Annotated in this window: 33 protein-coding genes and 2 tRNA genes (1 of these 35 only partly in view); 11 read left to right on the top strand and 24 right to left on the bottom strand. The window is 58.7% G+C overall.

Annotated elements, in window-relative coordinates:
* Positions 1–35: 35 nt before the first annotated feature.
* From FDY93_RS00660 to dnaX, 10 genes are all read right to left on the bottom strand, one after another.
* A complete protein-coding gene (locus FDY93_RS00660; RefSeq protein ID WP_138233808.1) occupies positions 36–1,217 on the bottom strand; it encodes a vWA domain-containing protein in 1,182 nt (393 codons plus the stop codon).
* Between the two features lie 99 nt (positions 1,218–1,316).
* A complete protein-coding gene (locus tag FDY93_RS00655; RefSeq protein WP_138233807.1) occupies positions 1,317–2,162 on the bottom strand; it encodes an AAA family ATPase in 846 nt (281 codons plus the stop codon).
* 200 nt (positions 2,163–2,362) lie between these two features.
* The gene (locus tag FDY93_RS00650; RefSeq protein ID WP_138233806.1) at positions 2,363–3,043 is read right to left on the bottom strand and encodes a YEATS-associated helix-containing protein; all 681 of its coding nucleotides are present in this window, start codon (positions 3,041–3,043) and stop codon (positions 2,363–2,365) included.
* A 289-nt stretch (positions 3,044–3,332) separates the two neighbouring features.
* Positions 3,333–3,698 carry a hypothetical protein gene (locus tag FDY93_RS00645; RefSeq protein ID WP_138233805.1) on the bottom strand — a complete coding sequence of 122 codons (366 nt, stop codon included), beginning with the start codon at positions 3,696–3,698 and terminating at the stop codon, positions 3,333–3,335.
* A gap of 149 nt (positions 3,699–3,847) precedes the next feature.
* Positions 3,848–4,300 carry a YcgN family cysteine cluster protein gene (locus FDY93_RS00640; protein WP_281282501.1) on the bottom strand — a complete coding sequence of 151 codons (453 nt, stop codon included), beginning with the start codon at positions 4,298–4,300 and terminating at the stop codon, positions 3,848–3,850.
* A gap of 16 nt (positions 4,301–4,316) precedes the next feature.
* The gene (locus tag FDY93_RS00635; protein WP_138233803.1) at positions 4,317–4,607 is read right to left on the bottom strand and encodes a YcgL domain-containing protein; all 291 of its coding nucleotides are present in this window, start codon (positions 4,605–4,607) and stop codon (positions 4,317–4,319) included.
* Positions 4,607–5,746, bottom strand: coding sequence for a ribonuclease D (rnd, locus tag FDY93_RS00630; RefSeq protein WP_138233802.1), 1,140 nt, complete (start codon positions 5,744–5,746; stop codon positions 4,607–4,609). The genes FDY93_RS00635 and rnd overlap by 1 nt, the downstream gene beginning before the upstream one ends.
* A 12-nt stretch (positions 5,747–5,758) precedes the next feature.
* Entirely contained in the window at positions 5,759–6,361 is a 603-nt protein-coding gene (recR, locus tag FDY93_RS00625) for a recombination mediator RecR (RefSeq protein ID WP_138233801.1), read from the bottom strand.
* A 96-nt stretch (positions 6,362–6,457) separates the two neighbouring features.
* The gene (locus FDY93_RS00620) at positions 6,458–6,805 is read right to left on the bottom strand and encodes a YbaB/EbfC family nucleoid-associated protein (RefSeq protein WP_138233915.1); all 348 of its coding nucleotides are present in this window, start codon (positions 6,803–6,805) and stop codon (positions 6,458–6,460) included.
* Positions 6,806–6,930: 125 nt separating this feature from the next.
* Positions 6,931–9,012: a DNA polymerase III subunit gamma/tau gene (gene dnaX / locus FDY93_RS00615; protein ID WP_138233800.1), complete on the bottom strand. Its 2,082-nt coding sequence runs from the start codon at positions 9,010–9,012 to the stop codon at positions 6,931–6,933.
* Between the two features lie 312 nt (positions 9,013–9,324).
* On the opposite strand from dnaX, the gene FDY93_RS00610 reads away from it, so the two are divergent.
* From FDY93_RS00610 to FDY93_RS00580, 7 genes are all read left to right on the top strand, one after another.
* Positions 9,325–9,846, top strand: a complete 522-nt coding sequence (locus FDY93_RS00610; protein ID WP_138233799.1) for an RNA polymerase sigma factor — start codon at positions 9,325–9,327, stop codon at positions 9,844–9,846.
* Positions 9,847–10,268: 422 nt separating this feature from the next.
* Positions 10,269–11,339, top strand: coding sequence for a FecR family protein (locus tag FDY93_RS00605; RefSeq protein ID WP_138233798.1), 1,071 nt, complete (start codon positions 10,269–10,271; stop codon positions 11,337–11,339).
* 78 nt (positions 11,340–11,417) lie between these two features.
* Entirely contained in the window at positions 11,418–14,369 is a 2,952-nt protein-coding gene (locus FDY93_RS00600) for a TonB-dependent receptor (RefSeq protein WP_246068401.1), read from the top strand.
* Positions 14,370–14,762: 393 nt separating this feature from the next.
* Positions 14,763–17,546 (top strand): TonB-dependent receptor plug domain-containing protein, encoded by a 2,784-nt coding sequence (locus FDY93_RS00595; protein WP_138233797.1) that lies wholly within the window; start codon positions 14,763–14,765, stop codon positions 17,544–17,546.
* 269 nt (positions 17,547–17,815) lie between these two features.
* Complete coding sequence (locus FDY93_RS00590; RefSeq protein ID WP_138233796.1) at positions 17,816–20,650, top strand: TonB-dependent receptor domain-containing protein; 2,835 nt, start codon at positions 17,816–17,818, stop codon at positions 20,648–20,650.
* 86 nt (positions 20,651–20,736) lie between these two features.
* Positions 20,737–21,321 carry a MarC family protein gene (locus FDY93_RS00585; RefSeq protein ID WP_138233795.1) on the top strand — a complete coding sequence of 195 codons (585 nt, stop codon included), beginning with the start codon at positions 20,737–20,739 and terminating at the stop codon, positions 21,319–21,321.
* A 470-nt stretch (positions 21,322–21,791) separates the two neighbouring features.
* The gene (locus FDY93_RS00580; protein ID WP_138233794.1) at positions 21,792–24,476 is read left to right on the top strand and encodes a TonB-dependent receptor plug domain-containing protein; all 2,685 of its coding nucleotides are present in this window, start codon (positions 21,792–21,794) and stop codon (positions 24,474–24,476) included.
* 52 nt (positions 24,477–24,528) lie between these two features.
* On the opposite strand, the gene FDY93_RS00575 is transcribed toward FDY93_RS00580, so the two are convergent.
* Entirely contained in the window at positions 24,529–25,695 is a 1,167-nt protein-coding gene (locus FDY93_RS00575) for a tetratricopeptide repeat protein (protein WP_246068400.1), read from the bottom strand.
* A 208-nt stretch (positions 25,696–25,903) separates the two neighbouring features.
* On the opposite strand from FDY93_RS00575, the gene FDY93_RS00570 reads away from it, so the two are divergent.
* Positions 25,904–27,688: a peptide MFS transporter gene (locus FDY93_RS00570; RefSeq protein WP_138233792.1), complete on the top strand. Its 1,785-nt coding sequence runs from the start codon at positions 25,904–25,906 to the stop codon at positions 27,686–27,688.
* A gap of 216 nt (positions 27,689–27,904) precedes the next feature.
* Here the strand turns inward: FDY93_RS00570 and FDY93_RS00565 are convergent, their stop codons facing one another.
* The 10 genes from FDY93_RS00565 to FDY93_RS00520 form a co-directional block, all read right to left on the bottom strand.
* Positions 27,905–28,729, bottom strand: coding sequence for a sulfite exporter TauE/SafE family protein (locus FDY93_RS00565; RefSeq protein ID WP_138233791.1), 825 nt, complete (start codon positions 28,727–28,729; stop codon positions 27,905–27,907).
* Between the two features lie 181 nt (positions 28,730–28,910).
* Positions 28,911–31,019 carry a polyribonucleotide nucleotidyltransferase gene (pnp, locus tag FDY93_RS00560; protein ID WP_138233790.1) on the bottom strand — a complete coding sequence of 703 codons (2,109 nt, stop codon included), beginning with the start codon at positions 31,017–31,019 and terminating at the stop codon, positions 28,911–28,913.
* A 245-nt stretch (positions 31,020–31,264) separates the two neighbouring features.
* Complete coding sequence (gene rpsO / locus FDY93_RS00555) at positions 31,265–31,534, bottom strand: 30S ribosomal protein S15 (RefSeq protein WP_105103464.1); 270 nt, start codon at positions 31,532–31,534, stop codon at positions 31,265–31,267.
* A 201-nt stretch (positions 31,535–31,735) separates the two neighbouring features.
* Entirely contained in the window at positions 31,736–32,686 is a 951-nt protein-coding gene (truB, locus tag FDY93_RS00550; RefSeq protein WP_138233789.1) for a tRNA pseudouridine(55) synthase TruB, read from the bottom strand.
* Complete coding sequence (gene rbfA / locus FDY93_RS00545; protein ID WP_138233788.1) at positions 32,686–33,123, bottom strand: 30S ribosome-binding factor RbfA; 438 nt, start codon at positions 33,121–33,123, stop codon at positions 32,686–32,688. Before rbfA ends, truB begins: the two co-directional genes overlap by 1 nt.
* A gap of 117 nt (positions 33,124–33,240) precedes the next feature.
* On the bottom strand, positions 33,241–36,060 hold the full coding sequence (infB, locus tag FDY93_RS00540; RefSeq protein ID WP_138233787.1) for a translation initiation factor IF-2: 2,820 nt from the start codon (positions 36,058–36,060) through the stop codon (positions 33,241–33,243).
* 146 nt (positions 36,061–36,206) lie between these two features.
* Positions 36,207–37,703, bottom strand: a complete 1,497-nt coding sequence (nusA, locus tag FDY93_RS00535; RefSeq protein ID WP_138233786.1) for a transcription termination factor NusA — start codon at positions 37,701–37,703, stop codon at positions 36,207–36,209.
* A 177-nt stretch (positions 37,704–37,880) separates the two neighbouring features.
* On the bottom strand, positions 37,881–38,357 hold the full coding sequence (rimP, locus tag FDY93_RS00530) for a ribosome maturation factor RimP (RefSeq protein WP_138233785.1): 477 nt from the start codon (positions 38,355–38,357) through the stop codon (positions 37,881–37,883).
* A gap of 365 nt (positions 38,358–38,722) precedes the next feature.
* Positions 38,723–38,799: transfer RNA gene (locus tag FDY93_RS00525), tRNA-Met, on the bottom strand.
* Between the two features lie 159 nt (positions 38,800–38,958).
* Positions 38,959–39,035 (bottom strand) — tRNA-Met (locus FDY93_RS00520).
* Positions 39,036–39,380: 345 nt separating this feature from the next.
* On the opposite strand from FDY93_RS00520, the gene FDY93_RS00515 reads away from it, so the two are divergent.
* The 3 genes from FDY93_RS00515 to FDY93_RS00505 all read left to right on the top strand — a co-directional run bounded on the left by FDY93_RS00515 (position 39,381) and on the right by FDY93_RS00505 (position 43,962).
* Positions 39,381–41,495 carry a TonB-dependent receptor gene (locus tag FDY93_RS00515; RefSeq protein ID WP_138233784.1) on the top strand — a complete coding sequence of 705 codons (2,115 nt, stop codon included), beginning with the start codon at positions 39,381–39,383 and terminating at the stop codon, positions 41,493–41,495.
* Positions 41,496–41,599: 104 nt separating this feature from the next.
* A complete protein-coding gene (locus tag FDY93_RS00510) occupies positions 41,600–42,778 on the top strand; it encodes a PepSY-associated TM helix domain-containing protein (RefSeq protein WP_171018844.1) in 1,179 nt (392 codons plus the stop codon).
* 158 nt (positions 42,779–42,936) lie between these two features.
* The gene (locus FDY93_RS00505; RefSeq protein WP_138233782.1) at positions 42,937–43,962 is read left to right on the top strand and encodes a zinc-binding alcohol dehydrogenase family protein; all 1,026 of its coding nucleotides are present in this window, start codon (positions 42,937–42,939) and stop codon (positions 43,960–43,962) included.
* 75 nt (positions 43,963–44,037) lie between these two features.
* Here the strand turns inward: FDY93_RS00505 and FDY93_RS00500 are convergent, their stop codons facing one another.
* The 3 genes from FDY93_RS00500 to FDY93_RS00490 all read right to left on the bottom strand — a co-directional run.
* Entirely contained in the window at positions 44,038–44,484 is a 447-nt protein-coding gene (locus tag FDY93_RS00500; RefSeq protein WP_138233781.1) for an REP-associated tyrosine transposase, read from the bottom strand.
* Positions 44,485–44,575: 91 nt separating this feature from the next.
* On the bottom strand, positions 44,576–49,717 hold the full coding sequence (locus FDY93_RS00495; protein ID WP_138233780.1) for an OmpA family protein: 5,142 nt from the start codon (positions 49,715–49,717) through the stop codon (positions 44,576–44,578).
* A protein-coding gene (locus FDY93_RS00490) for a DUF11 domain-containing protein (RefSeq protein WP_220446064.1) crosses the window boundary here: on the bottom strand, positions 49,717–57,671 show its 3' portion. Its footprint extends 5,701 nt past the window's final position; only the last 7,955 of its 13,656 coding nucleotides appear in the window; its start codon lies beyond the right edge, outside the window — the gene reads right to left on this strand; it ends in the stop codon at positions 49,717–49,719. Before FDY93_RS00490 ends, FDY93_RS00495 begins: the two co-directional genes overlap by 1 nt.

Here is a 57,671-nt window from a genome sequence, read left to right as displayed (position 1 = left end):
TAGTAATTCAAAGGACCCAGAACCTGTCGAAGCACTCAGCGCCCCTTCACCAGATAGGCAATCGCTCGATCCAGTCCCTCAATCGTCATCGGATACATCTGCCCATTAACCAATCGCTGGGTCAGACCGATACTTCCGGTGTACTGCCAGTACTCCTCCGCAGTGGGATTCAGCCACACGAGTTTTTCGTAGGTATTGGTCACCCGCTGCATCCAGGCCGCACCGGGCTCCTCGTTCATGTGCTCGACACTGCCAAAGCGGCTGGTAATTTCGTACGGCGCCATGGAGGCGTCGCCGACGAAGATTACCTTGTAGTCCTTGCCGTAAGTACGCAGCACTTCCACCAGCGGCGTGGATTCACTGTAGCGGCGCGCATTGTCTTTCCACACATGTTCGTAAATAAAATTGTGGAAGTAGAAATATTCCAGATGCTTGAACTCACTACGGCAGGCAGAGAACAACTCTTCGCACTGCTTTACATAGGGGTCCATAGAACCGCCCACGTCAAAAAAGATCAGCACCTTTACCGCGTTGCGCCGCTCGGGCACCATTTTTATATCCAGCAGGCCCGCATTGCGCGCGGTGGAACGGATAGTGTCATTGAGATCCAATTCTTCCGCCGCGCCAGTGCGGGCGAACTTGCGCAGCTTGCGCAGTGCCACCTGGATATTGCGGGTGCCGAGACTGATGCTGTCATCCAGATTGCGGAACTGACGCTTCTCCCACACCTTGGACGCAGACTTGTTGCGGCTCTCGCCGCCAACGCGGATACCGCCGGGGTGATAGCCGCTGTTGCCAAACGGGCTGGTACCACCGGTACCAATCCACTTGTTGCCACCGCTGTGTCGTTTCTTCTGCTCCTCAAGACGCTTCCTGAATTCCTCCAGCATCTTTTCCAGCCCGCCCATGGACTGGATCTTTGCCTTTTCTTCATCGCTCAATTGCTTGAGAAATTCAGACCGCAGCCAGTCCTCCGGAATCATCTGTTCGAGAATATCGTCGAGGGTTTCCAGATCCTTGAAATAGGCGGCGAAGGCACGGTCGAATTTGTCGAAGTGCTTTTCGTCTTTGATCAGGCAGGTACGGGCGAGGAAGTAGAGCTCATCCAGGTTCGCGTAGACAAGACGCTGCTGCAGGGCTTCCAGCAGCGAAAGCAGCTCGGTGATGGATACCGGGAGTTGGTAGCGGCGGAGGTTCAGGAAAAATCCGATGAGCATTGGGTTTCCCCGAGGGTGTTAATGGTACATGTAGGAGTCTGCTTGCAGGCGAACATCCGCGGTGGGGTTCGCCTGCAAGCAGGCTCCTACAAGGAAGAATTAGCGGCCGTCTCTACGCGCCATAAACGCCAGACGCTCCAGCATGTGTACGTCCTGTTCGTTCTTGAGCAACGCACCGTAAAGTGGAGGAATCGCCGATTTGGCATCGCGGTTTTTGAGTACTTCTTCGGGAATATCATCCGCCAGCAATAGTTTGAGCCAGTCGATCAGTTCCGACGTAGAAGGTTTTTTCTTCAGCCCCGGGACCTCGCGGATCTGGAAGAAAATATCCATCGCCTCGGAAACCAGCTGCTGCTTGATGCCCGGGTAGTGCACGTCCACGATCTTCTGCATGGTCGCGCGGTCGGGGAAACTGATGTAATGGAAAAAGCAGCGGCGCAGGAAGGCATCCGGCAACTCTTTTTCATTGTTGGAGGTAATAATCACAACCGGGCGGTGTTTTGCGGTGATGGTCTCTCCGGTTTCGTACACAAAGAACTGCATTCGATCGATTTCCACCAACAGATCGTTGGGGAATTCGATATCCGCCTTGTCGATCTCATCGATCAGCAGCACCACCCGCTCGTCGGCCGCAAAGGCCTCCCACAGCTTGCCCTTTTTGATGTAATTACCGATATCGTGCACACGGTCCACCCCCAGCTGGGAATCCCGCAGACGCGAAACGGCGTCGTACTCGTAGAGCCCCTGCTGGGCCTTGGTGGTGGATTTGACATGCCACTGGATCAGCTTCAGTCCAAGGCTGCGCGCCACCTCCTCTGCCAGCAGGGTTTTGCCTGTGCCCGGCTCGCCCTTGATCAGCAGCGGGCGCTGCAGGGTCACCGCGGCGTCCACCGCCATTTGCAGATCGTCGGTGGCGACATAACTGTCGGTTCCGGTGAATTTCATGGCTGCTCCGAATTCCCGTGGATCGAAAAACACTCATGGTAAAGGAAGCGCGGAAAGGGGCCAAAGGCGGAATCGGTCAGATTGGATGACGACAGCGGCCGCAGCCGGGAAGAACCCGACCAGATAGGGATAGCGAGTCAGATTTTGAATGTTCGCCGCCGCAATGCGGGGCCTGGACTCTGTGTTTCCGGTGATCTTGTTTATGCAACCTGCGCGCGGCGGCGGCGGACTACCTGGCGGCCCTTGTCGGTGATGTACCAGCGGATACCGAGATGACTGTGGATTTTACCCACCATTTCCAGCACCAGCAGACTGTTCAGGGCACGGGCCACAGAGTTCGTTTCCATATTGCCCTCCTGCACCATCCCCGCCAGCGAGCGAAACACGCAGTCGCCGTTGTTCAGCAGGCCGAGCACCTGCAGGGCATTGTCGTCGAGCTTGCGGATCTGGTTGAAATCGAGCGTCGGCCCCTGATCTGGATCGCCCTCTATCTCGTGCTCCAATAACGGCATCATCTCCAACTGCATGGCGCGGATTTCCTGCTCCAGATTTTCCACCCGTGCGCGTGCGATGCTGGCATCTCGCAGCTGACGGCGCGCAGCGTTGAATACGAACATGCGCGAGGCAATGGCGGCAAGCAGACAATATCCTGTGAAAATCAGCAGGCGCGAAGGGTCACCCTGAATTTCGATCAGCAAGTCGCTCTGGGTGAACTTGAGAAAAATCGGCACCATCAATGCGCCGCACAGCCCCATGATCAGGCATCGGGCAAGGCCGGCTGGGTCTTCTTCGGTGAACAGCATCTGATAGTAGTTAACCAGGCCACCGAGAATACCGGAGACCAGCATGACCGCAGTCAGAATTAGCAGGTGGTCGAGCATCCCTGTCCCTTCATTCCATGCACAGAAAACGCCAGTGAAGGCACTTTGTGTTTGTCCATTGTTCTTGCGGGCGGTTAAGTCCGGCTTTTGAATCGTGCCTGCTGGCGCGTCATTGTGCCATTCGGCGCCGCACCGTCAGCGCTCCCTTCAATGGGAGGGGTTGTTGCGGGCTCTATTAGATATAGCAGCAACCGGGGAACTCAGAAGCCGGGGGAAAGGTCTGCGAGAAGGGAATGGCGCCGGATGCCGCAAGAACTGGCCGCCGGCGCGACGGGAAAGATCCAGCAAATCAGTACTGGTCACTTTCTGTCATTGGGCGGTCTTTACGGCGGCGGAGTATCAGTCCGACGATGCCAATAATCAGCATGACCGCAAAGGCTCCACCTGCGGCAAACACCAAGCTGGCGGTCACCTCCGGGGTTGCACCATTTTCCTCGAACACCATCTGATATGCGAAAAGCGGCAGAACCGGTGTCAGCGGTGCGTCGTCCATAGTGCCACGCGCGGGTACCAGTAGTACGGTAGCGGACACCAGCAAAAACAGATTGCGCAGCCAGGACCAGTGCCAGTTGCGCATAAACCACCAGCCCGCCGCCAGCAATACCACCACACCGCCGGCATATATTGCCCAGGCCACCTTGAATTCTTCTGCCATTATCTTTCCGCTTGTCTTTATTAATGGTTCATTTTTCGTTTGGCTATCGGGCGCCGTTAACCATTTAATTCTCGCCACCCCGGGGTTTCCGGGTTCCCGCCCTTGCGGGAATAACGATGTTTAACGGTATCCTTTCGCTAATAAATTTTTCAATCGTCACCGATCCAGACGACGATGTGATCTTCATAATCTTCCACCTGCACTTGCTCCTCACTGATCACCTGATCCCTCACAGAAATACCCGCTTTATGCACGGATTCCGGATCGCCGGAAACCAGCGGGTGCCACTCGGGCAACCGCCCCCCCTGGGCCAGCAAGCGGTAGGCGCAGGTAGCGGGTAACCAGGCAAAGCTGGCGGCGTCTTCCGGGGTCAACTGGATACAGTCTGGCACCTTCTGTTTGCGGTTTGGGTAATCACTGCAGCGGCAGCTGTGGCTGTCCAACAGCTTGCAGGCCACACGGGTGGTGTAGACCTCTCCGGTGTCCTCGTCTTCCAGCCGGTGCAGGCAGCAGCGACCACAACCGTCGCAGAGGGATTCCCACTCGGAAACCGTCATTTCCGCGAGGGTTTTGCGCTGCCAGAATGGCCTTTGGCTTACCACGTCCGCAACTCCGAATTCAGCCGCGGGGCAGTTTGCTGTTCTGCGCGGCAATTGCCCGCATTTCGTCATCCTGCGCCGGCGGCATTTGCAGATAGTAGCCCTGTTCCTGCAGCGCGTGTATGACCTTCTGCGCATCCGCACGCGCCAGTTTGCGCTCGGGGGTGATCAGCATGGTGGTCACATGCACCGGTGCACCAAACAGCTGCTGCAGGCTTTCCGGCACTTTGGACACGCCATCCTGCTTCTGCACATACAGATACATTTCGTCCTTGCGCGGGCTGCGGTAAATATCGCAAAGAAGTTTCATTATGCGTTTCTCAATCGGTTCAGTTCATCCAGCAGTGGCTCACCGACAACAGTTCTGCGCCATCCCAGCAGGCGGCCTTCCAGCTCGGGCTTTTCCGCCTGCACCAGGTTTTCCAGTTCTTTTTTGCGCACCAGGATTTCCGGCGGCAGGCCCGCCGCCTCGGCGAGTTCGGTAACTTTCTGTCGCAGCAGTTTCAGATCCTCGCCCTGCTCGCGATTCAGCGGCATAGGCATACGCGGAGGCAGGTCAGTGCGCTCGCTGGCGGCAGCGATGATCTGCAGCAGGGTCTCACCGTATTTGCGCATCGTCTTGCCCTCAAGCCCGGGCTGGCCCAGGGTAGCGAGATGCTTCGGCATCGACTGGGCGAGGCCGAGACAGACATTTTCTTTTAACAGGTGATTGCGCGGTATATCCCGCTCGCGCGCTTCACGCTCGCGCCACGCGCACAGGTCCTGCAGCACCGCAAGCTGTTTCTGCCGCAGGCGCCACGCCCCCTTCACTTTGAGGTAGTAGAGCTCCGGCACTTCCGTCTGGCGCGCGGCCTGGATAATCGCGTCGCAGTCTTCCCGCAACCAGTCGAGGCGCCCCAGCTCGCGCAGTTTTTTCAGCAGCATGCCGTAAATCAGTGGCAGCCAGGCCACATCGAGGGCCGCATAGTTTTTCTGAGACTCGCTGAGTGGCCGCTGCAGCCAGTCGGAGCGGGTCTCGCTTTTCGGCAGTTCAATCTGCAGCAGCTGCTGCACGGTGGCAGCGTATCCGAGGCCCGCGCCCATACCGGAAATGGCCGCTGCCACCTGAGTATCGAAGATTGGCTCGGGTATGGCGCCGAGCAGGCGATCTAGGGTTTCCAAATCCTCACTGCAGGAATGCATGATTTTGACCACGCGCGTGTCCAGCAGCAGCTCCCTGAGCGGCCCCAAATCGTCGATGGCGAGATTGTCGATCAGATAGCAGTGTTTACCGTCCCCGATCTGCACCAGTGCAGGCAGTGGATAGAAGGTGCGGCTGCGCATGAATTCGGTATCCAGCGCCACCGCGCTCTGGGTGCGCCAGCGGGCACAGAGTTCCGCCAGCTGGGTGCTGCTGTCGATCCAGATGGGCGTGGTGTCGACCAGTTGTTTGTTGATTTGTTCGGGCATCAGAAAACCAGCTTAAAGGGCGGTGCGGCTATTGAATGCGTGCGCCAGGGTACCGCCGTCGATATATTCCAGCTCGCCACCAATGGGGACGCCGTGGGCAATACGGCTCACTTTGACACCTTTGGCGCGGGCACGCTCGGCGATGAACTGGGCGGTGGCTTCGCCTTCCACGGTGGGGTTGGTGGCAATGATCAGCTCGGCAATACGCTCCTCTTCCTGCTCGCCCAGGCGCTCGCCCAGCAGGTCGAGCCCGAGGTCCGCTGGCCCAACGCCGTCAATGGGGGACAGGTGGCCGTGCAATACGAAGTAGAGGCCGTGGTAGTTGCCCGCCTGTTCAATGGCGAGCACATCCGCCGGGGTTTCCACCACACACAGCAGAGAATGATCGCGCCGGGTGTTGTTGCACAAGGCGCACACTGCTTGCTCGGTAAGCGTGCGACAGCGGCTGCAGCGGCCGACTCTTTCCACCGCCTGCTGCAGCGAGTGGGCGAGCAGGCCAGCGGCATCGCGGTCTTTTTCCAGCAGATACATCGCCATGCGCTGCGCGGATTTGGGACCGACACCGGGCAGGCAGCGCAGTGCGCGAATCAGGTCTTCAATCAAGGGACTGAACATTTATCGGGTACGCCGGTTCAATAACAAAAAGGGGTCACTAACAAAAAGGGCCCGATTGGGCCCGGTATGCTCGATGGGCTCTCGACGGTAAGCCCGTCAGCCGAACGGGAACTTGAACCCTTCCGGCAGGTTCATGCCGGCGGCGAGCCCACCCATTTGCTCCTTCTGCACCTTTTGCGCGGCTTCTTCCACCCGGCGCACGGTATCGTTCACCGCTGCGGCCAGCAGGTCTTCGAGCATTTCCTTGTCTTCGCCGAGCAGGCTCTGGTCGATGTTGACGCCTACTACGTCGTGACGACCGTTCATGGTGACCTTCACCATGCCCGCGCCGGATTCACCGGTAACGCGCAGGTCAGCCAGCTCTTGCTGGATTTTCTCCATGCGCTCCTGCATATCGGCCTGCATCTTCTGGGCCTGCTGCATCAAATCGCCCAAACCTTTCATCATGGGAGTCACCCTTCCATTAATTCATTCAACACATGCGGAGAACGCTAAAAATCGTCGCAAGCACGTGGCTGGTAATGACCGCCGGGCGCCACCAGGGCGCACGCAGTAGATTTTTGCTCTGGTCAGCCCAGGTATTCCACGGTTTCCGGAACCAGCTGCGCGCCCAGCTCCGCCTGCAGATCCTGCACCAGCGGGTCCCGGTTGAGGGCGTCGCGGGCGGAGAGTAACTGCGCCTCGCGGGTAGCCGCCACCAGTCGCGCCGGCGTTCCACCGTGGACTTCGCCCACCTGGATATGAACACTTACCGGCTGGCCGAAAAAGTCTCCCAACACATCGGCGAGGCGGCGCTGATGGCCGTCGTCGTAGAGGCTGCTGAAAGACTGGTCCAGGATAAAAGACAGTATATGGTCCTGCCGCCCCTGCAACTCCAGATGCGAGGCAATGGAGTGGAGAATACCGGTCACGCCGATCTGCGGATACATAGCCGGCCAGCTGCCGGGCGACAACGCTTCCAGACGCGCCGGCGGCACAACTGGCGCTGGCTGCGCGGGCACACTGGGAGGAATCGGCGCCCGCGCTGCCGGCGCAGTCTGCGCTTCGGCTACCTGTTGCCGCAAGCGCTCGCGCATGGCGGCGCGGTCATCATCCTCTGCCGGTGCGCCCTCGCTTACCGGTGCGACCGTGTTTTCAGGTATCGCAGACACAACAAATTCTTCTTCCGCTACTGCGGCAAATGCGGACGCGGCGGGCTCCGCCGCTGGAGATAGCGGCTTCTCGTCAGCTGCGGGCTTTTTTTCGCTGTCACTCCGGCTTGCCGTGTAGTTCGGCTCGAGTGGGCGCGACTCCAGCCCGCGGTCCGGACTTTCGCTCACCGGCTCGTCGTCCCACGGCGGTGTGTCGTCCTGTGGCGGCGCAGACTGCGGCTCTGGACGGGTTGGCTCGGCCGGGGGCGGGCTGGAGGACACAGACGCCCCTGCAGGCGCCTGAGCGACAGTCTCATTCACTGTTGGCGCAGGCTGCGGCTCTGCTGCAACCGGTGCCGATACCGGCTGTGGCGCCGGTTTGTGTTCAACGGCCTGGCCGGCACCGGCGAGACGGGCCGTTGGAATGTTGGCAACGCCCTGTGGCTTGAATGCCAGCATCCGCAAAAGCGCCATCTCAAAACCGCCGCGAGGGTCCGGCGCCAGCGGCAGGTCTCGGCGTGCGAGCAGGGCCATCTGGTAGAAAAGTTGCACGTTTTCACTGGCGATGGCGGCCGCGTGTTGTTGCAGCTGTTCCGCATCGCCGAGGGCGTTGTCGATCGCCTCCGGTAGCACCTGAGCAATGGCGATACGGTGGAGAATGGACGCGAGTTCCGCCAGTGCAGCGCTGTAATCCGGTGCGTGCTGCGAGAGATCGTTGACCGCGGCGAACAGCGCCGCCGGGTTCTCATCCGCCAGTGCCTGTACCAGCTTCCACACCAGACTGCTGTCGAGTGTGCCGAGCATGGCCCGCACTTCCGCCTCGCTGATCTTGCCACCGCCAAACGCAATGGCCTGGTCGGTAAGACTCATGGCATCGCGCATGCTGCCGTCGGCAGCGCGCCCGAGCAGCCACAGGGCGGCCTCCTCAAACGGCACCAGCTCTTTTTCCAGTACGAAACGCAGGTGCTCAACCACCCGCTCCGGGCTCATGTTCTTCAGATTGAACTGCAGACAGCGGGATAGCACCGTGACCGGCAGCTTCTGCGGATCGGTGGTGGCCAGCAGGAATTTGACATGGGGCGGAGGCTCTTCCAGCGTTTTCAACAGGGCGTTGAAAGAGCTGTTGGACAGCATGTGCACCTCGTCGATCAGGTACACCTTGTAGCGACCCCTTGTGGGCGCATACTGCACATTTTCCAGCAGCTCGCGGGTATCCTCCACCTTGGTGCGGGAAGCCGCGTCCACCTCGATCAGGTCCACAAAGCGCCCTTCGGCAATCTCGTTACATACCGAGCACTGGCCGCAGGGTTCAGAACTGACACCGGTTTCGCAGTTGAGGCACTTGGCGAGAATCCGCGCAATGGTGGTCTTGCCCACTCCGCGGGTACCGGCAAACAGATAGGCGTGGTGCAGGCGGTTGTTGTCCAGGGCATTGATCAGGGCCTGGAGCACATGCTCCTGGCCCACCATCTCCCGGAACAACCGCGGCCGCCACTTGCGCGCCAGTACTTGATAACTCATTCGCTCTCCGCACCTTGGGGTGCCCTGATTTGGACGGAATATGCCGGCAGCGGCACTTGAGAAGTCGGCCATTATAGCGACATCACCGCCCAGGAGTAGACACCCGCCAGCCGGCGTCGGCGGGGAGCACCGCAAACAACGTTTTCTCGGCTCCGCCTCCCGAAGAGGACGAACTTGAGGACAATTCGGTCAACTTATCGTGTCAAAACGACCACTCGTCGATTGCTATACGCCTGTGTTATAACTTGCCCGGCTCGAGACAAAGCAACCACAACAATCACAACGAGCGCTGTACGGGGATTTCACCAACCAATGAATAAAGCCCGGAAGACACTTCTGGAGAAGCTGTTTGCCGAACACGGCCAGGCACTGGTGCGCTTCGTCACTCGCATTGTGCGCAGCCCTGAAGACGCCGAAGACATTGCCCAGTACGCCTATCTGCGCCTGCAGAACCTTACCGATGAAAAGGATCTGGAGAACCCCCGCGCCTACCTCTTCCAGATTGCCAACAATCTGGCGCTGGATCAGCTGCGCCGGGGGAAGCTGCATATTGATTACGTCAACCAGCACCTGCCCGTCGACAGCACCGGCGAGGATGACCACGCCGACCACCACTCTCCGGAACGGGTTCTCGCTGCCAGGCAACAACTACAGGCCATTCACGAAGCCATGGACAGCCTGCCTCTTAAGTGCCGCCAGGCTTTCCTGTTGCACCGCAACCGAGGCCTCTCCTATAGCGAAATCGCTGAAGATATGAACATATCCGTCAGCAGTGTGGAGAAGTACATTCTGCAGGCGCTGAAGGTCTGCCGGCAGAAAACCGGAAACCTCTAATCCCGCAACCAATCTCAATCCGCCCCTCCGTGGCGTACAGGCTTGCTGTGGCGCTTTACCGACACCGCACTGCCGTGCCCAACAGGATTCGAACCAGTCTGGCGCACACCGGCTGACCAGTGCACCGCGGTGCAGCAAATTAATTCGAATTTGTTTGAGGTAATCCCCCCGCTGCTCGTCTTACCTATGAGCAGCGGCATCTGAACAAGAAAAAACGGATTCCGTGAGAAATTTGTGCTAAATTTTTCGGCGTTTTTTCGCAAAAATTGCACAGAAAGTTTGTAGCAGTTGATTTGAGCGCCTTCCCATAGCACCATATTGGTGCATCCAGGCAGTTAAGGCCTGAGGAAAGGCACTTACCACCCAAATGACAACTCTGACAGGCAGTCCAACAGGTTATCGGAAAACAAGGTATTAGTGCGGTGAACCCTCAGGAAGTACAAGACGTACCAACGGAAGACAGGCTGGACCAGGCGTGTGCCTGGATCGCGCGCCTGCGTTCCGACGCGCTCAGCGATACCGACCGCCGCGCTTTTGCCCAATGGATGGCGGAGTCTCCGGCGAACCACAAAGCCTTTGAGGAAATGTGTGAACTCTGGGGCGACCTGGGTGTACTCTCCCGCCTGCCGCTCGACGAAATCTACCCCGAAAGCGTTCCCGCGTCTCACCACCGCGACACCGCTAATCAAGCAAGCCGCGGGCGCCCAACGCCGGCCGGCGACGAGCCCTCCAGCCGCGGATGGAACCTGCCTCAATGGCTGATGGGCGGCAGTGCCGTTGCAGCCTGCCTTGGCATTGCCCTTTGGATTGGCAACCAGTGGTTGCAACAGACACCAACGCAACAGCAGATGTACACCACGGCTGTCGGCGAAATGCGCACTGTTGATCTCCCCGATGGTTCACGCGTACAGCTGAACACCAACTCGGAGCTAATCGTCAACTTCAGCCGCGAAGAGCGCCGCACACAACTGCTGCGCGGCGAGGCTTACTTCAATGTGGCCCGCCAGACCGCACGCCCCTTCACCGTAAGCGCCGGTAGCGCCAATATCCGCGTGCTGGGCACCCAGTTCAATGTGGAGCGCAACCCCGAGAACACCCGTGTATCCGTCACCGGCGGCACCGTGGCCGTGAGCGAGGCCAGCGCCGCCAGTGGCCTGCGGCCGGAAACCGTCAAGCTGACCCGCAATCAGAAGGTCAGCGTGTCTGGCAGCGGCCTGTCCGAAGTCGGCCGCACCTCCGAGCAGGAGGCACTTGACTGGACTCAGGGTCAGCTGGTCTTTGACGAAACCCCGCTCAACGAGGCATTGGAAGAACTGAACCGCTATCTCAAGGTACCTGCCGCTGCAGCACCTGCAGTGGGTGACAGGACTCTGTCCGGCACCTTCGAGCTGACCGACCCGGAAAACACGCTTTCCGCCATCGCCGCCGCACTGGGATTGAGCCAGGATCACAGCAATCCCAACCTGACTCTCTTGTCCCCCAAGCCTAACTGAGATATAAACCTCGCTTCGGGTGATCGTACTTTTTTTAGCCAAAAGCTTGCGCTCACCTTCACCAGATAATCCATCAGAATGCATGCAGTCGCGGCCGCTGATCGCGCCGACTGCGCGGGTGAGACGAAAGCATTGGACTTCCGGCACTGGGTAACACTGTCTCTGACAGGCCTGCTGGCATTCTCCGGGAGTGCTCTCTCCGCCTGCCCGAAATCCGGCGTCCAGCTTCCTTCCGGCCCTCTTTCCCGCGCACTGATTGCCCTTGGCAAGCAATGCCGGGTGTCGCTGGTGATGCAACCCAACAGTGTGTCCAGCATCCAGGTTAGAGAGCAGCACCTGGAAACCTCCAATGGCAGTATCGCCCCGGCGCTTCATCAGCTCCTGGACAAGACGCCACTGACCTTCATGCACACCGGCACCAATGCGGTGGCGATCATTGCCCGCCCCACAGAATCAGAGAGCGATCATGCGGCAGCGGTGCAAACCCTGCCTGCAGAAGAAGTCACGGTTACCGGGCAGAGTCTTACCGGCAGCCACCTGCGCCACCTGAAGCTCGACAGCTACGCGCCGATCGATGTGCTTGCGCAACCGGAACTGGAAATCACCGGCGCACAAACCGTCGCCGAGCTGCTTAAGTTCCTGCCCGCGGTTTCAGGTAATTCCACCAGCACGTCTGTCACCAACGGCGGCAATGGCACGGCCACCGTCACCCTGCGCGGCCTTCCCGCAAGCAATACCCTGGTGCTGATCAACGGCCGGCGCATCGTCAACAACGGATTCGGTGGAGAAGCGGCGGACCTGAACACCATTCCGCTCTCCGCGGTAGACCGCATCGAAGTACTGAAAGACGGCGCCTCGGCCGTATACGGCTCCGACGCTATTGCCGGGGTGGTGAACATCATCCTGCGGCGGGATTTTGACGGGCTGGATATCAGCAGTTATTACGGCCAGGCGGTGCGCGGCGACCAGCGGACCAATTCATACAGCATTACCTGGGGTGGCGGCAGCGAGACCAGCCACTTGATGTTCAGCCTCGCCCACTACCGCCAGGGCGAAATTCGGAGTCGCGATCGGGATCTGTCCGACTCCGCCGACAACCGCGCCCTCGGCGGTACTGATGTGCGCTCATCCGCTTCCCCGTCGGGATATATTTCGCTCGCCAGCGGCGTCGTCACCAATGACGGAGACGGGTTTACCCCCTGGAGCGAGGACTTCCTGTATAACTTCCGCGAGCACACCTCCGCCCTGGTTCCCTCCGAGCGTCAGTCCCTTTATGTTGCCGCCAGTCACAGCCTGTCTGACACCGTGGACGCCTACGCAGAGTCCATGGTTATTCGTACCCGCTCTGAATTGACAATGGCGCCCACGCCCGTCTTTACCCGCTTCGACAATGGCGATCTCAGCATCGCGCGCGATCAGATCTACAACCCGTTTGGCGAAGAAATCACTGACGTACGGAAGCGTGTACAAGAGCTGGGCCCGCGAATCCAGAATAACGACACCGACACCTGGCGCCTGAACACCGGCATAAAAGGACAAGCCGACGAATGGCGCTGGGAGCTTACCGCTGCGACCCATTACACCCGAGCCAACGAAACCCTCAGCAACCTGATTGACCCGAACCGCCTTTCCCTCGCCCTCAAAGGGCCGGATGTCTGTGCCGAAGAAAACGGCTGCGTAGCGGTCAACCTGCTTGGCGCCCCCGGTAGTATCGACGGCGTACAGCTGGGCTATATCCGCGCAGAGAACCGCGTCGACGGCACCACCCGTATGCATTCGGTTACCTATGTCGCCGATGGCCCATTGGGCGGGAACGCCGCCGGAGAAATACTCGCCGCCGCCGGTATTGAAATCCGCCGCGAGGCCATAGATTTCACCTCTACCGATTCTGCCGGTCTCTCGCTGATTGGTGGCGTAGCCTCGGGTGCGGCGGAGGGGCAACGCCTGATCGGCGAGGCATTTGCCGAAATTTCCCTGCCATTAAAAGCAGACCGCCTGTGGCTCGACGGCGCGCTGCGCTATTCCGAGTACAGCGACTTCGGCAACACCGCCAATCCAAAAATTGCACTGCGCTGGCGCCCGTGGCCGACGCTGCTGGTGCGCGCGAGTTATGCCACCGGATTCAAGGCTCCCACGCTCATCGACATGAACCAGACCGGCCACCAAAGCCAGGAATTCCTGTTCGACCCCTGCACCAATAGCAATGCCGACCAACTGCCCGGCTGCAACGGTCGCGCGGATCAGGACCGCATCCAGTATCTGACGGAATATGGTGGCAACCCGAACCTTCAACCGGAAACTTCAGACAACCGGTCCCTTGGCATCGTATGGACCCCCGGCGACTTCACCGGATTTCATGCCAGCCTTGACCTGTTTGAGATCCGCCAGAACGACGTGATTGATACCAGCCCCCAGTACCTGATCACGAAAAATGCCTATCACGGACTGTTCCGCGATCGCGTGCAACGCGACGGCGAAGGCGACATCACTCGCATCGTCGCTACCCGCCTGAATATCGGCGCCCGTGAAGTGCGCGGCGTCGATGCGTCCATGCGCTACCAGTATCAGTCCAAATCACTCGGACTGATCCGCTGGTCCATGAACAGCAGCCATATGTCGAGCTACCTAAACCAGCTCGCGCCAGGCAGCCCGGTCGAAGATCTCTCCGGCACATTTGCCGATGCCGCCAGCGGCGGCGCTGGCTCACTCCCCGAGTGGAAGGCCAACACCGGTATTTATTGGCAGCGCGGTCGCTGGGAAGGCGGCTACACCATTCACTATGTGAGTGACCTTGAAGAGAGCTTTACGCTCAACGATCAGGCCGTCACTCGCACCATCGACAGCTGGTCCACCCACGATCTGCAACTGGCATACGGCGTACCCAGTGGTTTCCGCTTCGCCATTGGCATCGACAACTTGCTGGACCAGGCACCGCCTTTCGCCGCCTCGGCATTCAACGACAATTTCGACGCTCGCACCTACGACCTGACCGGGCGCTACTGCTACACCACTTTCAGTTTCAGCATGTGATGCAACCGGCGACAACCGGTTTCTCCTTTTTAAAATCCGCACTACGCTGTTGGCAGTAGCGCGATTACCGCGATGAATGGACAAGCGACGAATAAAATCCGGCCGTTGTCCAAGCTATTTGCGATTCGCGAATTTCCCTTTCCTGTCCGCATCAATGTCGCCCCCTCCCCGCTCCTGGCAAAAACTGACGCACATTCCGTTCGCTCATTTCCCCACGGATGACGTCGCAATTGGCACAAACGAACCAAAGGCGCAATTTCATTCACAAAATCTCTTGATGAAAGAAAAATTGTTCTAGGGTTGTTAGCAAGCCTCTATTGATAGAAGTAAGCAGTTGTCAGGGAGAGCAAAGCCAAATTCGGCGAACATTACCGGTATCAGGAGAGGTATACCATGGACAGAACCCGTCTTTCTCGGGCAATCAAGGGCGCGATCGCGGCTGCCGCGGTTTCAACCAGCTTTTCCTCCGTTTCTTTTGCCCAAGATACTCAGGCAGAGGTTGAGGAAATTGTTGTAACCGGTTCTCGAATTCAGCGTGCGACAGATACCAACAGCGCCACCCCCATCAGCGTGTTCGACGCCGCACAACTCGAACAGTCAGGGCAAACCACTCTGGAAGATTTCCTGCAAGATATTCCATCAATGACCGGTGGCCAACTGGGCTCATCGGTAAACAATGGCAGTGCCGGCCTGGCGACAGTATCGCTTCGCGGCCTCGGATCTTCCCGCACACTGATCCTGATGAACGGTCGCCGCCTCAGCTCATCCGGCGGCGCCACCGGTGTGGTCGACCTCAACACCATCCCTACCTCCATCATTGAACGCGTCGAAATACTTCGCGACGGAGCATCCACCATTTACGGTTCTGACGCCATCGCCGGTGTCATCAACATTATCACCAAGAAAGGGTTTGAGGGGGCGGAGCTCACCGCGGATTACGGTTCCTCCACGCACGGTGACGGCGATGAATATCTCGCCGCAGTGACCTTTGGTACAGGGAACGACAAAGGTCATGTGATGCTAAATGCGCAGTACACCAAGCGCGATGATATCTGGCAGGGAGACCGCCGCTTCTCCGAGTGCCCTCTTGGCGAATCTGGTGGCAACGTGCTTTGTATCGGTAGCCCGACAACTATCCCGGCGCGCTTCTCTCCTCTATCGAATAACGACCAATTCATTGTCGACCCGGTTACCGGAGAAGTCGAAGATTTTGACCTGGCTCGGTACGGCTACAATTTCGCGGCAGCTAGCTATCTGGTAACTCCCCAAGAAGTTGCTTCCATTTATGGATATGGCACCTACGAATTATGGGACTGGGAAGACGTTACTACGATACGGGGATTCTCTGAGCTGTCATTTGTTAACCGTCGCTCAGACCAATTGATGGCAGCGGAGGGTACTTTTTGGGCTCCAGAAGTTCCATTGACGAACCCAGGCTTCCCCGCGGGATTCAATGAACCAGTCACCATCGGCCGCCGTCTGGCTGAAACCGGTGGCCGTTCGTTTACCCAAGACCTAAATACCTGGCGCGGCGTCGTCGGCCTGGAAGGTGAGTTCTGCAATGAGTGGACCTGGGACCTTTCTTACAACTATTCCCGCTGGATCGACTCGCAGATAGACCGCGGCAGGGCCAATACCATTCGGTTCGAAAACCTCCTTGACCCAGCCGCTTGCGCCGCCGATCCAGATTGTGCGGCTGCCGTTGCCGAGACCGGCGAAACAGCCTGGAATCCCTTCGCGGAAAACAGTCTCTCCCCTGCCATGCAGCAGTATGCCCTAGTAACCAACTCACCTATAGAGCGCGCCAGATTACGTAGCTTCCAAGCCAACCTAGTAGGTGATTTCGGAGAATGGGCCCTTACCGGTGAGGCGCCCGCTTGGGCCATCGGTTATGAAAACCGTTCAGAGACGACAGAAATTATTCCTGATGGCGCTGCGGAAATCGGCCAGATCTACTTTGTAAATGGCGACGCATGGGGCGGCAGTTACAGTGTCGATGAGTTTTATGGAGAAGTAAGGGTCCCGGTGCTGGAAGGACGCCCGTGGGCAGATATTCTCGCTTTCGAAGCTTCATTCCGGTATTCCGACTACAACACCATAGGTAGTGACACCACCTTTGGCGCAGTCATCGAATATGCGCCACTGGAGCAACTCCGCTTCCGTGGCACCTACTCCGAAGGATTCCGTGCCCCAGGCCTGGACGATTTGTTCCTGACCCCAACCGTATCCGCAGAAACCTATACCGATCCATGTAACGACTACGATGCCGATGAAGACCCTGTCAACGTTGTTGCCAACTGCATGGCTGACGGTATCGCCCCCGGGACCACTATCGGCACACAGGCAACCGGTCTGTTCGGCGGCAACCCGGACCTGAATGCTGAAACATCCGAGAGCTATACCCTGGGCATCGTGTGGACTCCAACCTTCACTGATGACATGGGATTCACTCTGGATTACTTCAATATCAGTATTGACGACGCCATTGGCACTCTGACCACTAACACCATTGTCAACGGTTGTTATGAGAGTGCGAACTTTAGCTCACCACTGTGTGACCTGATTACCGGCGCACCCGCAGTAGGCACCAGTCCCTCGGCAGACGCGCCCCAGCGCCGAGCATCGGACCTGACTATTGCCGGTCAGCTATTGAATAGCCAGAACGTCTCAACCTTTGAAACCTCCGGTGTCGATCTCGGATTCGACTACAGCATGGAGATGGGTCCTGGTATTTTCACGGTTAACGCTACCGCGACCTATCTGCATGAATGGAAGTATCGCGCCAGCGCCGACGACCCCACCATCGATTTGGCCGGCTATTATGGTGCAGACCCGGTAACCACAGCTATCGTGGCTTTCCCTGAGTGGAAGCTATACACCACCTTCGGCTACGAGTACGACTGCTGGAGCGCGTTTACCACCGTCCGGATGCTGGGTGAAGTTGATGACTTTGATCCGCAAGCCGGAGACCTTGCAACTCATATTGACACTACTTGGTATCAAGATGTGAACTTCAACTACTTCCGCTGGGAGAACATCAAGATTACCGGTGGTATCCGCAACGTCTGGAACCAGCAGCCACCATATGTCACTAACTACGATGACATGAATACGCTAATGAGAAGCTATGACACTGTCGGTCGCTTCTTCTACGGTAGCGTGACCTTTCAGTTCTAACCCTCCGCCTCAGAAGTTCACCTCTCCAGCCCCGCCTCCATGGCGGGGCCCCTAGTTCCCGCCCATAGCTATCAACACACGATTATCGGACATATATATCCCAAACATCATATCCTGACTATATATCTCAAAATGTTTTTCAATTTCCTTGAGGGAACTATTTCGCCATCCGTTAAATGATCGTTGGGAAGGGAATGACCACTTGGGGGTAGTCATTCCAGCTTCGTGAAACAATTCAAAAAGATCCAACGATCAAGAGAGGATTTACAATGAGAAAGAACCTTCTGTCCGTTGCTGTTGCAGCTACGATCATGGTTCCGGCTCTGCCTGCCTTCGCACAAGAAGATGCGCAAATGGTGGAAGAGGTTGTAGTCACCGGTTCACGAATTGCTCGTGACGGTTTTGATTCATCCAGCCCGATTGCCAGTTATGGCACCGAAGAAATCAGCAGGTCCGGTGTAGCCAGCATTGACGAGTTCCTAAAGGAAGACCCTGTATTTACCGGGTTCCAGATGGGAACCTCCACCAACAATGGTGCGGAGCAGGGTCAGAAGAAAATTGACATGCGCGGCCTGGAGTTTAAACGCACTCTAGTTTTGGTGAATGGCCGTCGTACGATTGGTGATGTCAATAGCTCTACTGGCGGCGTAGATATCAACACCATTCCAGAAGCAATGATTGATCGTGTAGAAGTGCTGAAAGACGGTGCCTCAACCATTTACGGTTCTGATGCGCTGGCGGGTGTAGTTAACTTCATATTAAAAGATGACTTCGAAGGTTTCGAGCTGAATGCCAATATGGGGCAAGGCGCTGAAGACGGCCAAGCTAAAAATGGCGGCTTTTCGATGTTAGCCGGTCTAAATGCAGACCGCGGCAACATGATGATGTCTCTGGGCTATTCAGTTCAGGAAGAAATGTATCAAGCAGAGCGCGATTGGGCCACCGAAGCATTATATCCGCTTCTTCAAGATGGAGAGTTTGTCGCTGTTGGCTCGGGATCCTCTACAAGCCGCAAGATCCGAGTTCCAGGAGCAGGTGACTACATCTACGATCCTGAACTAGGAAAGGCGCGAAAGATGGTCACAGCAGGGGCAAATAATGACCTCTACAATTATGCTCCCGTAAACGCACTAATCACTCCGAATGAGCGCTGGCAGTTCGGTGCCCTCGGCAATGTGGAAATTACCGACAATGTCGAAGGTTACTTCGAGGCACTTTACACTCGCCGCACTTCACATCAGCGCCTCGCGGCAGACGCGTCCTTCGCCGTTACCCCTACATTTGAAACGCCCAACAATGGCACTCAGTGGAATGATTACGTCCCGGCAAGTAACCCCTACAACCCTTTCGGCGTGAATCCGGCAAACGATTTGGGACTCTCTGACCTTGGAGTACGTGTTAACCGCCGATTTGTCGAATCCGGTGGCCGTTTGTTCACACAAACCGCGGACACTTACCGCATGGTCGCCGGCTTTAAAGGTGACATCACCGACTCAGTAAGTTGGGATTTCAGCTACACCTTTGCCGAAAGTCAAACAGCTGACGAAACCACCAATTATGGTCGTTTCGACCGCTGGGCTACCGCAGTTGACCCCGATGCCTGTGCCGCAGATGCAGCCTGTACCGCAGCCGGTGGCGTAATCAACCCATTTGGGGATTACGGCAGCATTACCCCTAGTCAAATGAAATATCTCACTGCAGGTTCGCTCAAAGATCTCTATAAGGGACGCCTGGAAATGGCTGCCCTGAACTTTAGTGGCGATATGTTCAGTATGTCCGGTGGAACAGCGGGTTGGGCAATAGGCTTTGAGAATCGCCACGAACAAGGACAGTACATTCCCGATGAATTCGTTGCCGGTGGCCTGACAACTGGAGGGGCAGGTGATCCTCAAGAGGGCGGTTTCTCTGTTCAAGAAGTTTACGGCGAGATATTTTTGCCCGTGCTGGACAACTTGAATCTTAACGCCTCAACCCGTTACTCCGACTACAATACCTCCGCGGGCACCGCCACTACTTACAAAGTCGGCATGGATTACCAACCCGTTGAGGACCTTCGTGTTCGTGCAGGTTTTTCTACAGGTTTCCGCGCACCGAATATTTCAGAATTGAACCAGGGAGCGTCCGGAGGATTCCCGATTGTCGAGCCATTGTGCGAATTCGCTGATCGCCGCCTCGCCGCTGGGGACATTTCCCAAGTGGTGTACGATAACTGTCAGGCTTTAGGTTTAAATACCTCAGATCTCGGAGAAGTCGGATTTGCGTGGCAGTCCTATTATGAGACCTCAGCCCCCGCCAAGCCTCTGAAACCTGAAGAATCAGAATCCATCAATATTGGCTTTGTATATACTCCTGCATTCTTGGACGGCCTGTCCTTCAGCGTAGATTATTGGGATATCTCCATTGACAATGTAATTGGGTCGGAAAACATCAACGACCTAATGACCGCATGCATGGAATCAGTAGGTTTGAGCTCTGTAGCATGTGATGCGTTCGCGGATGGCAAGCCTTTCTGGACGGGCGCTGATGGAGCACCGGTAAGTCCTACAGACCCATCTCTCGGATTCATGCCATACCCCAGCGACGCGCAGGGCGCCTTTGGTAACCTAGGCAAGCTGAATACCAATGGCTTTGACTTCGCGGCCAGATACCGTGGAGAACTCAGCGCTGGCCCGATGCAGGGATATACACTGGGTTGGACCGCCACGTTGGTTGACAGCTATGAGCGTGAATACCCACTGGCAGGTGCCCGAGAACTCGTTGGGACTGCAGATGGGTTCCTTGTGATTCCTGAGTGGCGCTGGAACACCAACGTGGGGATTTTCGGTGACAACTGGACCCTGGATTGGGATATGCGCTTCATAGATGAGTCAATCGATGCCCATCGCCCTGCCTCCATTACAGATGATGCGGTAGCTGAAGATATTATCTATCATGACCTGATCGGATCTTACACTTGGCAGAACATCAACTTCTCCTTCGGTATCAACAACCTTACCGATGAAGATGCGCCGCGTTTCCACAGCGCGTTCAATGCTAATACCGAGCCGGGCATGTACGATGTGATCGGTCGCCGCTTCTTCACCGGTGTGAACATCAAGTTCTAATATCGACTGAGTAGCGTAGAATAAGAACGGGGCCTCAAGGCCCCGTTTTTTATTGCTACTCAATTTTTGAAGAAGACCACCCCACCATGGACACCCTAACCGCCTTCCTCACCCTCCTCTTCGTCATGGACCCACTGGGTAATATCCCGGTGTTCCTTGCAGCCTTGAAGAACGTGCCTCAACGGCGCCAGCTCTACGTGATTATGCGCGAACTCATCTTTGCCTTGATTGTGTTGCTGGTATTCCTTTATGGGGGCCGGTTTGTACTTGCCTGGCTGGGGCTATCGCAGGAGGCAATCCGGATTGCCGGTGCGATCATCCTGTTTCTGATCGCGATCCGTATGGTATTTCCCGTGGAGGGAGGAATCATGGGGGAGAGGCTGGAAGGCGAGCCTTTCTTTGTGCCGCTGGCGGTTCCACTGGTGGCCGGTCCGTCGACCATGGCCATTCTGATGCTGATGACGAACAGTGAGGGGGAGCAGCTGTGGAACTGGACGCTGGCACTGCTGGGTGCCTGGGCGGTGTCCGCGGTGATTCTGTTGGCATCTTCACCACTTGCTCGTCTTTTGGGCAATCGCGGGTTGATCGCGGTGGAACGCCTGATGGGAATGGTGCTGGTGATGCTCGCAGTACAGCTGTTTCTGGATGGAATCAAGCAGAGCCTGGCTTAGGGGATCTGACCAACGAGAAAAGGAATACAGGAAAAGGGGCGCAAGCCCCTTTTTTACTTTTTCCTGAAAAACTGCCTGCAGGAAGCATATTTGTCCGCCACTAGTAAGCTCTTCAACAGAAAGCTCCCACTTTTCAGCAGCGCCCTCAGAACTGATCGAAAAGCATACATTTTTGCATTTTGATCATTTATTACCCACCAGAAAGGTCCGAAATTTTAGTTAAGAACATCCTAACTTTTTTTGAATTTACATATTAATTTAATGTAAATATGCAAAACCTTCGGATAGACAGACTCCTTAAAGGTCAAAAAACAGCCAGTTAGATCAAGAAGAGAACAATATATTGTATTTCCATGAGATCTCCCAATGACAGGTTAGTTCCACTATTAAAAATGATCCTTTAAAGTCAGCCCGCACTAAAAATACAACAAACCAATAAAAGTGCCTCTAACGACATAAAGGATGCATTTATGATCAAGACCAAGTTGAGTATTGCTGTTGCTGCGTTCAGCACTCTGGCTACCGCTGCCGTGTCCGCGCAGGAAACTGCCGCTAGCCCAATTGTTGAAGAAGTGATTGTTACCGGTTCACGTATTGCGCGCGATCCGCTGTCCACCACCGGCCCTATTACTATTCTGGATTCCGCTGCCATCAAACGTTCAGGTGTTGGCACCGTTGACGAGCTGCTGAACCAGCTGCCATCCATGGGCACCACCGGCATCAACGCCAATGACAACAACGGCGGTGCGGGCCTGTCTTTCGTAGACCTGCGCAATCTCGGTTCCGAGCGCACGCTGGTACTGGTTAACGGCCGTCGCTTCGTTTCGTCCTCTTCCGGCGTAGGTTCCGCCGTCGACATGAACAACATTCCTGTCGACATGATTGAGCGTATCGAAGTGCTGACCGACGGTGCTTCCGCGGTTTACGGCTCCGATGCCGTTGCAGGTGTTATCAACGTAGTCCTGAAAAAGGCTGTTGACGGCCCGATGATAAGCGTCCGCGGTGGTGCCACCAAAGACGGCGGCGGTGAGAACGGCGATATTTCTTTCACCTTCAGTGGTGAAGGCGAACGCGGCAGCTTCATTGCCAACATCAGCCACAGCCAGCGTGATGAAATCACCTACAAAGATCGCGAGTGGGCGAGCCTCAACAGCTCCATCACCCCGAACGGTAACGTCTACACCGACTACGGCAGCTTCAAAGTCAAAGAAGACGGCTCTGGTCTGACGGCAGGAGCAGAGTCTCATGAGATTGGCCAGTACATGTGGCTGTCTGGAGCTATGGAGCGCTCTTCCGCGACCGCCAACGGCACCTTCTCCCTGACTGACGCCACCGAACTGTACGGTGAAGCCAGCTTTACCACCAAAACCACCAACCAACAGCTGGCGGCGCAGCCGATGTACGGCGCCAACGGCATGAATATGACCACCGACCACCTGACGCCTGCTATGCAGCAACAGTTGATGGCAGCGTGGGACAAAGCCGAGCAGGCATACCAGATCGATAAGGCTGCGTACGAAGCCGCACTGGCCGAGTGGGTAGCGCAAGGTTCACCGGAAGGTATGAAGCCGACCGAGCCAGCTGCAAGCCACGGCACTGCGTGGGATGCCAACCCGATCGATGTACGTCTGCGCCCGGTGGGCGGCGGCACTCGTGACTACGAGCAAACCACCGACACCTACCGTGTAATTCTCGGCGCACGCGGCGACTTCGCCAACAGCTGGAGCTGGGATACCTTCTACAGCTACGGCAAGAACGAAGGCGAAAACGTTACCCGCAACTCCTACAACAAGCGCCTGCTGTCGCAGGTGCTGGATGGCACTTCCCCTATCCAGAACCCGCAGTTCTTCGGCGGCATCGGCGCTGACGTACTCGACTATATCCGCTACGACGACCACGAAAACAACGAGTACGAGCTGGTAAACGCGGGCGCGAGCCTGACCGGCGACATCGAAGCCATCCAGTTCCAGGGCGGAACTCTGGGCTTTGCTGCCGGCGTTGAATACCGCGAGGAATCCGGTGAGTTCAATCCTTCCGTAGAAACTCAGACCGGTGATACCTTCGGCAACCAGCAAGACGCCACTGCGGGTGAATTCTCCGCTACTGAAGTTTTCGCGGAATTCAATCTGCCAATTCTGGCAGGTATGAAGTATGCCGAAGAGCTGACAGCAGATCTGGCAGTACGCTACTCCGACTTCGACACCTTCGGTGGCGAAAGTACCGGAAAGCTGGGTCTGGTTTACGCGCCGACCGAAGACGTGCGTTTCCGCACCAGCTACTCTACCTCCTTCCGCGCTCCGGGTATCTATGAGCTGTTCAGCGGTTCTGCGCAGAGCTACGAGTACCTGGAAGATCCCTGCTACGCAGAAGCAGAAAAAGGTACGGGAGCCCACTGTAATAAGATCATTACGGCTTTCGACGGCCAGGTTCCGACCAATATCGGCGGTAACTCTGAGCTGACTCCGGAAGAAGCCACCACCTTCACCGCCGGTGTTGTGTGGACTCCGAGCTTCTTCAATGACTTCTCCATTACTCTGGACTACTTCGACATCGAAATCGAAGACGCAATCACCTCTCCGGATCTGCAGCTGATTCTGGATGACTGTGAACGCAGAGGTATTGCCTCCGCATGTGATCGCATCCAGCGCAACGACGCGGGCAATATCACTGCACTGGAAGGTGCGTTGATGAACCTGGGCCAGATCAACACCAAAGGTGTTGATATCGATATGACCCAGAACTTCGACGCTGGCCAGCTGGCACTGCGTGCCCAGGCTACCCGCCTGCTCGAATACGATGAGTTCAACTCTCAGACTGGTCAGACCACTGACTACAAGGGTTACATCGGCACCTCTTCCGGCATGTACGTGAAGTGGCGCGCGCTGACCAGCGCTACCTGGTACGGCAATTCCTGGAACCTGGGTGTTGACGCCCAGTACATCGATAACGGCCACAGCCCGTACCTCGACGTACCTTCAGCTACCTACATCAACCTGAAGGCTGGCTGGGACGTAACCGAGGCAATGAGCCTGAGCGCCGGTATTGACAACGTCGCCGACCGCGAGCCGTTCGACGGTTCCGGCGGCGGTGACTGGAACAGCACCTACGACTATCAGGGCCGCTACTTCTGGGCTGGTGCCACTTACCAGTTCTAAGTTGCCGACCTAAAGTCGATACGAAAAGGGGATGCCAGTGGCATCCCCTTTTTTATTGTTGTTGATTCCTCAAATATTCCAGTTTGCGGTTGTACGCCTGTTGCGTGCCCGGGTTATTGGCGAGGGAGAAGGCGGCACTGAAGTGTTCGAGGGAGTCTTCAATTTCCCCTAACTTGAAGTTGGTAAGCCCCAGCAGAAAGTGGAAACGGTGGTCGTTTTCGTGCCTCCAGAGAGCGCGCTTCAATTGCCGCTTCGCATTTTTGTAATCCCCGTGCTCATAGGCGTTGCGCGCCTGGTAATAGAGGTAATAGGGATTTCGCTGCCGGTGGAAACGGGCCTTTTCCGCATACTGATCCGCAAGGGCAAACCGCTGCTGTTTGCGGTAGAGCCGCTCGATATTGCTGATGGCAATGTTGTGATCCTCCTGCAATTGCAGCGCCTGCAGATAGCTCTGTTCCGCCGCCTCTGGCTGCTGGTTGCGGCTGTAAAAGGCGCCGAGATTTGCCCACAGGTCGGCGCTTTCAGGGCGCAATGCCAGCGCCTTGCGCAAATACAGGAAAGCCTGCCGCATGTCCCCCTGCTGCATCCACTCGATACCGCGGTTGCTGTAATACTGTCCGAAGGCTTCGGCATCCGAGATTTTTTGCTGGTCGTACACCGGGTCGTACGCCGCCAGATTGAAATCCACGACACGGCGCCCGCGACTGGTTTCCGACACCATATTGATATGCCGGTACACTACAAAGGTCTGCGCCTCTTCATGCCCCCACACCGGCGGCACCTCCACCTGATTGAAATGCGCTTCCGCTCCCAATTCCCGCGCCATCGCAACCATCATGACGGTAAACGCCATGCAATTGCCCTGTTGCCGGGTGTAAGTCTCGGAAGCGGTGAGGGTCCGGTCAGCTTGATACTGAACAGTAAAATCGCGGTTTTCAAAGGCGTGCACCAGTGCCACCAGCCGCTGCTGTGGGCTTTCATCGGGTGCAATCTGTGCCAGATAGCGACGTATCTCCGGCTCCAGGCCAAGGATGTCGTCGTCCGGTAGCATTTCCGGTGCAACCGGTTCTGCAAACAGTACCTCGCCGGATAGCAGCCAGTTCGGGTCTATCGCGGCCTCGGGCGTCGGGAGTGTGCTACTGCAGCCCCAGAGCAACATCAACAGCAGGCACGCGCCGAATCTGGTGGCGCGTACAAACAGCACTTGTGACCAGCGCAATCTTTTCAGCCCAGAATTTTCCGGGGTTTTCATCGTTATTGTCCCCATATCGTGTTTTGAATTCCTGATTTTCCACGATTCCTGTCGTGAAGGAATACCTTTTACAGGTGCATTTCCTGTTTCATGTGTAACCATTCGCCAGCTTTTGAGACGACTGTTACACTGCCGGAGACATTTCATTAAAGCTATAACAACCGGGATTGCAGATATGACATCAAATGTCGCAGACGTCACTACGACGGCCCCCCGCGCCGGCTCGGGCGAGTTGCTCGGCCACCCGAAAGGACTTTACATCTGTTTTGCGACCGAACTCTGGGAGCGATTCTCTTTCTACGGCATGAAGTATCTGCTTCTGCTGTATTTGACCAAATACCACCTGTTCACCGACAGCGCCGGCTACGATGTACTCGGTGCCTACGCCGGTCTGGTTTACGCACTCCCGCTGATCGGCGGCTTGCTGGCGGACCGCTATCTGGGTATGCGCAAGGCAGTGCTGTTCGGCGGCATCCTGCTCTGCCTGGGTCACCTGCTGATGGCGGTGGAAGGTCACCAGGCCATTTCTTATGCCGCGGGGACCGTGCTCAGCGAAGCCATTACCCTGAATGACGGCAGTGTTATCGCCGCCGGTACCACCCTGGCCAGCGACGTGATCATCCAGGACGTGGTCGCACTGAACGTCTTCTTTATGGCACTGGCGCTGATCACCGTTGGTGTAGGCTTCCTGAAACCGAACATTTCCACCATTGTCGGCCAGCTCTACCCGAAGAATGATCCCCGCCGCGATGCGGGCTTCACCATCTTCTACATGGGTATCAATGTGGGTTCCTTCATCGCCACGCTACTGTGCGGCTGGCTGGGTGAAACCTACGGCTGGGGTTACGGCTTCGGTGTGGCGGGTATCGGCATGCTGCTGGGTCTGATCACCTTCATGTGGGGGCAGAAATACCTGGATGGCCTGGCTGAACCCAGCCGTCCGGAAGTGCTGAAAGAAAAGGCACTCGGTCCGATCAACAAGGAATGGGCCGTTTACCTGGGCGGTATCGCGTCACTGGCGCTGGTGTGGTTCCTGGTTCAGAGTGAGCCGGTCGTTCACCTGGCGCAGAACAGCCTGCTGATTGTCGCCATCGTGGGCCTCATCCTGTTCTCTATGCTGCACCAAGACAGTAAGGGCAAGGACATGGTCGCCATCGCCATGGCAGCGGTAACCGCGGCTCTGGGCCTGATCTGGGCGTTTACCGACATAGACGTGTGGCTGGGCGGTATGCTGCTGGGGCTTGTCGCCTTTATCGGCTACGGCTTTGCCCGCCACTACAGCGAGGAGTTCTCCCGCACCGTGGTGCTGATGGTACTGATCACTTCGACCATCGTGTTCTGGGCTCTGTTCGAACAGTCTGCCGGCTCCATGACGCTGTATGCGGACCGCGTGCTCGACCGCACCGTCGGGGACGGAGAAATCCGCGCCTCCATGTTCGGCTCCCTGAATGCCGGCTTCATCATGCTGCTGGCGATTCCCTTTGCGGCCCTGTGGGTGTGGCTTGGCAAGCGCGGCTGGGAACCCAGCACACCGGTCAAGTTCGGCCTGGGGATCATTCAGGCCGGCCTCGGCTTCGGTGCGCTGGTTCTGGGTGCTGCATTCCCCACCGAAGCCGGCAAAGTCGCCATGATCTGGCTGGTGCTGGCCTATCTGCTGCACACCACCGGTGAGCTGTGCCTGTCCCCTGTTGGCCTGTCTGCGGTGACCAAGCTGTCCATCGGCAAGGTAGTAAGCGTGAGTATGGGAACCTGGTTCCTGGCCACCGCCCTGTCAGAAACCGTAGCGACCCGTATTGGCAAGATGGCAGCTATGCCTCAGGATGGCGGCACGGATGTGGCGTCTACACTGGCGACTTACACCAGCCTGTACGAATATCTGATGTGGTGGGGTCTCGGCGTCGGCGCGTTGATGATTGTCATTTCTCCGCTGTTGAAGAAAGGGATGTGTGGTATTCGCTGATTGGCGACAACCAAACGCACTAAAAAGGCCGCTGCGGGAAACCGCAGCGGCCTTTTTGTTGACGGAAGTGTACAGACAAAACCACGTTGTAGGAGCCTGCGGTGACCGCCATGGATGGCGGAAATGCAAATTATGCAGGAGCACAAGTTTGTCAGACGAATGATACGGAGCACTGACCGCTTCGCCTGCAGGCAGGCTCCTACGGAGTTGGTGCCATTAATTGATTACTACAGCGTAATTCAGCCAGATAAACCGCACACCGATCACAAACAGCAAACCGGCAAAGCAGTTTTTCAGCAGCTGCGGCGAGAGCCTGTGGGCCAGTTTGGCACCGAGGCGGGCAAACCAGGTGCTGGCAAGCACAATGCCGAAAAACGCCGGCCAGTAGATATAGCCACTACTCCACTGAGGCAGCTGCGGATTGCTCCAGCCCTGTACCGCAAAACTCAGCGCACCCGCCACCGCGATGGGCAGGCCGCAGGCGGCGGAGGTGGCGACGGCACGCTGCATGACAATATGGCAGCGGGACAGGAAGGGGACGGTCAGAGAGCCCCCACCAATACCAAAAATGGCGGATGCCCAGCCGATAAACGCTCCCACTACCGTCAAGCCGGCCTTGCCTGGCAGCCGGCTACCGTCTGTGGGCAGTTCCGCCTTGCGCAGCCCATCCAGCCACATTTTGAGGGCGATACCCACGGCGAAGAGGCCAATCAGGAATTGCAGCCAAGCGCCAGACAGCCAGTCCGCGGTAACACCGCCAATCCACGAGCCGACCAGAATACCCGGCGCCATCAATGCAACGATTTTCCAGTCCACCGCGCGCTTGCCATGGTGGGTGCGGATGGAGCTGATGGAGGTGATGATAATGGTGGCCAGCGAAGTGCCGACGGCCATGTGCGTGAGGATTTCCGGTGCAATCCCCTGGGCCGTGAACATCAGTACCAGCGCAGGGACGATGATCAAGCCTCCACCGACTCCGAACAGGCCGGCGATGGTGCCCGCCGCCATCCCCACCAGCAAATAAAGCAATAAGACTTCCACCGTCCTTCCCCCCAGTTTTCCTGCTTACAAAATTCATTCAAACAAAACGGCGGGAATGCCGTTTTGCACAGCCGAAGACTGCCCCACGGATGAGGGCCATGGGTGGCCCGAATGAAAAAACGGTGGCATATAGCCACCGTTTCCGTCAGCCCGCAAGCGGGCTGTCTGTGTCCCCGGAGGATTACTCCTCTCCGGTTGCCTCTTCTGCCTGATCGGCAGTGGCTTCCTTGATGGACAGCTTAATGCGGCCACGCTGGTCTACGTCCAGCACCTTGACCTTGACCATCTGGCCTTCGCTCAGGTAGTCGGTCACTGCGTTGACACGCTCTTCCGCGATCTGGGAGATGTGCACCAGTCCGTCTTTACCCGGCAGGAAGTTGACGAACGCACCGAAGTCGACAATGCGCACAACCTTACCTTCGTAGATCGCGCCAATCTCGGCTTCCGCGGTGATTTCCTCGATACGGGTAACCGCCGCTTCCAGGCTCACACCGTCTTCACCGAAGACTTTTACAGTGCCATCGTCTTCGATATCGATGGAAGCACCAGTCTCTTCGGTAATGGAGCGGATGGTCGCGCCGCCCTTACCGATCACGTCGCGGATCTTGTCCGGATGGATCTTCAGAGTCGCGTAGCGCGGGGCATTTTCATTGACCACTTCACGGGAAGCGCCGATCACCTTGTTCATTTCCGCGAGGATGTGCAGGCGAGCCTGCAGAGCCTGCTCCAAGGCAGTCTCCATGATTTCTTCGGTGATGCCTTCGATCTTGATGTCCATCTGCAGCGCGGTTACGCCGCTCGCGGTACCGGCCACTTTGAAGTCCATGTCGCCCAGGTGGTCTTCGTCACCCAGGATATCGGTCAGAACGGCAAAGCCGTCGTCCTCCTTCACCAGACCCATGGCAATACCGGCAACCGGTGCCTTCAGCGGAACACCCGCGTCCATCAGCGCCAGACTGGAGCCACATACAGACGCCATTGAGCTGGAACCGTTGGATTCGGTGATCTCGGAAACCACACGCAGGGTGTAGGGGAACGATTCCGGGTTCGGCAGAACCGCAGCAATACCGCGGCGGGCCAGACGGCCGTGGCCGATTTCGCGGCGACCGGTAGCACCTACACGACCCGCCTCACCCACAGAATAGGGAGGGAAGTTGTAGTGCAACATAAAGTAGTCTTTGCGCTCGCCTTCCAGCGCGTCGATGATTTGCGCATCGCGGGTGGCGCCGAGGGTGGCAACTACCAGAGCCTGGGTCTCACCGCGGGTGAACAGCGCGGAGCCGTGGCTTTTTGGCAGCACGCCCACTTCCACGCTGATCGGGCGCACGGTCTTGGTGTCGCGGCCGTCGATACGGGGCTCGCCGCGTACCACGGCACCGCGCACGATTTTCTTCTCCAGCTTGCCGAAGTAGGTTTTTACGGTGCCCTCATCCACTTCTTCGGTGGCCAGTTCAGCCGCGGCGGCATTGCGCAGTTCGCCCAGACGGGTGGTGCGCTGCTGCTTGTTGGTGATGCGATAGGCTTCTTTCACCTGCTCGCCGAACTGGGTTTCCAGTGCGGACTTCAGCTCTTCGTTAACGGCTTCAGGTTGCCAGTCCCAAGTGGGTTTACCCGCTTCGGCTTTCAGCTCTTCACAGACTTTAACTACCGCCTGCATTTCCTGGTGGGCATACAGCACTGCGCCCAGCATGATGTCTTCCGGCAGTTCAGCCGCTTCGGATTCCACCATCAGCACGGCGTCTTTGGTACCAGCGACAACCATGTCCAGCTCGGACGTTTTCAGTTGGCTGTAACGCGGGTTCAGCAGGTAACCGTCTTTTTCGGTGTAGCCGACGCGCGCAGCGCCGATCGGGCCATTGAACGGAATGCCGGAGATCGACAGAGCCGCTGAGGTACCAATCATGCTGGCAATATCCGGATCCACGTCTTTTTCCGCGGACAGCACGGTGATCATCACCTGTACTTCGTTCATGAAACCTTTCGGGAACAGCGGACGGATCGGACGATCGATCAGGCGGGAAGTCAGTGTTTCTTTTTCCGACGGGCGGCCTTCACGCTTGAAGAAGCCACCGGGAATTTTACCGGCCGCGTAGGCCTTCTCTTGGTAATGTACAGACAGCGGGAAAAAGTCCTGACCGGCTTTGGCGTCTTTGGCACCGACAACGGTACAAAGAACAACGGTTTCGCCCATGGTGACAAGCGCCGCACCGGTAGCCTGGCGCGCGATGCGGCCGGTTTCGATGGTGACCTGGTCTTTCCCGTACTGGAAGGTTTTGGTTACTGGATTCACTAGTATCTTTCCTGTTTCCTTACGGCTGCTGGCCCATTCCAACAGCCCCTACAGTGTGTTCGCCTGCAAGCAGGCTCCTACATTTTACAAATCATTGTGTAGGAGCCTGCTTGCAGGCGAATTTCGCCGGGCCAAAGCCAAAGGCCGCCCAGCATTCCCAGGGAAACATCTTTGCCCCTGAAAATTCGTCAATTCTTACCGCTAAAAAGAAGAATGCCCGCCAAGGGGCGGGCATTCTCAGGGTCTTAGCGACGCAGGCCGAGCTTGGCGATCAGCTGTGCGTAACGGTTCAGATCCTTGCGCTTCAGGTAGTCCAGCAGCTTACGACGCTGGTTTACCATGCGGATCAGACCACGACGGGAGTGGTGGTCTTGCTTGTGAGAAGCAAAGTGACCCTGAAGCTTGTTGATGTTGGCGGTCAGCAGGGCAACCTGGACTTCCGGAGAACCGGTATCACCAGCGGCCTGGCCGTGCTCTTTCAGGATGGCTGCTTTTTCAGATGCAGACAGTGCCATAACGAATTACCTCGTTCGTAACATGCTTTGAAAATTCGGCTGACCCGTGCATGTTTACAGATCAGCTAATTACGTTTGCAGGATGTCCTGCGCACAGCACCTTTTTACCGTCATTCCGGACTTGTTCCGGAACCCACTGGATACCGTGCCGAATCGAGTCCGGCATGAAAAAAGCGTCCGGTATGACGACAATCAGGAGTGCTATTTCACCAACCGGCGGGGGGCGACCCGCCCGTCATCGGTAATCTCTCCAACGCCCAGAAATTCGCCACTTTCCAGGAAGAGGCGCACCATATCACCTTCATCGCCCAAACGATAGACCTGCAGATCCATCACCGGCTGACCCTGACGCAGATAGTAACCCGAGTCATCCGTAAGGATCATTTTGGGCAGTCCGGAGGCGGGAGAATCCGCCGGTAGCAGGTGGTGATCCAGCAGTTCCGCCTGGCCATCACCGCGCTCGGCAGTGAGCTCGTCCAGGGTGACCGCGTCCTCCTCACGGTAGGGACCGGCGGCACTGCGGTGCAGTTTTTCCACGAAGGCACCGACACCGAGTACTTTGCCCAGATCCTCGGCGAGACTGCGCACATAGGTCCCCTTGGAGCAGTGCACCTCGATTTCCGCCCGCGGCAACTTGTCAGGAGAGTCTGCCCCGGGAATAAATTTGAGCAATTCGTAGGAATAAATTTCCACTTCCCGCGCTTCCCGCTCCACCTCGATGCCCTGGCGCGCCAGTTTGTACAGCGGCTGGCCGTTGTACTTGAGCGCCGAGTACATGGATGGCACCTGACGGATAGTGCCGCGGAAAGCTTCCATCGCCTTGCGCACCTGCGCCTCGGTGACCCCGGACGCATCACTAGTGGAAACCACATTGCCGTCGGCATCTCCTGTCTCGGTGGTCATCCCGAGGCAGAAGGTGCTGCGATAGCGCTTGTCGGCATCCAACAGGTACTGGGAAAACTTGGTGGCCTCACCGAAGCAGATCGGCAGTACACCGGTCGCCAGTGGGTCCAACGCCCCGGTGTGGCCGGCGCGATTGGCGAAAAAGAGACGTTTGGCTTTTTGCAGGGCGTCGTTGGCCGTGATTCCGGCGGGCTTGTTCAGCAACAGCACACCGTCGACCTGGCGTCCCCATTTTGGTCTGCGGCCCATCAGTCGTTACTTTCTTCCTGAGAGCCTTCCTGACGGCCTTCATCGCCGCCGCGGTCTTCGTCAATATCGACATGTTTCTGATCCGCCTTCACGGCCTTGTCGATCAGTGCAGAGAGGTGCTGGCCGCGCACGGACGTCTCGTCGTAGCGGAAGTGCAGACGGGGAATGGTACGGATCTGGATCTCTTTGGCCAGCTGACTGCGCAGAAAGCCCGCCGCCTTGTTGAGCGCGGCCATGGAAATTTCAATCTTGCTCGGATCGTCTTCACCCACCAGGGTCACATAGACCTTGGCAACGGTGAGATCGCGACTCACTTCCACGTCGTTGACATTGACCATGCCAACCCGCGGGTCGCGCACTTCGTGCTGAATCAGCTGGGCCAGCTCGCGACGCATGGCATCGGCGACCCGGTCGGCGCGGTGGAATTCTTTGGCCATTGAATACCTATCGAAAATGGCTGTTCGCCTGCAAGCAGGCTCCCACAAAACACTCTGTAGGAGCCTGCTTGCAGGCGAACCAAAATGGGCCCCGGCCTTGGCCGGGGCGACGGACAATTACAGCTCGCGAGCTACCTTGGTGATGTCGTAGACCTCAATCTGATCGCCGGGTTTGACATCATTGTAGTCTTTAACGCCGATACCACACTCCATGCCGTGACGGACTTCAGCCACGTCGTCTTTGAAGCGGCGCAGAGACTCCAGCTCGCCCTGATAGATCACCACGTTGTCGCGCAGTACACGGATCGGTTTGTTGCGGTAGACGGTACCCTCGGTAACCATACAACCGGCAATGGCGCCGAACTTGGGCGAGCGGAATACGTCGCGCACTTCGGCGATACCGACGATTTCTTCGCGCACTTCCGGATCCAGCATGCCGGACAGGGCCTGCTTCACTTCGTCCAACAGGTTGTAGATCACGCTGTAGTAGCGGATTTCCACGCCCTCGTTTTCCGCCAGTTTGCGCGCGGCCACATCGGCACGGGTGTTGAACCCAAGAACGATGGCACCGGAGGTGAGCGCCAGGTTGACGTCGTTCTCGGCGATGCCGCCGACGCCGCTGGACACCACGGTCACAGACACTTCCTCGTTGCCGATGTCCATCAGTGCAGACTGGATGGCTTCCAGAGAGCCGCGCACATCGGTCTTGAGCACCACCGGCAGGACTTTCTTCTCACCGGCCTCCATGTTCGCAAACATGTTCTCGAGTTTGGCCGCCTGCTGACGCTGCATACGCTCGGAACGCTCTTTCTCGGCGCGCTGCTCCGCCACTTCGCGCGCTTTGCGCTCGTCCGCGACCACAAGGAACTCGTCACCGGCATTGGGCGTGGAATCCAGGCCCAGCAGTTCCACCGGCGTGGACGGGCCAGCATCTTTCACGGACTTGCCCAGCTCATTGGTCATGGCGCGCACGCGGCCGAAGCTCTGGCCGGCAAGGACGATATCGCCGCGCTTCAGTTCGCCGTTTTGTACCAGCAGTGTGGCAACCACACCGCGGCCCTTCTCGAGACGCGCTTCGATCACCACACCGGTTGCAGGTACGCCCACCTTGGCTTTCAGTTCCAGCATTTCCGCCTGCAGGGATACCGCTTCCAGCAGCTCGTCGATGCCCTGGCCGGTGTGCGCGGACACCTGCACAAACTGAGTGTCGCCACCCCAGTCTTCCGGGATTACGTCTTTGGCCGCCAGCTCGTTCTTCACGCGGTCCGGATCGGCCGCTTCCTTGTCGCACTTGTTGATTGCGACCACCAGCGGTACGCCCGCCGCCTTGGCGTGGGCGATAGCCTCTTCGGTCTGTGGCATCACGCCGTCGTCCGCCGCAACCACAAGAATCACTACGTCGGTGGCCTGGGCACCGCGGGCACGCATAGCGGTAAACGCGGCGTGGCCGGGAGTATCCAGGAAGGCGATCTCACCGTGGCTGGTCGGCACCCGGTAAGCACCGATGTGCTGGGTAATACCACCGGCCTCACCAGAAACCACTTTGGTGTTGCGGATGTAATCCAGCAGCGAGGTTTTGCCGTGGTCGACGTGGCCCATAACGGTAACCACCGGGGCGCGCGACACTTCTTCCCCTTCCACCTGCTGGGACTGGGCAACCAGTTGCTCTTCCAATTCGTTCTCGGAGCGCAGAACCACCTTGTGGCCCAGTTCTTCCACGATCAGGGTTGCAGTTTCGCGATCCAGGCTCTGGTTGATGGTAACCATTTCGCCCATTTTCATCAGGCGCTTGATCAGCTCGCCGGCTTTGATATTCAGCTGCTTGGCCAGATCGCCGACGGTGATGGTCTCGCCCAGTTGTACTTCGTACACTTGTTTTCCTGTCGGCCTTTTGAAGCCGTGCGTATTCTTGACTTTCAGCGTCGGGCGAGACAGGGAACGCGTACTGCGCTTTTCCTCTTCGTCGCTGTCGAAGGCTTCCAGTGCCGCATCAAAGAGCGAGGTTCTACTGGTCTTTTTCGGGCCGGACTTGCTGCGACGGCCACCGCGACGCTTGCGCGGCTCGTCGTCGTCTTCTTCGCGAACAACGTCAACCGTCTCGTGCTTACGGCGGGGAGCGGCCGCCTTGGCTCCGGCTTCCTCGGCATCTTTCTTCTTGGTGAGCTCCACACGCTCGGCGCGCTCTTTCTGCTCCTGCTCAAGACGTGCGCGCTCTGCTTCTACGCGCGCTTTCTTCTCTTCCAGTTCGGCCGCTTCGCGCTCGTCTTCCTTCTTGCGACGCTCAATGGCGGCAAGACGCATGACCTCGATGTCATCGACATAGCTTGAGCGGACGGGCGGTGCTTCCGGTTTGGGTTCCGGTTTCGGCTCGGGTGCCGCGGCCTTTTCAGCTTCTGCAGATTTCGCATCGGCGGCTTGTTCCGCAACTTTGGCTTCGGCTTCCGCCTGTGCCTTCGCCGCTTCTTCCGCTTCCTGACGGGCTTTGGCTTCCGCCTCGGCACGCGCTCTGGCCTCGGCTTCGGCAGCCTCCTGCTCGGCGCGCGCGCGCTCGGCTGCGGCCTTTTCTGCCGCGGCCAGCTCTTCCTCGGCCTTCTTCAGGGCGGAAGTATCCAGCTCGGGCTGTTCGGCCTCTTCGGTCTCTGCGCGCTTGACGTAGGTGCGCTTCTTGCGCACTTCCACATTCACTGTTTTACGGCCGGCGCCCGATCCGGTTTTCAGTGTTGTGGTGGTTTTGCGCTTGAGGGTGATCTTGCGAGGTGAAGCGCTCTGCTCCCCGTGACTGCTTTTCAGGAAGTTGAGCAGGACCTGTTTTTCTTCCGCAGATACCTTCGCATCTGCTGAAGTGTGGGGCAAACCCGCTTCCTGCATCTGCTTGAGCAGACGCTCTTCGGTGGCACCAACCGATTTGGCGAGTTCGCTAACTGTTACTTCGGCCATTCTCTCTCCTAAAAAGTCACTTGGTGGCAGAGCAGCTTCAATGCATTTTGCTGCTCCACCCTTGACCTGCACAGCAGGCAATTCGTGGCGCGCACCCAACAGCGGTGCGCGTGGCCGGGCACAGGCCCGGCACTGGGGTATCCAGCTTATTGATCACTGTCGTCGGCGAACCAGGGTTCGCGGGCTTTCATGATCAGCGCGGCAGCGCGCTCTTCATCCATACCTTCAATGTCGAGCAGGTCATCTACCGCCTGCTCCGCCAGGTCTTCCATGGAGGCCACGCCGCGGCTCGCGAGCTGGAATGCCAGCTGGCGATCCATGCCTTCCATGTTCAGAAGATCTTCCTGCGGCTCACCAGCATCCAACTGTTCTTCAGACGCCAGCGCCTGGGTCAGCAGGGCATCCTTGGCGCGGGCGCGCAGCTCTTCGGCAATCTCTGCGTCAAAGCCTTCGATGGTAAGCATCTCTTCCAGCGGCACATAGGCCACTTCCTCGAGGCTGGTGAAACCTTCGTCCACCAGAACACCGGCCACATCTTCGTCGATATCCAGGCGCTCCATGAAGACTTCCATGATGCTGCCGGACTCGGCCTCCTGCTTGGCCTGCCAGGCTTCAACGCTCATCACGTTGATCTGCCACTCGGTCAGCTCGGATGCCAGGCGCACGTTCTGGCCGCTGCGGCCGATGGCCATGGCCAGGTTTTCTTCGGCAACCGCCACGTCCATGGAGCCAGCGTCTTCATCCACAACGATGGATTCGATTTCCGCCGGAGCCATGGCGTTGATGACGAACTGGGCAGGGTTGTCGTCCCACAGCACGATATCCACGCGCTCGCCGGACAGTTCATTGGACACCGCCTGCACACGCGCACCGCGCATGCCCACACAGGCCCCCACCGGGTCGATACGACCGTCGTTGGTTTTCACCGCAATCTTGGCGCGCAGGCCCGGGTCGCGCGCGGCGCCCTTGATCTCAATAACCTGCTCGGAGATTTCCGGCACTTCGATGCGGAACAGTTCGATCAGCATCTCCGGACAGGAGCGGCTCAGTATCAGCTGCGGGCCACGCGCTTCCGGCAGAATTTCCTTCAGGATGGCGCGCACACGGTCACCGAGACGGAAAATTTCGCGGCCAACCAGCTGGTCGCGGGGCAGACGCGCTTCGGCGTTGTTGCCCAGATCCACAGCGATAAAATCGCGAGTCACCTTTTTTACAGTGCCGCTGATCAGATCGCCGACGCGATCGCGATATTCGTCAACGATTTTTGCGCGCTCGGCTTCACGAACCTTCTGCACGATCACTTGCTTGGCGGTCTGCGCGGCGATACGGCCGAACTCGACGTTTTCCACCAGCTCCCGATACACGTCGCCGGCTTTCAACTCGGGATCTTTCTCGTGCGCTTCTTCCAGAGTGAACTGGGTACCCAGTTCCGCCAGAGTCTCATCGTCCACCACTTCCCAGCTGCGGAAAGTTTCGTAGTCACCGGTGCGACGATTGATGATCACCTGGATGGTGGAATCTTCGTCGTAGCGCTTCTTGGTGGCCGTTGCCAGGGCCGCCTCGATTGCCTGGAAAATAATTTCCCGGTCAACGCCTTTCTCGTTGGAAACCGCCTCGGCTACCAGCAAGATTTCTTTGTTCATGCAGCTGCCTCTTCAAAAACGCTACGTGCTTTTAATTCAATGCCATGGTGAGGGGCACGCGTGCCATCCCCACCCGCTACTTCTGCATTGCCCTTCAAAATATTCCCGGAAACTCCGGGGACGAAAACTACTTTGCTCGCGCCTGTAGAGAGCACCACAAGCTGTGCGGGGAACGCGCTACTTCTTCTTTCCGCTCTCGAACTGCGGAATCACATTCGCCCGCTCAATACTGTCGATCGGCAGCAGGTATTCATTTTCGCTGTCGATGCGCAGGACCACTTCATCGCCTTCCACACCGGCCAGCAGGCCGCGCCACTTGCGCTGACCTTCAAGCGGCATACGCAGACGCACTTCTATCTGGGCGCCCATAAAACGCTCGTACTGTTCGAGTTTGTACAGCGGGCGGTCCATTCCCGGAGAGGAAACTTCCAAGGTGTAATTGCCGCTAATGGGGTCTTCCACATCCAGCACCGCACTCGCCTGGCGGCTGACCTTTTCGCAGTCCTCCACGGTGACCCCCTCTTCCGCATCAATGTAAATGCGCAGCAGGGCGTTGCGGCCGTGGGTCTGGTATTCGATCCCCCACAACTCACAACCCAGTGATTCCACCACCGGAGCCAGAAGTTCTTCCAAAAGTTCGCGCTTGCTTGCCATATCACCACTTTGGCCCGCGATCGTGTCAGCCGTATTGCCGACCGCCGGGGCGGATGTGCAATTGCCGCAGCAGATTGCAAAAACAAAAAATGGGCAGCGGAGCTGACCCCACGGTCCGAATGAGAAACCGCGGCGCCGACTCCCGGCCCATTCGGATGGCAAACCAGGCTAATCCCGTTTGCCGCAGATACGAAAAAGCCCCTAACAGGGGCTTCAACTGCGTAGTCACACTCAACACACCAGAGAGCGACTACAGAATTTGGTAGCGGAAGCAGGATTTGAACCCTAGACCTTCGCCGGCCATGCCGCCAGAGGTAAAAAGAGAGCCCGTCGGGCATCTCGCCAAGTACCACTGGCACAGAATTTGGTAGCGGGGGCAGGATTTGAACCTACGACCTTCGGGTTATGAGCCCGACGAGCTACCAGGCTGCTCCACCCCGCAACAACAACTCTGGGATATCACAACCACTTACAACTTCAGAAGTATAAATGGAAATTTGGTAGCGGGGGCAGGATTTGAATCCTAGACCTTCGCCGGCCATGCCGCCAGAGGTAAAAAGAGAGCCCGCAGGGCAACTCGCTAAAACCACTGATACCAAAATGGTAGCGGGGGCAGGATTTGAACCTACGACCTTCGGGTTATGAGCCCGACGAGCTACCAGGCTGCTCCACCCCGCACCAACAACCCTGGAAACCGACCTGGTAAGACTTCGATTTCCCGCGGCGGGTAACCCCAACCGCTCAGAGGCTGCGCATTCTATTGATCCCCTCCGGGGGAGTCAAGTCACTTCTGGCATTTAATGGAACGCCCACCGCCGACGTCGGAATCAGTAGCAAATTTACAGCTGCCACCACAAGGCAATTGATAAACATTCTCATTTTTCTTATGATCGCCACCCAAATTAACGGGTGCAGCAGACACCCGGGCCGGGTCAGCACTTCCCGGCTCTTGTGAGGTGAACTGCAAGTGACATCCACAAGACAAACACCACCTTCAACACTACTGACTCTCAGGAGCCCTGAATGCGCGGGACACGCACTTCTCTTGCCCTGGCGATTGCCGCTGCCAGTTCAATCACCACATCCATTGCGAGCGCTGCAGAAAGCGATGCGCGCCTTACCGAGGAAGTTGTGGTGACCGCCAGCCGCACCGAGAAACCCCTCAGTGCCATCCCCAATACCGTCACCCTGATCGACCAGCAGGAGCTGACCCGACAGATGGCCGCCACCAGCGACTTGTCCACGATTCTCGGCAACCTGATCCCAAGCTTCTCTCCCAGCCGTCAGAAGATGACCAATGCCGGTGAGAGCCTGCGTGGGCGCAAGCCGCTGTACCTGATCGACGGCGTACCCCAATCCAACCCGCTGCGCGATGGCGGCCGCGACGGCCACACTATTGATCCGCTGATGCTGGAGCGGGTGGAAGTGATTCACGGCGCCAATGCCATCCACGGCATGGGCGCCTCCGGCGGCATCATCAACCTGGTGACCCGCACCCCCAGCGAAGACTTCCAGCAGAGCCTGAGGGTGGAGTCCAACCTGCAGACCGAAGAAGTCGGCGACACCTTCGGCTACAACGGCAGCTACAGCCTGTCGGGCAAGGTAAACGATGTCGATGTGCTGGCGAGCCTGACCTACCGCGACACCGGCATCAGCTATGACGCCAACGGGGAGATTGTCGGTTTCGACAACACCCAGGGCGACACCATGGACAGTGAAACCATCAACGCGTTCATCAAGACCGGCTACAGCTGGGGCGACCAGCGCGTGCAACTGACCGTCAACCACTACCTGGTGGAAGGCAACAACAACTGGCTGAGTGTCGACGGAGACATTTCCGAAGGCATCCCCACCACCGCCATCGAGGCGGACGTACCCGGCAAGTCCCCCTCCAATGAAGTGACCACCATCAACCTGCAGTACAGCAAGGAAAATTTCCTCGGCCAGAAACTGCGCGCACAGGTGTTCTCTCAGGACTTCGCCGGCACCTATGGCGGCACGCCCAGCGGCACCTTCCAGGATCCAGCCTACGGCGAGATGGTGTTCGACCAGTCCCAGAACAACTCGGAAAAACGCGGCCTGAAGCTGACCCTGATCAAAGACGATATTGCCGGCGCAGCGCTGAGTCTCGCCTACGGTGTGGATCTGCTGCGTGACGAAACCTGGCAACAGCTGATTCTCACCAACCGCGCCTGGGTTCCGCCTACCAAATACAAAAGCATCGCCCCATATGCGCAGGCGGAGTTCAGCGGCATCGAACGCATGACCATCACCGCAGGCGTGCGCCATGAAATTTCCGAACTACAGGTAGACGACTTCACCACCCTCTACTCCTACAACGGTGGCCAGTTTGTGGAAGGCGGCAATCCGGAGTTCAACGAGACCCTCGGCAATATCGGCGCAACCTACGCGTTCAATGACGCGCTGAGGGTGTATGCCAATTACTCCGAAGGCTTCTCCATGCCGGATGTGGGCCGCGTACTGCGGGGTATCGACGAGCCAGGCCTCAGCGTAGAGAGTTTCCTCGACATGCAGCCGATCCTGACCGAGAACCAGGAAATCGGGCTGGATTTCAGCATTGACAGATTCACCGCTCAGGTCGCCTACTACACTTCCGATTCCGATTTCGGCCAGCGCCTGAACCTCGGCAGCGACGGCATCTACAGCGTCAGCCGCGAGCAGACCGAGATCGACGGCGTGGAGCTGCGCGGCCAGTGGTTCGCCACGGATACCGACACCATCGAAGCGCGCTACGCCTATACCAAGGGCCGCTACGACTCCAATGACGACGGCAAGGTAGACACTGACCTGGACGGCCGCAACATCGCCCCCAACCGCTTCAACCTGAGCTGGGCGCGCAACTGGACTGACGATTTCAGCACCCGCCTGCAAGCCAACTGGCTGCTGGACCGGGATTTTAAAAACAGCGCGGGTGTAGTGACCAAGGAATTCGATGGTTACACCATCATCGACGCCAGTGCCCAGCTAAAGGCGCTCGGCGGCGAATTTGCACTGGGTCTGCAGAACCTGACCAACGAAGACTACTTCACCTACAACTCCCAGACCGCGGGCAACGACATCCGCAACTTCAAGGGCCTGGGACGCAGCGTGAACCTGTCTTACTCGAAAGTGTTCTGATTGTTGATGAGTAGATAGACTGTTCGCCTGCGAGCAGGCTCCTACGGGCAGGCTTCCTCCCAATGCGTAGGAGCCTGCTTGCAGGCGAATCGGTTAAATCCCCCATGCGCAAAACGTTTTTCATCCTGCACAAATACGCCGGCCTCACCCTGGGCCTGCTGCTCGCCCTGATCGGACTCACCGGCAGTCTGCTGGTGTTCGATCATGTGCTGGATGAACAACTCGCGCCGCACACTGTGCGTTTCAATCCGAGCAACCAGCCGGCCAGCTATGCGGAGATTCTCTCCGCGGCGCAGGCGGCAGTGCCGGGCAATCCTGCGCCTACCCGCCTGATGACCCAGCGCCAGGCCGGCAGCCCCCACGTTGTGCGCTTCCCCACCCCGGAGGGTGCCCCGGGCCCGCTGGAGGTCAGCGTTTCGCCCACCGATGCGGAAGTCCTTGCGATACGCACCTGGGGTACCAGCGACTACACCATGACCTGGCTTTACCGCCTGCACTACACCCTGCTCGCGGGTAAAAACGGCAAGATCGTAGTGGGCTTTATGGGCCTGCTGTTGATGCTGTTCTGCATCACTGGCGCCGTGTTGTGGTGGCCGAAGGCACTCAGGGCTGGCAAGGACCGCTGGAAACGCGCCTTTAGCATTTCCCGCAGCGGCAACCGCTTCCGGTTTTATTTCGATATCCACAAGGTAATCGGCATCTATTTTCTGCCGCTGTTGTTGATGGTGAGTTTTTCCGGCGTGGCACTGGTATTTCCCGTCCAGGTGGAAGCGGTGATCGGCAGTGTATTCAAACTGGACCCACTCCCCACCCTTCCCGGTTCACACGCGGACACAGGTACCCCCATTTCCCCCGATCAGGCGGTCGCCATCGGTGAACGCATGTTCCCGGGCGGAACGCTCAAACGTATCTATCTGCCGCGGGACAACAAAGACAGCTACGGCCTTACCTTCCGCGCGGCCGGCGAAGCCTGGTCCAACTACGGCGCCAGCATCGTGCGTATCGACCAGTACTCCGGTGAAGTGCTGATGTCCCAGGACGTCACCGAAATCCCGCTCGGCAACAAAATCCTGCGCTGGCAGTTCCCGCTGCACAACGGCGATGCACTGGGTATTGTCGGGCGCTGGCTGGTACTGCTCACAGGCCTGACACCGGCCCTGCTGTTTGGCACGGGCACGTACCTGTGGTGGCAGAAACGCAGGCTCAGACACGGCGCCAAAACCCGCACCGCCAACAAGCCCGCAAAGCCCGGCGCTCCCGTCAACATCCCCGCGGAAGTCTGAGCCAAATCACAGTCCGCGCGGTGAGGCTCAACTAAACTGCGACCGCGGTTACGAAATTTCTGCAACTTGTGCGCGCTACTGGCGCGAAAATTGAACACTAGTTGAATTCGGGATACACAATCCTCCCATCTTTGCCCCAATGGACATGGAGCTAGCGCGTGAAAGCTGTCGGCCTCTTTCAATACCTGCCCATTGACCACGAAGAGTCGCTGCTCGACCTGCATATCGATCAGCCGGAACCCGGCCCCAGGGACCTGCTGATCGCGGTCAAGGCCATCGCGGTCAACCCCGTCGACACTAAGGTCCGCGCCCCCAAGGCAAAGCCGGTTACCGAAACTACGCCCAAAATCCTCGGCTGGGATGGCGCCGGCGAAGTGATCGCCACCGGCAGTGACGTAAAGAATTTCCAGGTGGGCGATCAGGTATATTACGCCGGTGATATCAGCCGCCCCGGCTGCTACAGCGAATACCAGTTGGTGGACGAGCGCATCGTCGCCAGAATTCCGCGCACCCAGGACTATTTCGCCGCCGCGGCACTGCCGCTCACCAGCCTCACCGCGTGGGAAGCGCTGTTCGACCGGTTGGGGATTTCCAGCAGCGGTACCGATGCCGGCAAATCCATTCTGATCATCGGCGGTGCCGGCGGTGTCGGTTCCATCGCCATCCAGCTCGCGCGCTCACTGGCAAAGCTCAAGGTCATCGCCACCGCCTCGCGCACCAAATCCAGCTTGTGGGTAAAGCAGATGGGCGCAAGCCATGTGGTCAATCACCGCAACCCCGTGGACGAAGAATTGAAAGACATCGGCATTCCGGAAGTGGATTACATCCTGTGCCTCGCCGACACCGACCAGCACTTCCCCGCCATGGCCAACGCCATCAAGCCCCAGGGGAAAATCTGTTGTGTGGTGGACAACCGCGAACCGCTACCGATGAACCTGCTGAAACCCAAAAGCGTCACTTTCGTGTGGGAATTCATGTTTACCCGCAGTCGATTCGAAACCGAAGATATGGATCACCAGGGATGGATACTGAATCGGATCGCTGAGCTGGTGGATAACGAAACGCTGGTGACGACAGTCGGCGACACCGTGGAACCCATCAACGCCGCCAACCTGCGCCTGGCGCACCGACAGCTGGAAAGCGGGCGCACCATCGGCAAGATTGTATTGGCGGGGTGGGAGTAGCGAGTTGCCCCTGTAGGAGCCTGCTTGCAGGCGAACAGAGCAGAGCGCTGTTGCGGTTCGCCTGCAAGCAGGCTCCTACAACCAAATCGCATCCCACAGTGAATAATATCGGAGAGATTTGACGAGGCCGGCTCTGAGCGGGTTAGCGACCACATATCTGGCAAACGCCTGAATGTCTTCTTCCTTGCGCAACGCGTGGTCGTGGAAACCACGTTGCCAGATGGGGCCGGACCAACTCTTTCGCAGTGCCATGGTTGTCAGTGATTTTGCTTTTTGTACGGCTTGCGAGAGGTCAGCATCTTCTGCCAACTGTAGCAGCCAGTGAATATGGTCTGGCATCACCACATAGCAGAGTGTAATTGCCTGTTCTACATCCCTGATCGCATGCACAAACGCTCTGCCATTTTCAAAACTGCTGAAAATCGCTTGCCGTTTATGACAGACGGCCGTTATCAAATAAACACGATTTGATTCGCTGACCCTGCCCGCGCGGAGTCTGTGGCCCTGTGCAATCCGTTGCATCGGGGGTTTCCTTCAGGTTGTGAGGGTTGTTCGCCTGCAGGCAGGCTCCTACAACGTGCCCTGTAGGAGCCTGCTTGCAGGCGAACCATTATTAGAATTTTCCGATCATATTGATGAACACACCCTGGCTGTCGTAATCCAGGTCCGTCAGGTCATCGGAGAAATCGGTAAAGTTGTAGCCAACACCCGCCTTGAAATGCCGTCCCATCTGGCGGTACAGCGCCAGCAGTGCACCGCTGCGGCTATCGCCCGCTTCCGGCAGGTCGAGCAGACGGCCTTCGATCAGCAGGTCCCACTGGTTGACGAAGTGCCAGTCCGCGCGCAGTACATACAGATGCGCGTTACTGTCGAAAAACTCCGGGTTCTCCCTGTCCATACTCAACTGGCCGAGGCGATAGGCGTACTTGGCGCCCAGGGTCCAGCGCTGCGTCAGGTCATAGTTGGAGTCCACGGAGAAAATGTGGCTCTTCTGCACAAAGTCGATGGCACTGCTGTTGCTGCTGGACGTCACCAGCACCTGGTCGCTGGTGGGCACGTTGTAGAAGTAGGTGTACTTCAGCAGCGCGTTCCAGCGGTCGTTCTCCACCGGGCGGTAGGCGTACCCCATCACACCTTCGGTAAACTTGCCATCGTAGAACTGACCCGCCGAGCTCTGGCTGTCGGAGTAGTTGAGCTTGCCTACGAGACGCCAGTCCGGGCTGATCTGGAAGCTCAGGGCATTTTTCAGCAGCCAGGTTTTGCGCTCGTTTTCCAAAACCGTCTCGGGATCGGACAGGGTCTGGGTATTGTCGATGCGGTACTCCACCGCGCTCGACAGGCGCAGGTCGCCGTCGTTGAACCCCATGCTGGCGCCCATGGCGCGGCGCTCGGTCTCGGCACCGGTGCGCGGGTCTTCGAGGGTACCGGCCTCGAGTGAGGTGCCGTAGTTCCACTTGTCGCTCGGCGCCAGGTCGATACCGAGGGCGTGGGTAAGGCCGGTGGACACATCGCCGTGGGTATAGCGCTCTTCACCGTAAATACTGGTGGTGTCGGAGAAGCGACTGCGGAAACCGCTGTTCAGGTTGCCCTTGCGCGCGCGCACGCCGGTGTCGGTGCGCTCGTTGTCGAGGGTGTAGTTCAGATAGAGGTTGGTGCGGTCGGTCACCAGGAAGTCGGTACCGAGACGCGCCGCATTGCCGGTGTCGCCGCCGGAGAGTTCGCTGTCCACCGTCAGGCGATCGCTCACACGATAGGCACCGCCAAACCCGATACGGTTGTTTTCATCCCGGTTGCCGGACAATTCCGCCGTGCGCTGCACGAAACCAAACGCATTCCAGTTGGCGCCGGAGTCGTAACCGGCCTGGATGGCCACATCGGTGCGATCCCCCTGTTTCTGGGTGACCGGCACCACCGGCGACAGATCCTCGCGGGAATCGGAACGGGCGGCGGCTGCGAGGCGCCAGCGCTCGCTCAGGCGATAGCCCAGTTCCACATCGGTGGCGGCAGTCTGCAGGCCCTGTTGCTGTTCCTTGTTGTCCATTTTCAGGCCCACATCGAAACGCTCGCCGATGGGCAGGTTAACCACAGCTCCATACTGCTCGGTTTCCCGGGTAGCCAGCTGCCCCGGTGCGGAGAAGCCCGCGTCCCGCTGCTGGGCGTAGACCGACATGGAACCGCGCGCGCCCTCGAAGAAATCCCCCATCTGCAGCGCGGCTTCGACCTTGTTGGCTCCGGCTTTGGCATCCGGGTCGAACGGCGTCTGATCAAGCGGCCCCTGATCGAAACCACCCTGGTTGAAACTGTAACCGCCGTCGAGAGAGGAAAGGCTTTCCAGGGTGTTGCCCTGGCTCTCTGCCACTTCCACTTTCATCCAGGTGCCGGCGGTTTTGCGCAGGGTCAGGTCGACGCCGCTAAGTGAAGACTCGTTGTCTTCCTCGTCCTGCTGGCTCGCACTCACGCCGATGCGCACGTGATCGCCCGCCCAGTACTGGGCGCGACCGCCCACCGCGAGGGTGTCGAGGTCATCGAAGCCCGGGGTGTATTCGTAACGGGCCACCAGGTACTGCGGATTGCCGTTATAGGAGCCGTCCTGCACGATCAGGTTGTCGTTGGCAATCGCCGACAGGGGACGGTTCAACAGCACCCGACCCTGGATGTAATCCACGTCGTAGTCAATCACCGGGGTAAGGTTTTTCACCCCCAGCACCAGGCCCGAGTTCTTGTCCCGCACTTCTACGCGCAGGCGCTCGGAACCGGTGAGAATATCCTGGTGGCGCAGGTAGTAGAGCGAACCACCGGTACCGCGGAACTCGTCGCGACCGGCAATGGTGCCGGGCTCCGCGCTGAACGCGTCCATTTCAAAACGCTTGTCGCCGAAGTCGGTAACGTCGTCGGTCTCGTAATGGAAATTGGCCCCGTACAGCGCGCGGTCGATATGTGCCAGCTCGTTGTCGGTGTAGGACGCCTTGAAGTTACCCCACAGGGCGTAATCGTCGTAATTTTCCAGTTTGATGAAAAACTTGCCGGAGGTGGGCGCATCTTCCACCACGGTGGAGTCGTCGCCGAAGGTCGGGTAATACAGGTCGCTGTCGAGACGTCGGAACAGCGCGTTGGGGTCCTTCTCCATAAAGTTGGTGAAGAGCTGGTCGATAGGCCCCTCTTCCGTATCCGCACTGGCGGACAGGCGCCAGCCGTCGCCGAAGCTGCCGCTGGTGTAAAACGCCAGGCGGCCGTCATAGCTCGCGGAATTGTCGTAGTGGGTTTGGTCGCCAGTGACCAGTGCCGCCGGGCCATTGGTGTCGTCGTGGGCGATGGTCACGTCGGCAATGCCAACTGTAAACCAGTCGTCGCGATTGAACTCAAGGTCGCGCAGGAACAACTCGCCGTTACCCTGCTCGTCCAGCACCGCCACTTCCACGGTGTGCAGGCCCTTGGCAAAAATTTCCTCGGCAACGAAATCGCCACTGCTGCTGACGGGAATTTCGCGGCCCGCCAGCCACACACTGTGGTTGGCCGGGATCTCCGCACCGTTCACCAGCACCGCGTTGCCGTTTACCGGAATGTTGCGCTCGGCCAGGCGGTTTTCGCCGTAGCCAACCAGCAGTTCTTTTTCGGTGGTGGCTTCCTGCAGTTGCGGTTCGAAGTTATCCACAAGCCACAGAGTCTGCGGGCGGGTTTCGTCGAAGCGCTGTTTCCAGTCGTACACGCGCAGCACGTACTGCAGTTTTTTCAGCGGCGCCTGGAAGCTGTCGAAGTCCGCCTCCCAGCTGCCCTCGCCGTTCTGGTCCAGGGTCACTACGGCGAGCGGCGCATCGCGCAGGGACTGTTGTTCTTCGAAAATACGCACTTCCGCGCGGGTGATGAACGAGGGGTAGTTGGTGTAGCGCTTGAACTGCACGCGGCTCTCCACCAGCTCCGTTTCCGGATCGTCCGCGTAGCGGATGGTGCTGGGGAAGGCGCTGACGTTGAGGCGCGGCTGCATCGTCTGGTTGTCGAAGCGGAACTGGATGTTGGCGTTTTCCAGCGCCACGTCGGTACAACGCTGCAGGTCCGCGGAGTTCTTGTGCGGATCGTATTCCGGTGCACCATCCACGGTGATACGCATCAGGTTCAGGGCGTAGGGGTTGTGGGCCAGGGCCTCCTGCTGCAGGCGCTCGATTTCCAGGCGATCCTGTTCCGCCAGCACCGCCAGTTCATCGTAGAGCACCTGTACTTCCACGCGGGCGCCGTCCATGTGGATAAATCCGGTCTGCACCACATCCCTGGATTCCACATAACCGCGGCCTTCAAATTCCACCTGGCTATCGTCAAGACCGAGTTTTTCCTGAACGATCTCCATGGTCTTTTTCGCGCGCGCGGACGAAAGACCCACGTCATCGCCGTAGACCATGGCCTCGCGGCGCTCCATGCGCTCGTTGTCGCTGTAGCCGACAAAGCTCAGGCGCACATTTTGTTTGCCGGAAACTTCTTCCATCAGACGCTGCATCTGCGCCAACTGCGCGCTGGAAATTTGCGGGTCGCCGCTGTCGAGGAAAATCGGTGGCACGTCGCCGGTGGGGGACTCGTGGGCGATGGTAATGGTTTCCGCGGTAGCGGATTCCGGACACGCCTGCACACCATCGGCGGCGGTCTCCAGCAAGTCGTCGTACCAGAATTCCACTTCCACGCGCCGGTTCAGGGAGCGGCCCTTGGCGGTGTCGTTGGCGGCGATGGGCTGGGTAGCCCCTTTGCCACTGCTGGTCACCATATAGCCCGGCAGATTCAATTGGTCCGCAACGGCCAGGGCAACGCGACGCGCTTCCGCGCGCGACAGCGCCATCTGGTCGTCATACAGCTCTGCCGGGCCCTCCGGTAGCGGTGCGCCATCGGTATGGCCGACAAAGTGAATGGTCAGGTTGGGCCGCTCCTGCAGCGTCGCGCGCACCTCCTGGATGCGGCGCACAAACGCGGGGGGCAGGTCGATCTGGCCCGGCTGCAGGCGCAGCGGCGACACCAGGTTTTTCAGGCGCGCGCGCTGATCGGTACCCGCGGTGTAGCGCAGCTTACACACGGTTTCCTGGCGGCAGACTTTTACCCGGTTGAGCTGCAGCGCCTCGGCGCGACGCTGGGCGTCGCGGGCTTCCTGGTCCAGCTCGAAATAGCGCAGCGTCACTTCCACCCGGCGGTTCAGTTCGCGGCCTTTTTCGGTGATGTTTTCCGTCAGCGGTTCGCTGTCACCGCGGCCTTCCACCACAATGGCGTCATCCGGCACTTCCAGCGCGGTCTGGAAATACTCCGCTACCTGTTGTGCGCGCGCCTGGGTAAACGCGGTTTTGTCCGCGAACTCGGATTGCTGCTCGTCGCTCAGCGGATCGCTGTCGGTGTGGCCGGTAAAGATCAGCTGCAGTTCGTGCGCGTCGCTGAGTTCGGCGAGCCTTTCCCGCAGCTGCTCGAGCAGCGCCGGATCGATCTCGTCGCTCACCTCGCGGTACAGCAACGGCGGCAGGACATCTTTTTCCAGCACCGCTTCTTCCGGCGCGATAAAGGATTCCGCGTCCTGCATCCACAGCTGACCCGCGGCGGGGATCAGGGTGGTTTCGGTGTTACTGCCGAGCGGTTTTTCGGTGTATTCGCCGGTATTCTCGACTTGCGGCGAGAGGCCGGGGATAAGGTGCCACCAGGCAGTTTCTGTTTTGTTTTCTTCCTGTGCGAGCGCCGAAGCGCTCACCAGCGCCACCATGACAATGGCCATTTTATTTTTAGAAGGACGGAGCATTAGCGGGCGCCTCCCTGATCATCACTTCCGATCATGCGGTTAACACTGCGTTTGAGCCCGTCCAGCACATTGCCGCGCTCGGGCGGCGCACCACGGCGCCAGAAAATTTCGGTTTCGATATTGAGTGGGTAGCAGCAATCCAGCGCCGCCCAGTCCCCGGCGATACGGGCCTTGATGGTGGCAAGACGCGCATCTACCAGCGACGGATCTTCATTTTCCGCCAGGTAGGACAGACGCAGCACGGACGGCGCTTCCTGCAGGCGCTCGAGCAACAGTTCCGTGCGCGATTGCCACTGCGGGCGCAGCTCGCTGGTACCGGGCTCGAACACCGCTTCCGCCAGATCCAGGCGCACCACGCGGTGCAGGCTGGTGCCGAAGTTGAACTCCAGCATCTTGCCTCGGGTGGCGCGCTGTACCCGCGGGTTTTCCGTGGTCAGGCGATAGCCGGAAGGCAGGCTGCGGTCGTCCAGCTTCAGTACGAAGTTGGAACCGCGATCCGGGTTCGGCACCGCCGCACAGGTAATGTGGAAACGGCCGTGGGCATCGGCGGTGGCCTTGAGACCATTCGCCGTCACCACGCGCGCGCCGGGCACACCGCCCTCACCCTGATCCTGGTAGCCGTTCAGGTTCTTGTCATCGAACACCTTGCCGATCACGTCGGTACAGTCGAAGGTCGGGTCCGGCACCACGCGCACGGTGGCCGTCGCCTCGCCGGAGGTCTGCTGACCGGAGAGTTCGTTGAACATGCGCGCGCGGTTGACGTACTCGCCCTCGCCCACACCGGAGCCCACCACCAGCAGCAGTTTCATGCTGTGGATCTGCTCCGGTTCGGCGCGCAGGCTCGGCCACTGCAACTGCAGGCCGTTCACTACAGGTTCCACCGGCAGGCCATCCAGGTTCGCGGAACCAGCCACGTACTTGAAGCCCGCGGGGAAGTAATCCACCAGCTGCAGATCCGTCAGCGGCACCGGCAGCGAGTTGCTGAAGGTGATGGTGTAAGGCACCAGCTGGCTGCGGGTCACGTTCAACATGGCCGCGGTTTTGGTCAGCGCCAGTGCGCCTTCCAATTGCGGGTCCAGCGCAATGTGGTTGTTGAACAGCTGGCTGCTGCCGGGCTGGTTGCTGTCATCCAGGTTCACGCGCAGGTAGTAGTTGGTCTCCGCACTGCGCGCGTCCAGGTCGATCGACGGCGGTGTTGCGGTCAGCTGCACCTCGCAGTAATCCGGGGTACCCGGGATCACGTCCGCGGCGCTGCCGAGACACGCAGCCACATCGAAGCTGCCGGTGTCGACACCGGTCTGCGGCGGAATGATCTGTGACGGGCCGGAGACGTACTCCTCACTCGGCACATCCACTTCGATCAGGTAATCCGCGTTTACCGCACAGGCCGCGCTGCTGAAGTTCACATCGAACTTGTAGAAGCCGCCGGTAACGGTGACCTGGTTCTGCTGCTTGGGATCCTCGAAACAGCTGTCCGGCAGCGGCTGGCCGCTGGACGCCTGCAACATGCGCACACGGGCGCCGTTGACCGGTGCGCGCAGCACGGAATCGTAGATCACGCCATTCGGGGTAATCGGCAGGTTCAGGTTCTGCGGGTTGGCTCCGGAGCCCACGTAGATATCGCGGATCTGCTGCGGACCGTTGGTGTAATCGGAACTGGCGGTACCGAGAGACGCGGTGGATTCCACCGCATTCGGTGCCAGATAGCGCAGCTCGTAAGTCGCACCGCCCGCGTTCGCACCGTCCATGTTCGGCACCAAGCCATCAAACACGAAATAGCCGTTCTCATCACTCTGCACGGTTTCCAGCAGCGCGTTGTTGAAGTACAGCGACACGCTCCAGTTGGTGAGCAGTTGCTCTTCGCTGTCGGCGGTCTCGCTGAAATTCACATCGTGCCAGAGGTAACCGGACAGGTTGGCAATGCCCGGGGTACCGCCGATGTCGATGGCCACGGTGGCTTCGTTGTACACCGGCGGATCGTTCCATTTCACCTGCGCGGTATTCACCACCGAGTAACCCATGGCCAGGTTTTCTCCCAGCTTGGCCTCGAAGCGCAGGGTGATGGTTTCACTCGGCTGCAGGTCGCCGTAGTTGGTGCTGTAGTCCACCGTGATCAGCGGGCCATCGATCATCACACCGTCGGGCTGGCCATTCAGCAGCGCCGAGTTATCCACGTAAGTGAGCACGCCCTCACCGGCCACCAACAGGTCGTCGTATATGGTGACCAGGCTCGCGGGTACCGCGCTGATGTTGGTCACGCGCACGATGTATTCCAGCACCTTGCCGGAATCCGCCGCGCCGCCGCCAACGACCGCCACTTCCTTGGTGATGGACAGCTGCTGTGCATCGCCCACCACCACTTCGGTAGGCTGGGCGCCATTGCTGCTGTTGCCGTCCGCATCCGTCAGGGTCAGCGGCAATTCCAGGCTGTACACATTGCCCTGGTTGCTGATGATGGTGCCGCGCTCGGTATCCGCGTTCACCATCACGTCGAACACGATGGTGGCGGTCTGCGCGGTAGTGAGTACACCCTCACCTTCCGCGGGCAGCGGCGGGGTCAGGTCTTCACTGCTGATGGCGATACCGGTGACCAGCGGTGAATCCACACCGTTATCAGCGATCGCGATGCCATTCAACGTGGTGCTGCCGGCCACATAGGTGGTGTGCTCCGGCACCAGGTCTACAAAGCGCGCCTCGGTCGCGTCCTTTCCGCCCATGTTGCGCACGGTGATGGTGTAGCGCAGCACATCCTGCGGATCGACGATACCCGCGGTCATATTGTCCACCGCCAGTTCCACAGTTTTCAGCGCACGCAGCAGCGGCACATTACCGACGATGTCGATGGTGGGGTCGTCGGCCACTTCTGTGGCGGGGTCGTCGGACGGCTTCTCATCCAAGGGGGTATTTTCACCGCCGGCGCCGACACCGTTGGCAAAGCCCTGGTTGGAAATCACCGTACCGTCGTTGACGTTGTTGATGGTCACATCGAAGGTGATCACCGCTGCTTGCGCACCGCTGGCGGTCGGGTCCGCCAGCAGCTCGCCGGCTTCCGCACCCGGGGATTGCACGGTCAGCGTCGCCGCCAGCGGCGTGCTGCCATTCACGTCATCCAGCGCCGCGCCGTTCAGGGTGGTGGAGCCGGCAACATAGGTAGTGTTGGCCGGCACCTGGTCGCGCAGGCTCGCCTCCAGCATGTTTTCGTTGCCGATGTTTTCCACCCGGATGGTGTAGCGCAGGGTATCTCCGGGCATCAGGCTGTCGGGCTCGCCGGTGAGATCCTCGGAGGTTTTTTGCACTTTGAATACCGGTGCGGACTCGATAACCACGCGGGTGGGGTCTTCATCTCCGCTCACCAGCGGATCAGCCGCACCGTTGATGTTCGGGTCGTCACTGTTGACCAGCGGCTGGCCGGGCAGCTGCACCTGTGCCTGGTTCAGCACCGCCGTGGCACTATCGATCGCACTAACCAGCTGCACCTGGTACACCAGCTGGATTTCTTCCGTGCCGCTGCCGGCGCCACCCAGTGTCAGGTTGCGCACATCCACCAGACCGCTGCCATTGGCACCGCCGGTTGCCGAGGTCGCCGCGGTATCCGCACCTGTCGGAGCGGCGATCAGTTGCAGGGTACCCGGAGCGAAGAATGCCGGTGCATTCAGTCGGTCCAATTCATCGATCACCGAGACATTTTCGACCTCCAGATCACTGAGGTTACGCAGCGTTACGGTGTACTGGAGCAGGTCACCGGGCGTGGCGGTGGTCGCCGGGCTGACACCGGTGGTGATGTTCTCCACCACCTTCTCGAACAGCACACTCGGCACCGCGGCGGTGACCGTGAACACGTCCTCGTGGTCTTCCACAGACGGTGTGCCGTCCGGTGGATTCGCCGCGTAAGTACGCTCGTAAATGCGGGCATCCGGGCCAGTGCTGTCCCAGCTGTACCACTGCTCCGCGCCCGCCACATTGTCCAGCGCTGCACCGTCGATGGTGTCTTCATCGAGCCACGCGTCGTAGGCGAACTGCACGTGGTGGTCCGCGGCCACAGGCGCATTGGCTCCCTGCGTAGTAAACGTCAGCGTACAGGTATCCGCATCGAACGCGACGCTGAAATCGCTGCCCTCGCTGAGGGTCGACACCACATTGCCACCCGCATCCAGAATGGCCGCGGCAAAGTTGGCCGGCGGCGTTGCGCACAGGCCTCCCTGATCGGAGTCTGGTAAAAAGTCACGCACGGTGAGATCCCAGGCGGGACCGGTGCCGCGGTTGTGCACATTTAGCAGGAAGCGGCCAGGCAGACCGGACTGGATAGTGGTGGCGCCGTTGGCCATGGATTTCGCCATCACCAGTTCGGTGGGCTCCACCACGGTCATGTCCGCGGTGGTGTTGCCGCCGCCGGCGCCCTGGCCGCTGGCCGGGTCGTCGTTGACGAAGTTGTAGCGGTAAGTGGCACTGCTATTGAAGGTCTGGCCGTCCGCATTCGGCGGATTCACATCCCGCAGACGCACGATCACATCCACCACCGCCTGCTCGTTCGCGGGCACGTCGATACCGTTGGCGGTGTCTTCAATAATCAGCTGATTGCCGGTACCGGAATTGACCGGGGCAAAGTTGGCGCTGCCGGAGACTTTCTCGGCAGAGACAAATACCAGCTCCGCGGTATCCGGCAGATCGATCACCACCTGCACATCGTTCAGCGCGGCCGCCTGGGCAGTGGCCGGAATGGTGACGCGATAGCGGAACGGCTCGCCAATGGACGCGGTCTCCTGGGTGTTGGCGATGTCCAGATCCACCGCACTGGGTGTGCTGAACACAATGCCCTGTGGCGCAGTGGGACCGTAGTCTTCACGCATGTCTTCGGCCACATTCACCGCCGCCAGGGCCGGCAGCGCGTCCGCGGCAAGGGAGTAATACACCTCGATGAAGGCGCCGTTCTGGATGGCAAGGCCGGCGCCGATATTGGCGTCCGCCTGCAGGCGATAAGTCATTTCCAGTACGCCGCCGACGGGAATCGCGTAACCGCTGCCGACGAAGTCCCAGCGCACTTCACCGCTCGCCGCATCGTATACCGGGGTCACATTGGCAACACCGCTGCCGTTGATCGTGGTGCTTTCCACCATCACGCCAGCCTGGCGCAGACCCACCGGCACCAGGTCGCGCAGGGCCAGATCGTAGGCCGGCGCGGAGCCGTTGTTGGTCAGGGTTACCGTGAACTCGACAAGTTCATTCGGCTCGAGCACCGCGTCGCCATTGGCGGCCGTGCCTGCAATGGCCAGCGCCACCTCCGGCTGCAACAGCTCGATAGTTTCCGCGGTGGTAACGCTGGCGCTGCCGGCGGCAGTCTCGAATACATACTCCGCGTTGTTGGTGAGCGGCATGCTGTTGGCCGGCCATGGGTGCACATCCCGGTTGAGAACGCGCGCCAGATAGTGAATCACGAACACATCGTTCGCCGCGTCGTTGTCACCCTGGTTGATCAGGTCATCGAGCGGCCAGCTGACCGTGGTGGGACCGGCGGCGGGATCACCGGACTGCACTGGCTCCATTACCTCGCTGTGGCTGAACGGTGCCACCGCAGCAAACGGCGCACTGGTATCGCCGTTAATGGAAACGGTGCGCTCGAACACCATGCCCTGCGGCAGGGTATCGGTAACCACGGCGTTGGGGTGGGCACCTTCCTGCAGGTTCACCCGCAGTTCAAACTCCACCAGGTCGCCCACGCGCAACTGTTTATCGGCTGCGTTGTAGCTGTCACCAATATGCCGTTTTTCCAGCGTGGTGGTGTTTGCGGTTACCAGTGCGGCGGTGGTGCCATCGATAAAGTAATCGTTGAGGCCACCGCTGCCGTTGCGCTCGTAAACACTGCTGTTGTCGTCGTCGAGACTCGTCCACTCCACACGGCTGACCGCGGAAAGATCTGCGCCCGCCAGCACGGTTTCCAGCACGCGAACATCAAATACCAGCGCTGCGCTACTGCCAAAGGCGATGTCGAGATTGGTAGTAGCCACATCCCAGCGCAGCGCCTGCGCCGCGGTCTGCCCGTCGCCGCTGATCACCGGATCGACAATGGTCGCGCCGGCAAAGGTCGCGCTTCCCGGCACGAACGCGAGGCCGAGGGACAGCTGCTCTTGCAGCAGCAGGTCGAAGGCGTCCGCACTACTATTGGCGATGCCGGCCTCGGTGAGACCCAGGGTAAAGCGCAACACGTCACCCGCAGCGGGCTCGGTACCCGGCGCAGTCTGGTTGACGACGGTTTTACCCGCGCTCAACTGCGGCTCAATCACCGTCAGTGTGGCTGCCGTTCCGGCACCACCGTCGATCTGGGTTCCACCATCGGTTTCCGCGTAGGTAAAGCTCGCCACGTTGTCGAAGTTGTGGCCTTCCTGCGCGCTTGCGTTGTTGGCGACACGCGCGCGAATTTCGATCTGCGCGCGGCTGCCCGCTGGCAACAGATCCAGCGCCAGCGCGATATTGTTGCCACTGGAATTGTCGGTAACCGGCAGCCCGCCCAGTTCCTGGATACTGATGATTTCCAGGCTCGGGTCGAGCACATCGCTGATGGTCAGGTCGTAAATGGCGGAACTGGTGTTAGTGGCCGGCACCAGCAACTGGTACACCACTTCTTCACCGACAACCGCAGTGCCATCGGCCGGTGCCAGCAACAGTTTCTGCAGCGGATCGAGACTGACCGGCGCCGTGGACATCAGGTACGGCGCCGGCAGCGTTACCGGAGCATATTTCTGCGCGTCATTCGGCGGCAGTGACCAGTACTCATCGATAACAAAGCTGTTCTGCCAGTTCCGGTCGCCACCCACATCGGCGTGGAAGCCGATATCGTAATTCACGGTGACACACAGACCCGGATCCACCGGCACATTCAGCGCGAACACCATATTGCCGTCGCGCGCTGCGGCGGGCGTGTAGGTGTAATCGCTGTCCGCCAGTACCGCGCCGTCGATGCTGACCTCGACATTCTGGATCGAAGTCTCATCCATCTCCCAGGCGAGATCATCGGTGAGCTGCATACCGTAAGCCGGTGCCGCACCGCTGTTGCACGCCTGCAGACTGAAGAGCATGACGGTATTGGCGAGATCCGTGATCAGGTCCGGGCTGGTGCGGCCACCGCGATCCACCTTGGTCAGGTTGTCGATCACCGGCTGCAGGACCGTCACGCTGGCCGCACTTTCCAGTCGCGCCAGCACTGCAGGATCGGTCGGCGGATTGCCGCTGCCATCGGTGTAGGTGAGATTTGCGGTGTTATCGAGCGCCGTGCTCGCCACATGGGGAATACCACGGTCTTCGGTCACCCGCGCCACATATTCGATGATCAGCGGCGCGGCGGTGCCCAACTCACGGGTCACATCGCCGAGGCTCCAGCTCAGCGAAGTATCGCCGGCCGCAGGCTGGCTCACCGGTGTGAACACGTAGCCGCCGGCGGCGTCGTCAATACTGAAGGATTCCAGTACCAGACCGGTATCCATGGTGTCGGTGACGACCACATTATTCGTGGTACCCGGCTGAACATTGAGTTCGAGGCGGTAAGTAACGGTGTCGCCCACGCGCACGGTGCTGTCGGCTGGGTCGGCGTAGCTGTCGCTCACCACCCGCTTCTGCAAACCGCTGTTGTCTTCGGTATTGATCGCCGCCTGCGCCGGTCCCGAACAGTAATTGTTGGGATCGGTAAAGGTTGGGCAGCCGATACCGTGACGCTGATAAATGTCCTGGCCAAGGACGTCGTCATTCAGTGAGGACCAGTCCACGTAGGCTTCGTTCAGTACCGGCTGGCCGAACACCGACACCACATTGGCGCGGTAGGTGATTTCCAGCGTCTGTCCCAGAGGCAGATCCAGTCCGTTGTCACCGTTCTCCCGCCCCCACACCAGCTGATTCGACGCCGGCGTTGCGGGTGCCGCAACAAAACCGACAACGGCCGAACCATTGACGGTGGCCGTCGGTGCGA

The sequence above is a fragment of the Microbulbifer harenosus genome, from assembly GCF_005771435.1.
Classification (GTDB): Bacteria; Pseudomonadota; Gammaproteobacteria; order Pseudomonadales; family Cellvibrionaceae; genus Microbulbifer; species Microbulbifer harenosus.
The sequence above is the reverse complement of the archived record's forward strand: the minus strand, read 5'-3'. Positions and strand labels throughout refer to the sequence as shown.

What these genes read in the sequence shown, in the direction of transcription:
- FDY93_RS00660 (WP_138233808.1), bottom strand. Translation starts at nt 1,217, where the DNA reads ATGCTCATCGGATTTTTCCTGAACCTCCGCCGCTACCAACTCCCGGTA.
- FDY93_RS00655 (WP_138233807.1), bottom strand. Translation starts at nt 2,162, where the DNA reads ATGAAATTCACCGGAACCGACAGTTATGTCGCCACCGACGATCTGCAA.
- FDY93_RS00650 (WP_138233806.1), bottom strand. Translation starts at nt 3,043, where the DNA reads ATGCTCGACCACCTGCTAATTCTGACTGCGGTCATGCTGGTCTCCGGT.
- FDY93_RS00645 (WP_138233805.1), bottom strand. Translation starts at nt 3,698, where the DNA reads ATGGCAGAAGAATTCAAGGTGGCCTGGGCAATATATGCCGGCGGTGTG.
- FDY93_RS00635 (WP_138233803.1), bottom strand. Translation starts at nt 4,607, where the DNA reads ATGAAACTTCTTTGCGATATTTACCGCAGCCCGCGCAAGGACGAAATG.
- rnd (WP_138233802.1), bottom strand. Translation starts at nt 5,746, where the DNA reads ATGCCCGAACAAATCAACAAACAACTGGTCGACACCACGCCCATCTGG.
- recR (WP_138233801.1), bottom strand. Translation starts at nt 6,361, where the DNA reads ATGTTCAGTCCCTTGATTGAAGACCTGATTCGCGCACTGCGCTGCCTG.
- FDY93_RS00620 (WP_138233915.1), bottom strand. Translation starts at nt 6,805, where the DNA reads ATGAAAGGTTTGGGCGATTTGATGCAGCAGGCCCAGAAGATGCAGGCC.
- dnaX (WP_138233800.1), bottom strand. Translation starts at nt 9,012, where the DNA reads ATGAGTTATCAAGTACTGGCGCGCAAGTGGCGGCCGCGGTTGTTCCGG.
- FDY93_RS00610 (WP_138233799.1), top strand. Translation starts at nt 9,325, where the DNA reads ATGAATAAAGCCCGGAAGACACTTCTGGAGAAGCTGTTTGCCGAACAC.
- FDY93_RS00600 (WP_246068401.1), top strand. Translation starts at nt 11,418, where the DNA reads ATGCATGCAGTCGCGGCCGCTGATCGCGCCGACTGCGCGGGTGAGACG.
- FDY93_RS00595 (WP_138233797.1), top strand. Translation starts at nt 14,763, where the DNA reads ATGGACAGAACCCGTCTTTCTCGGGCAATCAAGGGCGCGATCGCGGCT.
- FDY93_RS00590 (WP_138233796.1), top strand. Translation starts at nt 17,816, where the DNA reads ATGAGAAAGAACCTTCTGTCCGTTGCTGTTGCAGCTACGATCATGGTT.
- FDY93_RS00585 (WP_138233795.1), top strand. Translation starts at nt 20,737, where the DNA reads ATGGACACCCTAACCGCCTTCCTCACCCTCCTCTTCGTCATGGACCCA.
- FDY93_RS00580 (WP_138233794.1), top strand. Translation starts at nt 21,792, where the DNA reads ATGATCAAGACCAAGTTGAGTATTGCTGTTGCTGCGTTCAGCACTCTG.
- FDY93_RS00570 (WP_138233792.1), top strand. Translation starts at nt 25,904, where the DNA reads ATGACATCAAATGTCGCAGACGTCACTACGACGGCCCCCCGCGCCGGC.
- rpsO (WP_105103464.1), bottom strand. Translation starts at nt 31,534, where the DNA reads ATGGCACTGTCTGCATCTGAAAAAGCAGCCATCCTGAAAGAGCACGGC.
- truB (WP_138233789.1), bottom strand. Translation starts at nt 32,686, where the DNA reads ATGGGCCGCAGACCAAAATGGGGACGCCAGGTCGACGGTGTGCTGTTG.
- rbfA (WP_138233788.1), bottom strand. Translation starts at nt 33,123, where the DNA reads ATGGCCAAAGAATTCCACCGCGCCGACCGGGTCGCCGATGCCATGCGT.
- infB (WP_138233787.1), bottom strand. Translation starts at nt 36,060, where the DNA reads ATGGCCGAAGTAACAGTTAGCGAACTCGCCAAATCGGTTGGTGCCACC.
- nusA (WP_138233786.1), bottom strand. Translation starts at nt 37,703, where the DNA reads ATGAACAAAGAAATCTTGCTGGTAGCCGAGGCGGTTTCCAACGAGAAA.
- rimP (WP_138233785.1), bottom strand. Translation starts at nt 38,357, where the DNA reads ATGGCAAGCAAGCGCGAACTTTTGGAAGAACTTCTGGCTCCGGTGGTG.
- FDY93_RS00515 (WP_138233784.1), top strand. Translation starts at nt 39,381, where the DNA reads ATGCGCGGGACACGCACTTCTCTTGCCCTGGCGATTGCCGCTGCCAGT.
- FDY93_RS00510 (WP_171018844.1), top strand. Translation starts at nt 41,600, where the DNA reads ATGCGCAAAACGTTTTTCATCCTGCACAAATACGCCGGCCTCACCCTG.
- FDY93_RS00500 (WP_138233781.1), bottom strand. Translation starts at nt 44,484, where the DNA reads ATGCAACGGATTGCACAGGGCCACAGACTCCGCGCGGGCAGGGTCAGC.
- FDY93_RS00495 (WP_138233780.1), bottom strand. Translation starts at nt 49,717, where the DNA reads ATGCTCCGTCCTTCTAAAAATAAAATGGCCATTGTCATGGTGGCGCTG.